This is a genomic window from Thermohalobaculum sp. (assembly GCF_058622915.1).
Genome location: NZ_JBZSYN010000062.1, coordinates 1 through 51178, shown reverse-complemented (window position 1 = coordinate 51178; position 51178 = coordinate 1). Strand labels below are relative to the sequence as shown.

At 70.5% G+C, this 51178-nt stretch carries 44 protein-coding genes and 1 tRNA gene; 20 read left to right on the top strand and 25 right to left on the bottom strand.

Annotation, left to right across the window (positions count from 1 at the left end; all coding sequences use genetic code 11):
- The coding region (locus AC32QD_RS05430) for an ATP-binding cassette domain-containing protein (protein ID WP_492009465.1) at positions 1-493 on the bottom strand (493 nt) is incomplete at its 3' end.
- Positions 494-743: 250 nt separating this feature from the next.
- On the opposite strand from AC32QD_RS05430, the gene AC32QD_RS05425 reads away from it, so the two are divergent.
- Positions 744-1535: an enoyl-CoA hydratase-related protein gene (locus AC32QD_RS05425; RefSeq protein ID WP_492009464.1), complete on the top strand. Its 792-nt coding sequence runs from the start codon at positions 744-746 to the stop codon at positions 1533-1535.
- 231 nt (positions 1536-1766) lie between these two features.
- Here the strand turns inward: AC32QD_RS05425 and AC32QD_RS05420 are convergent, their stop codons facing one another.
- Both AC32QD_RS05420 and AC32QD_RS05415 read right to left on the bottom strand, forming a co-directional pair.
- Positions 1767-2540: a class II aldolase/adducin family protein gene (locus tag AC32QD_RS05420; protein WP_492009463.1), complete on the bottom strand. Its 774-nt coding sequence runs from the start codon at positions 2538-2540 to the stop codon at positions 1767-1769.
- Positions 2497-4626: an acetate--CoA ligase family protein gene (locus AC32QD_RS05415; RefSeq protein WP_492009462.1), complete on the bottom strand. Its 2130-nt coding sequence runs from the start codon at positions 4624-4626 to the stop codon at positions 2497-2499. The genes AC32QD_RS05420 and AC32QD_RS05415 overlap by 44 nt, the downstream gene beginning before the upstream one ends.
- A 196-nt stretch (positions 4627-4822) precedes the next feature.
- Between AC32QD_RS05415 and AC32QD_RS05410 the strand changes: the two genes are divergently transcribed.
- From AC32QD_RS05410 to sauS, 6 genes are all read left to right on the top strand, one after another.
- Positions 4823-5719, top strand: a complete 897-nt coding sequence (locus tag AC32QD_RS05410; protein ID WP_492009461.1) for an alpha/beta fold hydrolase — start codon at positions 4823-4825, stop codon at positions 5717-5719.
- Positions 5716-6666 carry a D-2-hydroxyacid dehydrogenase family protein gene (locus tag AC32QD_RS05405; protein WP_492009460.1) on the top strand — a complete coding sequence of 317 codons (951 nt, stop codon included), beginning with the start codon at positions 5716-5718 and terminating at the stop codon, positions 6664-6666. Before AC32QD_RS05410 ends, AC32QD_RS05405 begins: the two co-directional genes overlap by 4 nt.
- A gap of 14 nt (positions 6667-6680) precedes the next feature.
- Positions 6681-7865 carry a CaiB/BaiF CoA transferase family protein gene (locus AC32QD_RS05400; RefSeq protein ID WP_492009459.1) on the top strand — a complete coding sequence of 395 codons (1185 nt, stop codon included), beginning with the start codon at positions 6681-6683 and terminating at the stop codon, positions 7863-7865.
- 683 nt (positions 7866-8548) lie between these two features.
- On the top strand, positions 8549-9619 hold the full coding sequence (locus AC32QD_RS05395) for a tartrate dehydrogenase (RefSeq protein WP_492009458.1): 1071 nt from the start codon (positions 8549-8551) through the stop codon (positions 9617-9619).
- Between the two features lie 9 nt (positions 9620-9628).
- On the top strand, positions 9629-10954 hold the full coding sequence (locus AC32QD_RS05390) for a malonyl-CoA decarboxylase (RefSeq protein ID WP_492009457.1): 1326 nt from the start codon (positions 9629-9631) through the stop codon (positions 10952-10954).
- Positions 10954-12354: an acylating sulfoacetaldehyde dehydrogenase gene (gene sauS, locus AC32QD_RS05385; RefSeq protein ID WP_492009456.1), complete on the top strand. Its 1401-nt coding sequence runs from the start codon at positions 10954-10956 to the stop codon at positions 12352-12354. The genes AC32QD_RS05390 and sauS overlap by 1 nt, the downstream gene beginning before the upstream one ends.
- A gap of 251 nt (positions 12355-12605) precedes the next feature.
- Here sauS and aroQ read toward each other — a convergent pair whose 3' ends face one another.
- The 6 genes from aroQ to AC32QD_RS05355 form a co-directional block, all read right to left on the bottom strand.
- Complete coding sequence (gene aroQ, locus AC32QD_RS05380) at positions 12606-13043, bottom strand: type II 3-dehydroquinate dehydratase (RefSeq protein ID WP_492009455.1); 438 nt, start codon at positions 13041-13043, stop codon at positions 12606-12608.
- Positions 13044-13080: 37 nt separating this feature from the next.
- Entirely contained in the window at positions 13081-15138 is a 2058-nt protein-coding gene (locus AC32QD_RS05375; RefSeq protein WP_492009454.1) for a dipeptide ABC transporter ATP-binding protein, read from the bottom strand.
- Positions 15139-15154: 16 nt separating this feature from the next.
- A complete protein-coding gene (locus AC32QD_RS05370; protein ID WP_492009453.1) occupies positions 15155-16357 on the bottom strand; it encodes an ABC transporter permease in 1203 nt (400 codons plus the stop codon).
- A gap of 14 nt (positions 16358-16371) precedes the next feature.
- The gene (locus AC32QD_RS05365; RefSeq protein ID WP_492009452.1) at positions 16372-17307 is read right to left on the bottom strand and encodes an ABC transporter permease; all 936 of its coding nucleotides are present in this window, start codon (positions 17305-17307) and stop codon (positions 16372-16374) included.
- Positions 17308-17417: 110 nt separating this feature from the next.
- Positions 17418-19067 carry an ABC transporter substrate-binding protein gene (locus tag AC32QD_RS05360; protein WP_492009451.1) on the bottom strand — a complete coding sequence of 550 codons (1650 nt, stop codon included), beginning with the start codon at positions 19065-19067 and terminating at the stop codon, positions 17418-17420.
- 205 nt (positions 19068-19272) lie between these two features.
- Positions 19273-19346 (bottom strand) — tRNA-Cys (locus tag AC32QD_RS05355).
- Positions 19347-19509: 163 nt separating this feature from the next.
- On the opposite strand from AC32QD_RS05355, the gene AC32QD_RS05350 reads away from it, so the two are divergent.
- The 4 genes from AC32QD_RS05350 to AC32QD_RS05335 all read left to right on the top strand — a co-directional run bounded on the left by AC32QD_RS05350 (position 19510) and on the right by AC32QD_RS05335 (position 26181).
- On the top strand, positions 19510-20163 hold the full coding sequence (locus tag AC32QD_RS05350) for a protein-L-isoaspartate O-methyltransferase family protein (RefSeq protein ID WP_492009450.1): 654 nt from the start codon (positions 19510-19512) through the stop codon (positions 20161-20163).
- A 59-nt stretch (positions 20164-20222) separates the two neighbouring features.
- Entirely contained in the window at positions 20223-21650 is a 1428-nt protein-coding gene (locus AC32QD_RS05345) for a TolC family outer membrane protein (RefSeq protein WP_492009449.1), read from the top strand.
- A 36-nt stretch (positions 21651-21686) separates the two neighbouring features.
- Positions 21687-23168: a hypothetical protein gene (locus AC32QD_RS05340; protein ID WP_492009448.1), complete on the top strand. Its 1482-nt coding sequence runs from the start codon at positions 21687-21689 to the stop codon at positions 23166-23168.
- 64 nt (positions 23169-23232) lie between these two features.
- Complete coding sequence (locus tag AC32QD_RS05335) at positions 23233-26181, top strand: valine--tRNA ligase (RefSeq protein WP_492009468.1); 2949 nt, start codon at positions 23233-23235, stop codon at positions 26179-26181.
- 189 nt (positions 26182-26370) lie between these two features.
- Here the strand turns inward: AC32QD_RS05335 and AC32QD_RS05330 are convergent, their stop codons facing one another.
- Together AC32QD_RS05330 and AC32QD_RS05325 are read right to left on the bottom strand one after the other, a co-directional pair.
- Positions 26371-27297: a CPBP family intramembrane glutamic endopeptidase gene (locus AC32QD_RS05330; RefSeq protein ID WP_492009447.1), complete on the bottom strand. Its 927-nt coding sequence runs from the start codon at positions 27295-27297 to the stop codon at positions 26371-26373.
- A 104-nt stretch (positions 27298-27401) separates the two neighbouring features.
- Positions 27402-27605: a hypothetical protein gene (locus tag AC32QD_RS05325; protein ID WP_492009446.1), complete on the bottom strand. Its 204-nt coding sequence runs from the start codon at positions 27603-27605 to the stop codon at positions 27402-27404.
- Between the two features lie 243 nt (positions 27606-27848).
- Here AC32QD_RS05325 and ilvD point away from each other — a divergent pair, with 243 nt between their 5' ends.
- Together ilvD and AC32QD_RS05315 are read left to right on the top strand one after the other, a co-directional pair.
- Positions 27849-29591, top strand: a complete 1743-nt coding sequence (gene ilvD, locus AC32QD_RS05320; RefSeq protein WP_492009445.1) for a dihydroxy-acid dehydratase — start codon at positions 27849-27851, stop codon at positions 29589-29591.
- 23 nt (positions 29592-29614) lie between these two features.
- A complete protein-coding gene (locus tag AC32QD_RS05315) occupies positions 29615-30472 on the top strand; it encodes a hypothetical protein (protein WP_492009444.1) in 858 nt (285 codons plus the stop codon).
- A gap of 194 nt (positions 30473-30666) precedes the next feature.
- Here the strand turns inward: AC32QD_RS05315 and AC32QD_RS05310 are convergent, their stop codons facing one another.
- Positions 30667-31677 carry an NAD(P)H-dependent flavin oxidoreductase gene (locus AC32QD_RS05310; protein ID WP_492009443.1) on the bottom strand — a complete coding sequence of 337 codons (1011 nt, stop codon included), beginning with the start codon at positions 31675-31677 and terminating at the stop codon, positions 30667-30669.
- A gap of 149 nt (positions 31678-31826) precedes the next feature.
- On the bottom strand, positions 31827-32408 hold the full coding sequence (locus AC32QD_RS05305; RefSeq protein WP_492009442.1) for a DUF1554 domain-containing protein: 582 nt from the start codon (positions 32406-32408) through the stop codon (positions 31827-31829).
- Between the two features lie 631 nt (positions 32409-33039).
- Here AC32QD_RS05305 and AC32QD_RS05300 point away from each other — a divergent pair.
- The 4 genes from AC32QD_RS05300 to AC32QD_RS05285 all read left to right on the top strand — a co-directional run bounded on the left by AC32QD_RS05300 (position 33040) and on the right by AC32QD_RS05285 (position 38143).
- Complete coding sequence (locus AC32QD_RS05300; protein ID WP_492009441.1) at positions 33040-34410, top strand: glutamine synthetase family protein; 1371 nt, start codon at positions 33040-33042, stop codon at positions 34408-34410.
- A 4-nt stretch (positions 34411-34414) separates the two neighbouring features.
- On the top strand, positions 34415-35812 hold the full coding sequence (locus AC32QD_RS05295; RefSeq protein WP_492009440.1) for an aldehyde dehydrogenase family protein: 1398 nt from the start codon (positions 34415-34417) through the stop codon (positions 35810-35812).
- A 2-nt stretch (positions 35813-35814) separates the two neighbouring features.
- Positions 35815-36960 (top strand): iron-containing alcohol dehydrogenase, encoded by a 1146-nt coding sequence (locus tag AC32QD_RS05290; protein ID WP_492009467.1) that lies wholly within the window; start codon positions 35815-35817, stop codon positions 36958-36960.
- A gap of 364 nt (positions 36961-37324) precedes the next feature.
- Positions 37325-38143 carry a methyltransferase domain-containing protein gene (locus AC32QD_RS05285; protein WP_492009439.1) on the top strand — a complete coding sequence of 273 codons (819 nt, stop codon included), beginning with the start codon at positions 37325-37327 and terminating at the stop codon, positions 38141-38143.
- 186 nt (positions 38144-38329) lie between these two features.
- Here the strand turns inward: AC32QD_RS05285 and AC32QD_RS05280 are convergent, their stop codons facing one another.
- The 6 genes from AC32QD_RS05280 to AC32QD_RS05255 all read right to left on the bottom strand — a co-directional run bounded on the left by AC32QD_RS05280 (position 38330) and on the right by AC32QD_RS05255 (position 43029).
- Positions 38330-38668 (bottom strand): hypothetical protein, encoded by a 339-nt coding sequence (locus tag AC32QD_RS05280; RefSeq protein ID WP_492009438.1) that lies wholly within the window; start codon positions 38666-38668, stop codon positions 38330-38332.
- Between the two features lie 297 nt (positions 38669-38965).
- Positions 38966-39214: a YMGG-like glycine zipper-containing protein gene (locus AC32QD_RS05275; protein ID WP_492009437.1), complete on the bottom strand. Its 249-nt coding sequence runs from the start codon at positions 39212-39214 to the stop codon at positions 38966-38968.
- A 180-nt stretch (positions 39215-39394) separates the two neighbouring features.
- Positions 39395-39910, bottom strand: coding sequence for a ribosome modulation factor (locus tag AC32QD_RS05270; RefSeq protein ID WP_492009436.1), 516 nt, complete (start codon positions 39908-39910; stop codon positions 39395-39397).
- 244 nt (positions 39911-40154) lie between these two features.
- Entirely contained in the window at positions 40155-41537 is a 1383-nt protein-coding gene (locus AC32QD_RS05265) for a KpsE/RkpR family capsule polysaccharide export protein (RefSeq protein ID WP_492009435.1), read from the bottom strand.
- Between the two features lie 23 nt (positions 41538-41560).
- Entirely contained in the window at positions 41561-42211 is a 651-nt protein-coding gene (locus AC32QD_RS05260; RefSeq protein WP_492009434.1) for an ABC transporter ATP-binding protein, read from the bottom strand.
- A 14-nt stretch (positions 42212-42225) separates the two neighbouring features.
- Positions 42226-43029, bottom strand: coding sequence for an ABC transporter permease (locus AC32QD_RS05255; RefSeq protein ID WP_492009433.1), 804 nt, complete (start codon positions 43027-43029; stop codon positions 42226-42228).
- Positions 43030-43134: 105 nt separating this feature from the next.
- Here AC32QD_RS05255 and AC32QD_RS05250 point away from each other — a divergent pair, with 105 nt between their 5' ends.
- A complete protein-coding gene (locus AC32QD_RS05250; RefSeq protein WP_492009432.1) occupies positions 43135-44142 on the top strand; it encodes a hypothetical protein in 1008 nt (335 codons plus the stop codon).
- Positions 44129-46816 carry a glycosyltransferase gene (locus AC32QD_RS05245; RefSeq protein ID WP_492009431.1) on the top strand — a complete coding sequence of 896 codons (2688 nt, stop codon included), beginning with the start codon at positions 44129-44131 and terminating at the stop codon, positions 46814-46816. The genes AC32QD_RS05250 and AC32QD_RS05245 overlap by 14 nt, the downstream gene beginning before the upstream one ends.
- Before the next feature lie 49 nt (positions 46817-46865).
- Here the strand turns inward: AC32QD_RS05245 and AC32QD_RS05240 are convergent, their stop codons facing one another.
- Both AC32QD_RS05240 and AC32QD_RS05235 read right to left on the bottom strand, forming a co-directional pair.
- Entirely contained in the window at positions 46866-47027 is a 162-nt protein-coding gene (locus AC32QD_RS05240; RefSeq protein ID WP_492009430.1) for a hypothetical protein, read from the bottom strand.
- Positions 47028-47202: 175 nt separating this feature from the next.
- Positions 47203-47496 (bottom strand): 4a-hydroxytetrahydrobiopterin dehydratase, encoded by a 294-nt coding sequence (locus AC32QD_RS05235; RefSeq protein WP_492009429.1) that lies wholly within the window; start codon positions 47494-47496, stop codon positions 47203-47205.
- Between the two features lie 110 nt (positions 47497-47606).
- Here AC32QD_RS05235 and AC32QD_RS05230 point away from each other — a divergent pair, with 110 nt between their 5' ends.
- Complete coding sequence (locus AC32QD_RS05230) at positions 47607-48239, top strand: HAD family hydrolase (protein ID WP_492009428.1); 633 nt, start codon at positions 47607-47609, stop codon at positions 48237-48239.
- Here AC32QD_RS05230 and AC32QD_RS05225 read toward each other — a convergent pair.
- From AC32QD_RS05225 to AC32QD_RS05210, 4 genes are all read right to left on the bottom strand, one after another.
- Positions 48220-48651 (bottom strand): GlcG/HbpS family heme-binding protein, encoded by a 432-nt coding sequence (locus tag AC32QD_RS05225; protein WP_492009427.1) that lies wholly within the window; start codon positions 48649-48651, stop codon positions 48220-48222. The genes AC32QD_RS05230 and AC32QD_RS05225 overlap by 20 nt on opposite strands.
- The gene (locus tag AC32QD_RS05220; protein WP_492009426.1) at positions 48648-50810 is read right to left on the bottom strand and encodes a malate synthase G; all 2163 of its coding nucleotides are present in this window, start codon (positions 50808-50810) and stop codon (positions 48648-48650) included. Before AC32QD_RS05220 ends, AC32QD_RS05225 begins: the two co-directional genes overlap by 4 nt.
- Positions 50807-50992, bottom strand: coding sequence for a hypothetical protein (locus AC32QD_RS05215; protein ID WP_492009425.1), 186 nt, complete (start codon positions 50990-50992; stop codon positions 50807-50809). Before AC32QD_RS05215 ends, AC32QD_RS05220 begins: the two co-directional genes overlap by 4 nt.
- 10 nt (positions 50993-51002) lie before the next feature.
- The coding region (locus AC32QD_RS05210) for a TraR/DksA family transcriptional regulator (RefSeq protein WP_492009466.1) at positions 51003-51178 on the bottom strand (176 nt) is incomplete at its 5' end.

The window sequence follows — 51178 nt, the reverse complement described above, 5'->3', positions numbered from 1 at the left end:
TGCGCGACATCCTCGACCCCCGCACTCTCCGGGAGCGGCTGTGACGGAGGCCTTGCTTGCCCTCGAAAACCTGGTCACGAGCTTCCCGGGTTCTGAGGGCCGGCGCGTGCGGGTGGTCGACCGCGTCGACCTCGCGCTGCGGCCGGGCGAGGTGCTGGCGCTCGATCGAGAGCACCGGGTTGAGCGAGGTCATCGGCTCCTGGAAGATCATGCCGATCTCGCGCCCGCGCACGGTGCGCATCTGGGCATCCGTGAGCTTCAGCAGATCCTTGCCGTCGAAGATGATCTCGCCGCCGACCACCTTGCCCGGCGGGTTCGGGATCAGCCTGAGGATCGACATGGCGCCGACCGACTTGCCGCAGCCGGACTCGCCCACGATCGCGACCGTCTCGCCCGGCGCGACGTCGTAGGTGATCCCGTCCACCGCCCGCACCACGCCGGCGGAGGTAAAGAATTGCGTCTTGAGGTTCCGGACCTCGAGGAGTTTCGCCACTTTCCTCCCTTCGCAGCACGGCGTGCTGCGCGCCCCAGTTGTGTCAGCCTCCCGTGCCCGCACCGGCCTTGACGGTGTGCTTTGTGCTATTCGCGATGCAGGCGCCCTGACCGAGAGTTGACGATAATGGGGGGCAGTGCAAGCAGATTTGCTGCGCGATAATCCGCACGGAGCGAAACGACCTTTGGCAGAGCGGCGCAGGGGCCGACCGTTTCCGCAGGGTGGAAAACGCACGGCTGGGAGGGAGCGCATGACGGAGACGAGGACGCGGGTCGAGCGCGACGGGCGCGGCGTGGTGACGGTCTGGCTGGCGCGCCCGGACAAGAACAACGCCTATGACGGGCACATGATTTCCGAGCTGATCGACGGCATCGGGGCACTGGCGGCGAACGCCACCGCGCGGGTCGTCGTGCTGCGCGGCGAGGGCCGGCATTTCCAGGCCGGCGCCGACCTGGGCTGGATCCGGTCGCTGCGCCAGGCCGGGGAGGAGGCGAACATCGCCGTCTCCGAGCGCACGACCGAGGCCGTGCACGGCCTGATGACGCTGCCCAAGCCGGTGATGGCCCTGGTCCACGGCGGCTGCTTCGGCGGCGGCACCGGCATCGCCGCCGCCTGCGACCTGGTGATCGCGGAGGAAACGGCGATCTTCTCGATCACCGAGGCGCGCTGGGGGCTGATCCCGGACCCGATCGTGCCGCCGCTGATGGCGCGCATGGGCGCGGGGCGGTTGCGCCGCTATGCGCTGACCTGCGAGCGCTTCGGCGCCCGCCGCGCCTTCGAGCTGGGCCTGGTCGACGAGGTCTGCCCCGAGGGCGGGCTCGACGCGACGGCCGCGCCCCTGATCGACGCGCTGCTGCACTGCGCGCCCGAGGCGCTGGCCCAGACCAAGCGCGGCGTGCTGCACCTCGCCGGCCTCGACTACAGCGCGGAACAGCTTGCCGCCATGGCCCGCCCGCACGCCATGAAGCGCCTGAGCGAGGAGGTCGAGGAGGGGCTGAGGAGCTTTCTCGAAAAGCGCAAGCCAAGTTGGTACCCCGACTAGTAACGACAGGCCCGGAGGCATCGACCGGGCGAACCGATGCGCCGGCGAGGCCCCGGCTCGGGGGCCGGGGCCCAAGGCCGCGATGGGTCCCGGCCCCTGAGCCGGGACCTCCCCGAAACCTCACCGCCGCAGCGGGCAGGGGCTCGACGCCGCCATGGGTCCCGGCCCTGAGCCGGAACCTCCTTGAAACGTCACCCGCCAAAGCGGGCGGCGGCGCGGCCCCCGCCGCGCTCAGTCCCGGTACGACCTATCCACCCGGTCGAGCTTGCGCAGCAACGCCGGCCACTCGTGCTTGCCGATCGGGCGGTGGCCCTCGGGGCTGTTGGCCTTGCGGTTGCGCGCGATGGTGACCTCCTGCACCTCGGCCGGGATGTCGACCGGCTCGGCGCCCGATTGCTGGATCGCCAGCTGCATGCGGCAGGCGCGCTCGGCGCGATACATCCAGACGAAGGCCTCCGCGATCGTGCGCCCGACGGTCAGCAGCCCGTGGTTTCTCAGCACCAGCACGTTCGCCTCGCCCAGGTCGCGCACCAGCCGCTCGCGCTCGCTGAGATCGGTCGCGATGCCTTCGTAGTCGTGGTAGGCGAGATGCGCGATCACCGCCAGGGCGTGCTGGGTGAGCGGCAGCAGGCCCTTGCGCTGCGTGGCGACGGAGGTGCCCGCGGGCGTGTGCGTGTGCAGCGCGCAGCCAATCTCGGGCCGGGCCATGTGGATGGCGCTGTGGATCACGAAGCCCGCCGGGTTGATGTGGTGCTCGGAGGGGCTGAGGATGTTGCCCGCCTCGTCCACCTTGACCAGCGAGGAGGCCGTGATCTCCTCGAAGAGAAGCCCGTAAGGGTTTATCAGGAAAGCATCTTCCTGCCCCGGCACGCGCGCCGAGACATGCGTGCCGAGCAGGTCGGACCAGCCGAACAGGTCCACCAGCCGGTAGCAGGCGGCGAGGTCGACCCGTGTGGTCCATTCATCGGGGGCGACCTTGTCCTTCAGGCTCGTTCGCGTGTCCATCCTCTCCTCCCGTCACGATCAGCGCGTCGACGGCCACGACGCCGTCGGCCAGCACCATAACCGGGTTGGCGTCGGCTTCCAGCACCTCGGGGCGGTCGGCCAGACGCGAGAGGGCGGCGACGGCCCGGGCCAGCGCGCCGAGGTCCCCCTTGGGCAGCCCCCGGTGCCCGCGCAGCGGTGCCAGGCCGCGCAGCTCGGCCACCATCGCGGCGGCCTCGGCCTCGTCGACCGGGGCCAGCCGCACCGCCTTGTCGTCGTAGAGCCCGACCAGCAGGCCGCCCGGCGCCAACGTCACCACCGGGCCGACCTGAGGGTCGCGGCGATAGCCGATCAGGACCTCCTGCAACCCCCGCACCACGGGCTGCACCAGAAGCCGCTCCACGGTCAGGCCCGGGCGGTGCGGCGCGACGCCCGCCGCAATCCGCCGCGCGGCGTCGGCCAGCGCGGCGGGCCCCGCGATGCCGACCACCACGGCACCGGCCTCGCTCTTGTGGGGCAGGGCGCCGCTCAGCGCCTTGGCCACCACGGGCCAGGGGAAGGGCAGGGCGGCCCGGCCCGCCTCGCTCATCGGCACCACCGCGCAAGGTGTCACCGGCACGCCCAGCCCGGCCAACACTTCCAGCGAGGCACGTTCGTCCAGCACCCGGCCTGCGCCGGCCGGCGGCGCGCTCTCGGGGCACACGCCCGTGCGCGGCGCGCGCCAGCGCACCAGCGCGCGCACCGCGTCGGCGCAGGATTCGGGCGTGCGGAAGGCCGCTATGCCGGCGCCAACCAGCATGCGCAGCGCCGACGCGGCCTCGGGCACCACGAAGGCGGCGAGCGGCTTGCCCCCGGTCTCGGCCTCGATCAGCGCGCCCATGCTGGCTTCGGTGCGCGAGCGCGCCGACGAGCCGATGACCGGAACTACCACGTCGAAGCCAGGATCTCGCGCCATCGCCTCGATCGCCGGCCGCACGAACCTCTCGCCCGCGCCGGCCAGGGTGAGGTCGGTCATCGGCCCGGGCGCGATCTCGAGCCCCGTCGCCCGGATCGCCTGAAGCGTCTCGCCCGAGGCGCCCGCGACCCGCACCCCCGCCAGCGCCAGGCCGTCGCAGACCGCCGCGCCGCCGCCGCCCGTGGTCGTCAGTACCCCCACCGCCGGGTCGGCCTTGCCGAGCGGCCGGCGCCCCTTGAACAGCGTCGCCGCCTCGACCAGTCCCTCCAGCGTCTCGACCCGGGCGATCCCGGCATCGCGCAGGAAGGCATCGGCCAGCGCATCGTCCGACAGCAGCGCCCCCGTATGCGCCACCGCGAGCTCCTGGCCCAGACGCGAGCGGCCGAGCTTGTAGGCCACCACCGCCTTGCCCGCGCCATGCGCCGCCGCCGCGAACTGTGCCAACCGGCGCGCGTCGCGGATCGTCTCGAGGAACAGCAGGAAGACGTCCGTTTGCGGGTCGTCGACGCAGGCCAACCCGATCTCGCCGATGCCCAGATCGGCCTCGTTGCCAACCGCGACGACCTTGGACAGGCCCAGCCCCAGCGCGCGTGCCCGGCTGACCAGCCCGCCGATCATCGAGCCGCTCTGCGACAGCAGCGCCGTGCGCCCGGCAGGGTGGTCGGGCTCGGCGTATATCGGGTTCACCGTGACCCAGGCGGCGCTGCGCAGATCCGCCACGCCCATCGAGTTGGGACCGAGCAGCCGCACGCCCCCCGCCCGCGCCGTTTCGACGAGCGCCTGCTGGCGGGCCGCGCCTTCGGCGCCGGCTTCCGCGAATCCCTCGGCCAGCACGGTCGCGACCTTTACCCCGGCGCGGGCGCAATCGGCGATGGCGCCGGCGACGCGCCCGGTGCCGAGCAGGATATAGGCGTGGTCGGGCACCTCGGGCAGGTCGGCGAGGCGGGCATGGGCGCGCTCGCCCTGCACCTCGGCGTGCCGGGGATTGACCACGTAGACCCGCCCGCCATAGCCGGCCCGGCGCAGGTAGCTAAGCGGCCGCCCGGCGGGCCGCGCCGGGTCGCTCGAAAGCCCGACCAGTGCCACGCTCGCGGGCCGGAACAGCGCCTCGTGCAGCGCGCGTCCCGTCAGGGGTCCGCTCTCCGTCGGCATCCTGTGCGCCTGCCTCCCGCCGTCGCTTGCGAAGCACCGTTTCGCCTTGGTAACCTGCGCCCATCTTAGAAATCCCCCGACCGGCCGGGCAAGCTCCGCCGGCGGGCAGGGAGGCTCAGGAAATGAACAGGGCACGGGCCGGCTTTCCAGCATTGCCGCGCGTCCGCGGCGGGCGGGAGCCCAGGGACCCACGCGCGTGACCGACGCCCCCGTCTCCGCCCCCGTCTCCGACCGCCGGCTTGTGCCGCCTCGCTTCGCCAAGACGGCGGACGGCACGGCCTACCGCGTCTTCGGCGCGGGCGAGCCGCTGGTGCTCATGCATGGCGGCGCCGGTTCGTGGGAGCACTGGGTGCTCAGCGTCGATGCGTTGGCCGCCGCCTTCCGTGTGGTGGCGCTGGACCTGCCCGGCTATGGCGACTCGGACCGCCCCGAATGGGACATCCCGACTGAGGACTACCTCGCCGAGGTGGCCGACGCAGTGGCCGAGATCTGCGGCGACGCCCCGCGCATCCACCTCGCCGGGTTCTCCTTCGGCGGGCTGGTCGCGGCGGCCACGGCGGTGGCGCTCGGCCCGCGGGCGGCATCGCTGTCGATGACCGGCGGCGCGGGCTATGGCCCGCCCACCGGCCGCACCTTCACGCTCGAGAGCCGGCGCAAGCTGGCCAAGCGGCTGGGCCGGGCGCCCACCGAGCAGGAGCTGCGCGACATGCACGCCGAGAACCTGGCCAAGCTGATGGTCTGGGACCGGACGAAGATCGACGACTGGGCCATCGACATGCAGTTCCGCAATGTCGAGCGCACGCGATTCGATTCCCGCCGGCTAAGCTGGTCGGCCGACACGCCCGCCCTGATCGGCGATCTCACCTGCCCGGTGGCGGTCATCTATGGCGAGCACGACGCCGCCGCGGTGCCGCCGATCGAGCACCGCTTCGCCCTGTGCCACGCGGTCCGCCACGACGTCGAGACCCATGTCATCCCGGGTTGCGGCCACTGGGCGATGTACGAGGCGCCCGAGGCGCTGAACGCGCTGCTGCTCGACTTCCACCGCCGCGCCTGTCCGCAAACCGCCCAAAAAGAGAGTGCCGCACCATGAAGATCGCCGTTCTCGACGACTACCAGCAGGTCGCCCGCCACATGGCGGACTGGAGCCGGCTGGAGGCCGAGCACGAGGTTGAATTCTTCCACCAGCCCTATGAAGGGCTGGAAGGCTTCGCCAGGCGGCTGGAGCCCTTCGAGATCGTCTGCATCATGCGCGAGCGCAGCCCCTTCGGCCGCGACCTGATCGAGCGTTTGCCGAACGCGAAGCTGTTCGTCACCGCGGGGATGCGCAACGCCGCCATCGACATGGAGGCCTGCCGCGCGCGGGGCATCCCCGTGCTGGGCACAGGGGGCTCGGTCGAATCGACGCCCGAGCTGGCCTGGGCGCTGATCTTCGCGCTGGCCCGCCATATCCACGTCGAGAACGCGCGCATGCGCGAGGGCACCTGGATCACCACGCTGGGGCGTGAGGTGGCGGGCTCGACTCTGGGCATCGTCGGGCTGGGCCGGCTGGGCGGCCGCATGGCCGAGATCGCCCGCGCCTTTCGCATGGAGGTGATCGCCTGGAGCCAGAACCTGAGCGACGACCGCGCCCAGGCCGCGGGCGTACGGCGCGTGGGCAAGGAGGAGCTGTTCCGCGCAGCCGATTTCGTCACCATCCACTACAAGATGGGCGAGCGCTCGCGCGGCATCGTCGGGCGCCACGAGCTGTCGCTGATGAAGTCCACGGCCTATCTGGTCAACACCTCGCGCGGGCCGATCGTGGACACCGATGCGCTGATCGCCGCGCTCAAGGAGGGCCGCATCGCCGGCGCCGGGATCGACGTCTACGACGAGGAGCCGCTGCCGGCCGACCACCCGCTGCGCTCCTGCCCGCGCACCCTGCTGACGCCGCATCTGGGCTATGTCACCGAGAACACCTATCGCGCCTTCTATGGCGAGATCGTCGAGGACATCGAGTCCTGGCTCAAGGGCGAGCCGCTGCGCGTGCTGGTGCCTTGACCGCAGGCACCGCGATGCGCCCGCTCGACGGCGTCCGCGTCATCGACCTTGCCACCTTCATCGCCGCGCCGCTGACGGCGGCGATCCTCGGCGAGTTCGGCGCCGAGGTGATCAAGGTCGAGCACCCCGAGGGCGGCGACCCGCTGCGCCGGTTCGGCACGGGGACCGAGGACCCGGACCGCAGCCTCGCCTGGCTGTCGGAGGCGCGCAACAAGCACTCCGCCACGCTCGACCTGCGCTCGGCCGAGGGTGCCGGCGCGCTGCGCGAGCTGGTGCGCCGCTCGGACGTGCTGTGCGAGAACTTCCGCCCCGGCACGCTGGAGAAATGGGGCCTCGGCCCTGAGGCGCTGCACGACATCAACCCGGCCCTGGTGATCCTGAGGATCAGCGGCTATGGCCAGACCGGGCCCTATCGCGACCGGCCCGGCTTCGCCCGCATCGCCCACGCGGTCGGCGGGCTGACGCATCTGGCCGGCATGCCCGACGGGCCGCCGGTGACGCCGGGCTCGACCTCGCTGGCGGATTATATCGGCGGTTTCCAGGGGGCCATCGGCGTCATGATGGCGCTGCGCGTGGCCGAGGCGACGGGCAGGGGCCAGGTGATCGACGTAGCGCTCTACGAGGCGATCTTTCGCGTCCTCGACGACATCGCCCCGGCCTATGCGCGCGAGGGCATCGTGCGCGGCCGCGAGGGGCTGATGACGCGCCAGGTCTGCCCGCACGGCCATTTCCCGTGCGCCGACGGCAAGTGGGTCGCCATCGCCTGCACCTCCGACAAGATGTGGCAGCGCATGGCCCAAAACGTCCTGAAGCGCCCCGACATGGCCGAAAGCCACCCGCACACCGCCGACCGGCTGGCCGACCGCGCCACCGTCGAGGGCGCAGTGGAAGCCTTCACCCGTCGGCACCGGGCGGCCGAAGTGGTCGAGCTGTGCACCTCTGGCCAGGTGCCCTGCGGCCCGATCAACACCATCGCCGACATCTTCGCCGACCCGCACTTCGCCGCCCGCGGAACCATCGCGCGACTCGAGGACCCCACGCTGGGCGAGATCGCCGTGCCCGCCGTGCTGCCGCGGCTCTCTCAGACCCCCGGCGCGATCGAGAGCCTTGGGCCGCCCCTGGGCGACTGGAACGCGCGCCTAGCCCGGCTCATCGCCGACAAGCGCGAGATCCGGCCCGCCGCCCGCACCGCGGGCTGACGCCGGCAACAGGTCCCGCGGGCCGGGGCACGGCCAGACTCCCCCGTACCGCGGCCTGTCGCGGATCCTCGAGCGCTGCGCTGTGGGCAAAAAATTGAAGGGAGGCATCAGGTGCTTAGACGCGGAGTCTTCGCTGCGTGCCCTCGCGGGCAACCCTGACGCCTCCCTGACCGATCCGGCCTGCGGCCTTTCCGATCATTTGACCGACCGACCCGAAGGTCTTCCGATCACCTGACCGGTCCGCCCGGCGGGCTTTCCCGGTCCAGCCATTCCACCCGAGGGCTTCCTGGCCGGCGCCGCTCAGGACCGTGAGATCCCTCGGTGCGCAAGAGAAGGATCGCCGTTAAGTCGTGCCCTTGCAACGGAAATCAGTGCAGGGACGCAACTTTTTTGTGGATAACATCCTGTGAATAATGGGGAAAATCGAAAGCTTCACTTGCCGCGCAACGGACTGTGAAAATTTGTTGACGGGGACATCGGGCCCGCCTTGCGGGGGCGATTTTCGGGCTCGCAGCGCCGCGAAGGCCCGACTCAGGTGGCAGGGCCGGGACATTTCCGGCCGGCGATTCGGCCAGCGCCGAATCATCTCCTATCAAATCCTTCGTGCGACCGTGCTCCACCCCCGTTCCCCGGCGCGTACGCATCGGCTATCGTCCGCCCGAACGTGGCGGCGGGAGAGTGGCATGGCGACATACCGCATCGCGGTGATTCCCGGCGACGGGATCGGCAACGAGGTGATGCCCGAGGGCCTGCGCGCGCTCGAGGCGGCCGGCGCGCTGACCGGCGCCCGCTTCGAGTTCAACCGCCTCGATTGGTCGTGCGAGCGCTACAAGGCGACCGGCGCCATGATGCCGCACGACGGCATCGAGCGGCTCAGGGACCACGATGCCATCTTCCTCGGTGCGGTGGGCTTTCCCGGCGTGCCCGACCACGTGTCGCTGTGGGGCCTGTTGGTCCCGATCCGGCGCGAGTTCGACCAGTACGTGAACCTTCGCCCCGTGCGGCTCCTGCCGGGAATCACCCCGCCGGTGCGCGACAAGACCCCCGGCGACATCGACTTCTGGGTGGTGCGCGAGAACACCGAGGGCGAGTACAGCCAGATCGGCGGCACCATGTTCGCCGGCACGGACCGCGAATTCACCGTGCAGGAGGCGATCTTCACCCGCAAGGGCTGCGACCGGATCATCCGCCACGCCTTCGAACTGGCGCGGGCAAAGGGCAAGACGCGCGTCGACGCGGCGACCAAGTCGAACGGCATCTTCGTCTCCATGCCGTACTGGGACCAGCGTTTCCAGGCGATCGCCGCGGAGTACCCTGACATCGACACCCAGCTGCACCATATCGACATCATGGCCGCGCGCCTCGTCATGCAGCCCGAGCGCTTCCAGGTGATCGTCGCCACCAACCTGTTCGGCGACATCCTCTCGGACCTCGGCCCCGGAGTAACGGGCACCATCGCCGTGGCGCCCGCTGCGAACATCAATCCCGAGCGCGTCCACCCTTCGATGTTCGAGCCGGTGCACGGCTCGGCGCCCGACATCGCGGGGCAGGGGATTGCCAACCCGATCGGCCAGATCTGGTCGGCATCCATGATGCTCGAGCACCTGGGCGAGCCCGACGCCGCCGCGGCGATCATTCGCGGTATCGAGACCGTGCTCAGCGACCCGGAAGCGCCGCGCACCGGCGACCTCGGCGGCAGCGCCCGCACCGAGGATGTCGGCCGCGCCGTCGCCGACGCCATCACACGCGGCTGAGGAAACGCCATGCCAGCCTTCAACGAGCTTCTCTCCTCGGTAATCGAGCGCGGCGCGCGGCTGATCGACTGGCGCGGCTCGGAGCGCGTCACGCCGCAGACCCTGGCCGACCACGCAGCGAACCTCCTGTCCTCGAAGGGCGAGGCGACCGGCGTGGCGCTGGCCGCACGCATCCTGGACGGCTACCAGCAGCTCGACGCCGAGGGCCAGCAGGCTTTCTTCGACATGCTGGCCAAGGACTACGACCTCGATCTCAAGGCGCTGGAGAAGGCGGTTGCCCGCTACGCCGCCGAGCGCACCTCCGAGGCATTGATGGCGCTGACCCGGACCGCCGAGCCACCCCGGCAGGAGCTGTTCCGCCGCCTCAACATCGCGCCCGAGGGCACGCGGCGGCTGGTGAACATGCGCGCCGACCTGCTCAAGCTGATGGACCACGACCCCGGCCTGGCCCGCGTCGACACGGACCTGCGCCACCTGCTCTCGTCGTGGTTCAACCGCGGCTTCCTCTATCTCAGGCCGATCGACTGGCGCACGCCGGCGGCGATCCTGGAGAAGATCATCGCCTACGAGGCGGTGCACCAGATCGATTCCTGGGAGGAGCTGCGCCGCCGGGTCGAGCCCGCCGACCGGCGCTGCTTCGCCTTCTTCCACCCCTCCATGCCGGACGAGCCGCTGGTCTTCGTCGAGGTGGCGCTGACCCGCGAGGTGCCCGGCTCGATCGCCGATCTGCTGGCGCCCGAGCGCGCGCGCGTGCGGCCCAATGATGCGACCACGGCCGTGTTCTACTCGATCTCGAACTGCCAGACCGGGTTGCGCGGCGTCTCGTTCGGCGCCTTCCTGATCAAGCAGGTGGCCTCCGACCTCGCCCACGATCTGCCCAGGCTCGAGACCTTCGTCACGCTCTCGCCGGCGCCCGGCTTCGCGCGCTGGCTGGGCGAGGAGGCCAGGCGCGACCCGGACCTGCCGGCGGCGCGGGCGATGGCGATTGCCGAGGCCAGCGACTGGCGGGAAGACCCCAAGCGCGAGGCCGAGCTCAAGGCGCTGCTGGTGCCACTGGCCGCCGAGTACTTCGTGCTCGCCAAGCGCAAGGACGGCCAGCCGGTAGACGCCGTGGCGCGCTTCCATCTGGGCAACGGCGCCAGCCTGCTCGACATCCACTGGATGGGCGACGGCTCGGAGAAGGGGCTGGCCCAGGGGCTCGGCATCATGGTCAACTACCTCTACGACCTCGAGCGGATCGAAGAGCACCACGAAGCCTATGTCGCCGAAGGCCGGGTCGCCGCCTCGCGCCGCGTCCGCGGCCTGGCCGGCACGGCCCGCAAGGGAGCCGCCTGATGGATGCCGAAAGCCGCGACCCCATCTCCGCGCAGGTGGCGCGGGCGCGCGCCGCGATGGCGACGCTCAAGGGGGCGAGCCAGGCGCGCATCGACGAGGCCGTGACCGCCGTCGCCTGGGCGATCTACAAGCCCGCCCACGCGCGCGAGCTGGCCGAGCTGGCGGTCGCGGACACCGGGCTCGGCAACGTCGCCGACAAGATGGTGAAGAACCAGCGCAAGACCTTCGGCACCCTGCGCGACCTGATGCGGGCGAAGACCGTCGGGGTAATCGAGGAGGACCCCGCCCGGGGCCTGGTGAAATGGGCCAAGCCGGTGGGCGTGGTGGCCGCCGTCTGCCCCTCGACTAACCCTGCGGCCACTCCGGCCAACAAGGCGATGATGGCGATCAAGGGCGGCAACGCGGTGATCATCGCGCCCTCGCCTGCGGGCCATGCCACGGGCGCGCGCTTCGTCGAGCTGGCGCGCGCCGAACTCGAGCGCGCCGGGTTCGACCCCGACCTGGTGCAGATCCTGGACGCGTCGGTGGACAAGGCGGCGACCCAGGCTCTCATGCGCGAGGCCGATCTTGTGGTGGTGACCGGCTCGCAGAACAACGTGCGCCGCGCCTATTCCTCGGGCACGCCGGCGATCGGCGTGGGCGCGGGTAATGTGCCGGTGATCGTGGACGAGACGGCGGACCTCGACGATGCCGCGGCCAAGATCGCGGCCTCGAAGACCTTCGACAACGCCACCTCGTGCTCGTCTGAGAACGCGGTGATCCTGCTTGACGCGGTCTATGACAACGCCATCGCGGCGCTCGGGCGGGCCGGGGGGGTGCTCGCCCCGCGCGCGGCACGCGCGCACATCGTCGGCACGTTGTGGCAGGGGGGCAAGCTGAACCGGCGGCTGATCGCCAAGGACATGCCGGTGCTCGCGGATGCATTCGGCCTCGGCCCCGAGGCCGCGGCGGCACGCTTCGTCATGGTCGAGGAGGAGGGCGTCGGCGACGACTATCCGCTCTCGGGCGAGAAGCTCTCGCTGGTGCTGACCGTCTATCGCGCCCGCGACTTCGCCCATGCGAGGCAACTGGTCCACGACATTCTGGCGCACGAGGGCATGGGCCATTCCTGCGGCATCCACACCGCGCGGCCCGAGCGCGCTCGCGAGCTGGCCGAGACGCTCGACGTGGTGCGCGTGCTGGTCAATCAGGCACATACCTTCGGCAATGGCGGCAGCTTCGACAACGCGCTCCCCTTCACGCTGTCGATGGGCTGCGGCACCTGGGCGGGGAACTCGATCTCCGAGAACCTCAACTGGCGGCACTTCATCAACATCACCCACCTCGTGACAACGATTCCCGAGGACAAGCCGAGCGAGCAGGCGCTGTTCGCAGCCTACTGGGAGAAGTACGGGAAATAGCCGACTCCCGGACCTCGTGCCCCCAGACTTCGTGCCCCCGGATCCCATGCCCCGGGGCACGTCCCCTGGCTCGATGGCTCTCGGATCGCGTCCGGGTCGGGGGACACTCGTTCACCCCTTGCTAACCATAAAACCGGTTCGCTAGACGAGTTAATTGATATCAAGCACTTAGGGCCGTGTGCAATGTGCACACCCGCTCACGGACATGGTTTCACCCGGTCGGGGTAGGGGGAGATGCGGGTCCGGACCGCTCAGCCGATCATGCCGGCCGCCGCGTCCACCGCCAGCTCGTAGCCCGCCGGGCCCAGCCCCGCGATCACCGCCGTCGCGCCCAGCGCCACGTAGGAGCGGTGCCGAAACCCCTCGCGGCGCGCCGGGTTCGACAGGTGCAACTCGATCACCGGAATCTCCAGCGTCTTCAGCGCGTCGAGGATGGCGACCGAGGTGTGGGTGTAGGCCCCCGCGTTCAGGATCAGCGCCGCTGCCTCGGTCCGCGCTTCCTGAATCCAGCCGACCAGCTCCCCCTCGTGGTTGGACTGGCGGAACACCAGCGCCAGCCCGTGCGCCTCGGCGCGCTTGCCGGCCCGCGCCTCGAGATCGGACAGCGTCTCGCGGCCGTAGATCTCGGGCTCGCGGGTCCCGAGCAGGTTGAGGTTCGGGCCGTTCAGCAGGAAGACCGACTTGGCCATGCGCCGCGCCTTGGCTTGAGGGGACCGACGGGCCCTTCTACTCGGCGGCGGAGCTGGGCTCAACCTCGATCACCGGCTTCATCGCCCGCAGCCGGTCCTCGGGCAGGTGGCAGGCGATGATATGCCCGCCGCCCATGTCCTTTTGCGGCAACGGCTGCTCGCAGGTCCCCTGCATGTAGTACGAGCAGCGGGTCTGGAACGGGCAGCCCCTTGGCCGCTTGAGCGGCGAGGGAATCTCGCCCTCCAGCACCACATGGCGCTTCTTGACATGGGTATCGGCGATCGGCACCGCCGAGAGCAGCGCCTCGGTATAGGGGTGGTAGGGCGGCGAGAAGATCTGCTCGGTCGGCCCCTGCTCCATGATCTCGCCCAGGTACATCACCACGATCCGGTCGGCGAGATAGCGCACCACGCTGAGGTCGTGGCTGATGTAGAGCATCGTGGTGCGGCTCTCGCGCTGGATGTCGGTCAGGAGCTTGGTGACCGCCGCCTGCACCGAGACGTCGAGCGCCGAGGTCGGCTCGTCGGCCACCACCACCTTCGGGTGCCCGGCGAAGGCGCGGGCCACGCCGATGCGCTGCTTCTGCCCGCCCGAAAGCTGGCGCGGCATGCGGTCGGCGAACTCGCGCGGCAACTTCACCAGGTCCAGAAGTTCGAGCATGCGCGCGCGCCGCTCGGCGGTGTTCTTGCCGATGTCGAAGATATCGAGGACGCGGATGATCTGGTCGCCGATCGTCATCGACGGGTTCAGCGTGTCGAACGGATTCTGGAACACCATCTGAACCTGGCTGACGATGCGCGGGCCGCGCCTGTCCACCGGCAGATGGCCGATGTCGAGGTTGCCGAGCGAGATGCCACCCTCGGTCGCTGTTTCGAGCCCCATCAGCACCTTGGCGAAGGTCGACTTGCCGCAGCCGGACTCGCCAACGATGGCCACCGTCTCGGCCTCGCGGGCGTCAAAGGTCAGCTCCTCGTTGGCCTTGACGAGGCGCTTGTCGCCGCCGCCGAACATGCCGCCGGAGACGGCGTAGTATTTCTTCAGATGATCGACGGTGAGCACGACGTCGCCGGACTCGATCGGCTCCTCGGCCTCGATGCCCTCGACGTCCGCGCCCCAGTCGATCTCGCTGATGCGGCAGCAGCGGCTGCGGTGGCGCTGGCCCAGATCGAACATCCGGATCGCTCCCGCATCGCACTTGTCGCGGAAATGCGGGCAGCGGGGGCCGAAGTTGCAGCCCACCGGGCGCTCGTGCGGCAGCGGCAACTGGCCCGGGATCGCCACCAGCGGGCGCGCGTACTTGTTGGCGCCCGGGATCGGGATCGAGCGCAGCAGGCCCTGCGTATAGGGGTGGCGCATGCGGTTGAACACGGTGTCGATGTCGCCTTCCTCAACCGCCTCGCCCGAATACATCACGGTGATCCGGTCGCAGGTCTCGAGGATCAGCCCCAGGTTGTGGCTGACAAACAGCATCGAGGTGCCGAACTCCTTGGCCAGCTCCTTGATGAGATCGACGATGCCGGCCTCGACGGTGACGTCGAGCGCCGTGGTCGGCTCGTCGAGCAGCAGCAGCTGCGGCTTGGACAGGAGCGCCATGGCGATCACGATGCGCTGCTGCTGGCCGCCCGAGAGCTGGTGCGGGTAGGCGCCGAGGATGCGGTCGGGGTCGGGCAGGCGCACGGCCGAGACCATCTCGGCGGCGCGCTTCATGGCCTCGCTCTCGGCGATGCCCTCGTGGATGGTCAGCACCTCGGTGAGCTGCTTGCCCACCTTCATCGCCGGATTCAGCGAGGCCATCGGCTCCTGGTAGACCATGGAGATCTTCGAGCCGCGCAGGCCGCGCAGCTCCTCCTCGGACATAGTGGCCATGTCGCGGCCAAGGAACTTGATCGCGCCCGACTTGATGCGCCCGTTTTGACCGAGATAGCGCATGATGGCCAGCGATACGGTGGACTTGCCGCAGCCGGATTCGCCGACGAGGCCCATGGTCTCGCCGGGCAGCACGGTCATCGAGAAGTCCATCACCGCCGGGATCTCGCCCTTGCGCGTGTAGAACGAGACGTTGAGGTCCTCGATGTCCAGGATCGGTTCGGTCATCTCGTCCTCCCAGCGCTCAGTCCTTCAGGGATTCCTCACGGAGCCCGTCGGCGAGCAGGTTCAGCCCAAGCACAAGGCTCATCAGCGCCAGGGCCGGGATCAGCGCGATATGCGCGGTGTCGAACAGGCGCACGAAGGGGCGCCCGTGGTTGATCATCGAGCCCCAGTCGGGGCTTTCGGGCGCAAGCCCGAGGCCGAAGAATCCCAGCGTCCCGAGCAGGATCGTGGTGTAGCCGACACGCAGGCAGAAATCGACGATCAGCGGCCCGCGCGCGTTCGGCAGGATTTCCCACAGCATGATGTACCACGGCCGCTCGCCCCGCGTCTGGGCGGCGGCCACGTAGTCGCGCGTCTTGATGTCCATGGTCAGGCCCCGCACGATGCGGAACACGCCGGGGCTGGAGGCGAAGACCACTGCGGCGAAGATGTTCAGCTGGTTCGAGTCGAGCGACAGCACGCCGAAGGGGTCGCTATTGAAAACCAGCCCCGTATAGGCCCAGGCGCCGATCAAGAGGGTCACCAGCAGGTAGATGGCCGTCTTGATACGGTTGCTTTCGTATTTCGTGAAGAAGGCCGTGCAGAGGAAGATGATAGGGAAAATGAAGAAGACTCCCGCCATGAAGATCGGGATCGACCACGGAATGGTGACGATCCCGAGGTCGAGCGGCCGCGGATTGCGCACCTCGGGCGTGACCAGCAGATAGAACAGCAGGATCACCGGGAAGGCTAGGATCATGTTGGCCAGGAACGAGGTGATCGTGTCCGTCCAGCCGCGATAGTAGCCGGCGGGCAGCCCCAGCGTGCAGCCGACCATGTAGGCGATCAGCGTGGCCGCCGGGGCGATCACCAGCACGATTCGGCTGCCGTAGACGATGCGGCTGAATATGTCGCGCGCCAGGTTGTCGCCTCCCCACAGGAAGACGATGCCCGCCTTGGCGTCGACGACGCCCGGCAGCCCGCGCTTGATCCCGGGAGCAAAGGACTGGTCCAGCGGGCCGATCACCGCGATCTCGCGCGCGAAGATGGCCGTGAAGATCCAGAACAGCACGATGATCAGCCCGGCCATGCCGATGCGCGAGTCGTAGAGCCGGCCGAAGGTGCCCAGCCGCTCGCGCATGAACCAGCCCCCGGTGAGTGTCACGGCGATGGCCAGCCAGGTGGGCCAGAAGCGTATGATCGTGTCGAGAATGATCTGGCCGGGGCCGATATAATGAGGCATGTCGTCCCCCTGCCTTAACGCACCCGGATGCGTGGGTTCAGATAGGCATAACCGATGTCCGAGATGAGCTGGGTTGCCAGCACCACGACCACCGCGACCCACGAGATGGCGAGCAGTAGGTCGATGTCGTTGTTGCCCGCCGCCGAGATCAGGGCGAAGCCGAAGCCCTTGTAGTTGAACATCGCCTCCACGATCACCACGCCGGTCAGCAGCCACGGGAACTGCAGCATGATCACCGTGAAGGGCGTGATCAGCGCGTTCCTGAGCGCGTGCTTTATGACCACGGTGCGGAACTTGAGCCCCTTGAGCCGGGCGGTCCGGATATATTGCGAGGTCATCACCTCGACCATCGAGGCCCGGGTCAGCCGCGCGATATAGCCCATGCCGTAGAGCGCCATGGTGATGACGGGCAGGGTGAAGTTATGAAACGTCACATCTCCGGCGCGCGCGATGCCGCTGAACCATTTGAGCCAACTGGCGAAGATGACAGTGAACAGGATGCCGGTGACGTACTCGGGGGCGGAGGTCGAGGTGATCGCCGCCACCGAGAGTGTTCGGTCCAGCTTTGAGCCCTCGCGCATGCCCGCAAGTATGCCCAGAATGAGCGCCGAGGGCACCATCACCAGCATCACCCAGAACATCAGGATGCCGGTATAGCCCAGCCGCTCGCCGATCACCTGGCTGACCGGCTTGCGGAAGACGCGCGAGTAGCCCATGTCGCCCTGGACCGTGCCGGCGATCCATTCGCCGTAGCGCAGGAAGAACGGGCGATCGAAGCCGTGGTTATGCAGCCACCCGGCGACCTCGGCGTCGGTCATCCGCATGTTGCCCTCGGTTTTCGCAAGCTTCTCGAGGTTGCCCGGCAGATTGACGAGGTAGAAGACCAGCAGCGTCAGCGCCACCATGGTCAAGAGCATCGTCCCAACCCGGCGCAGAATGAACATCAACATGTGATTCCCCCTGTGATGCCCGCGCCGGCGATGCTCTTTTCAAGTCTTGCGCGGACTACGCCGCGGCCGGTCGGGGGCCGGGCGGACCTTGCTCCGCCCGGCCTCGCAGGTCAGCTTTTCGTCAGCCAGACCAGATCGAGATGCTGCTCGAACGCCTGGTGTGCCTCGTAGCCGTGCACGCCTTTGCGATACGAGCGATAGATATTGCGCCAGTAGGGCTGGATGATGATGCCGGACTCGCGGAGAATTTTCTCCAGGTTGGCCATGATCTTGCGCCGGTTGTCGGGGTTCGGCGTCGCCAGGGCCTTCTGCATCCCCTTGTCGAAGTCCGCGTTCGACCATGCCGTCTCGTTCCAGGCCGCCCCGGTCATGTAGGCGAGCGCATAGACCTGCACGCCCAGCGGCCGGGCATTCCAGTTGGTGGAGGAGAACGGGTACTTGGTCCAGTCGTTCCAGAAGGTCGAGCCCGGAATCACGGTACGCTTCACCTTCATGCCGGCGTCGCGCATCTGCGCGGCCACGGCATCCGTGGTGTTGCGCCGCCAGTCGTCGTCGATCGAGATGATGTCGTACACGTGGTTGGTCTGGCCCGCGTCCTTCAACAGCGCCATGGCCTTTTTCACGTCGCGCACGGCCGGCCCGATATCGGCATATTCGGGATGCATCGGGCCGACATGGTGGTCGGCCGCGACTGCCCCGTTGCCGTCGTAGCCGAGTTGCAGGATGACGTTGTTGTCCACGGCGAGCTGCGCCGCCCGACGGACCCGCTGGTCGTCATAGGGCTTGTTCTTGACGTTGAAGCGGATGACGATGGTCGACGCGGTGGCGATCTTCGAGTTGATCATGCCGATCGATTCCATCTGCGGCAGGGAGTCGGCCGTGGTCTGGTAGTCGCCGTCGACCTCCCCGGCCTCGAATGCCGAGATCATCGGGACCGGATCGGTTCCCTGGTCGATCCATTGGACGCTGTCGAGCCAGAATTCGCCGCCCCACCAGGGCGTCTTCTTGCGCCGCACCTCGGCGCCATCGCCGACATTCCAGCGCACCAGCTCGCAAGGGCCCGTGGTGATGGCCAAGGCCTTCATCGGGTCGTTGCTGCCGTCATAGCTGCGATGCATGATCAGCGCCGGATAGTCGGACACGCCCGCGATCAGGGTGATGTCGGGTTCGACGAGATGCAGCCGGACCGTGTGGTCGTCGACCTTCTCCACGCCACCCTTGCGCAGCTTCTTGGTCTTCTTGTCGACCAAACTGCCCATACGGGCCGCAACCGAGTTGCCCTCGACGGTGGCATCGCACCAGCGGGTGATGTTGAAGATCACGTCGTCGGCGTTGAACGCGTCGCCATTGGACCACTTCACGCCCTTGCGGATTTTCAGCGTGTAGGTCTTGGCGTCGTCGCTCAGCTCCCAGCCGTCCAGCAGCCGGCCCTCGAAGCTGAAGTCGCGCTTCCAGCGCACCAGGTACTCGTTGCACTGCCGCGCGACGTTGGCCATCTCGGACCAGTCGAAAGTGCGCGGATCCTTGAACGGCTTGACGTTCATGGAAATGCGCATCTTGCCGCCCTTCTTCGGCTGCTCGGCAGCGACCGCCGGCGTCGGCGCGATGCCACCGAGCAAATAGGCGCCGGCCGTGGTCACGCCGAGCGCGGCCATCGTGGCCATGTATTCGCGGCGGCTGATCCTTCCTGCCTTGAAGCTCTCGGCGGCCGGCTCGGCCATCGGGTGCAGCGGCCGGTCCGTCATCATCATTTTGGTCATGAGGTCCTCCCAACCCGGTTCTTTTCGTTGTCCGCGCTCAACTAAACACGGTGCGGCGGCGCGGCCAAGGGTGAAAAGCTGCGCTAGGGGGAGTATCAAGGGGAATTGATTGGCGCGTCAGGACATCTACGCGACATTTTGTGTCGCTTGCCCGACATTCCGGCCGGATTTGTCGGCGATTTGGCGCGAGAAGGGCCCGGCCGGGTGGAGGCGACGGCCGGAATCGAACCGGCGTACACGGATTTGCAGTCCGCTGCGTAACCACTCCGCCACGTCGCCATGCCCCGGGCCGGCAAACGCCGAGAGCCATAGATCGGCCCCCGGCGGAAAGCAAGGGCGGCATCCGCTGCCGATACCCACCGCGCTGCTTTCTTGCGCGGCTGCGAGCGATGTGGCAATCAACCCGGGCAATCGCAAGCACAAGCACAAGCGGAGCACGCGCATGACAGACTTCGCCGCCGCGCGCCGGACGATGGTCGACAACCAGGTGCGGCCCGCCGACGTGACCAGCTACGCGCTCATCGACGCCATGCTCTGGGCCCCGCGCGAGCGGTTCGTCCCGCGGGCGCGCCGCGACATCGCCTATGCCGAGACCGATATCGCGCTCGCGCCCGGGCGCGTCATGCTGCTGCCGCGGACCTTGGCCAAGATGCTGGAGGCCGCGGCGATCGAACCGCAAGACCTGGTGCTCGACCTGGCGCCGGGGACCGGCTACTCGGCGGCGGTGATCGCGCGGATGGCGGAAGCCGTGGTGGCGGTCGAGCCCGACGGCGAGCTGGCCAAGCAGGCCCAGGGCCTGCTGGTGGAGCTCGAGGTCGACAACGCGGTGGTGACGCAGGGCGACCCGGCGGCAGGCGACCCCGATCACGGCCCCTACGACGTGATCTTCGTCAACGGGGCGGTGGAGACGCTGCCCGACGCGCTGGTCGGCCAGCTCAAGCAGGGCGGGCGCCTGGTGGCCCTGTTTCGCGAGGGCGGGCTGGGGAAGTGCTGCGTGCTGACGCGCGCCGGAAACGGTGTCTCGCGGCGTTTCGTGTTCGAGGCCGATGCGCCGGTGCTCAAGGGTTTCGAGAAACCGGCGGAGTTCGCATTCTAGGGCAATTTGCGTTAGGCTCGATCCGGAAGGATCGCCTTCCCGAGGAGGGGAACCGGGGCATGAAGCTGCTTGTGGACCTTGGCCGTGGCGCGCGCGCGGCCGCGCTGGTGGTGGGTGTTGTTTGCGTGGCCGGCGGGGTCCGGGCCGAGTCGCTGTCCGATACGCTGGTGACCGCCTACAAGAACAGCCCCGACCTCGCGGCAGCGCGGGCGAACGTGAAGATCCAGGCCGAGCGCGCGGTGCAGGCGCGGGCCCAGGGGCGGCTGCAGCTCAGCGGCGACGCCTCCATCACCGCGCGCTACCAGGAGCTCAGTCGCCAGCAGGAGCTGGTGCAAGGTGTCGGTCGCTATGACCTCATCTTCCCCAACAGCGTGTCTCTGACCGCGATCCAGCCGCTCTACACGGGCGGGCAGGTGGAAAACTCGGTCAAGGCCGCCGAGACGCGGATCTCGGAGCAGGATGCGGTCGTGACCTCGACCGAGCAGAAGGTCCTGCTAGACGCCGTGACCGCCTACATGAACGTGCGCCGCGACGAGCAGCTGGTCTCGGTCTCGGAAAACAACGTGCGGGTGCTCAACGAGCAGCTGCGCGCGGCGCAGGAGCGCTTCCAGGTGGGTGAGGTGACGCGCACCGATGTCGAGCAGGCCCGCGCGCGACTGTCTGCGGCGCGCAGCGGCCTGGCGGCGGCGCGCGGCTCGCTCGATGCCTCGCGTGAGCAATACCGCCAGGTGGTCGGCACAGCGCCCGGCAACCTGGCGCCACCACCGCCGCTGCCCGACCTGCCCGCCAAGCAGAGCGACGCCGTCGCCATAGCCTTGCAGGAGAACCCCGACATCGCCGCGGCGCAGCTCGAGCGCAAGGCCACGGGCAGCGACGTGCGTGCGGCCATGGGCGCGCTCCTGCCGCAGCTGTCGCTGCAGGGCACGGTCCAGTCCGCCAACGCCGATATGAGCAGCGGCGCGCGGCAGCTCCAGGACGCGGCGGTCGGGATTTTCCTGACTGTCCCGATCTGGTCCGGCGGGGGCAACTATTCGCGGGTGCGCGAGGCGCAGGCCTCGGCCGAGCAGGCCTCCTCGCAGATCACCTCGCAGATGCGCGCGGCGGTGCAGCGCGTGGGCGTCGCCTGGGCCGACCTGCAGGTGGCGCGTGCCTCGATCAAGGCCGGGATCCTCGAGGTGAAGGCGGCCCAGCTGGCCTTTCAGGGCGTGACCGAGGAAGCGAAGGTGGGGGCGCGCACGACCATCGACGTGCTGAACGCCGAGCAGGACGTGCTCAACGCCAAGGCGAGCCTGATCCAGGCGCAGCGCAACGAATACGTCGCCTCCTACACGCTGCTGGCGGCGATCGGCAAGCTCACGGTCAAGCATCTGGGCCTCGACGTGGGCCAAACCGCATCGGCCGCCGGCTATTACAAGTCGGTGCGTAATCGCAATTTCGGTTACGACAAGACCGACGACACGGTCTGGAAGTTCACGCTGCACCCGTGAGGGCTGACGGGTGATCACGACAGGAGATGTGCCAGCATGACAGGCAGGGCCGATTCCGGCGGGGGCGGAGTGGTTTCCGCAATCGCCCGGTTGTTCGGGCGCTGGAGCCATGGCGAGGAAGCCGCGGAGGCACCGGCTGAGCAGGCGGCGCAACGGCAGGTCGAAACCGGGGCTGCCATCGGCGAGGAACCGGCGGACCCGACTGCCGCGCCCGACCTGGAGACGAGCGAGGACAGCGAGGACGAGCTGGTGCTGGGCCCCGCCATGGAGGCGGTTGCGGCCCAACCAGGTGCCCGCGCCGATGACGAAGAGGACGAGTTGACGCTGACCGCTCCCACGGGCCCCGGCGAGGAGGCCGCGGCCGGCTCCGAGACCGATCCGGAAGAAGAGGCGATCCTGGCGAGGCTGCGTGGCGTGCGCGACAACCTCGGCGACGACGAGCCTGGGGACCGGCTGACCACCTCGGAGGATGCGTGGACCGCGAGCTTCGGCGCCGCACCGGCCGCCGAAGGCGAGGAAACCGAATCGGATTTCCCCTGGCGCACCAGTGAGCTGTGGCGCACGGCCGGGCCGCGTGAGGCAGAGGACGCGGAGGCGCTTGCACCCGAAGGGCAGGACCTGACCGGGGGCGAGGACATGGCCACCGAGGCCGGTCCGGACGCGCAGGATGCGGCGGCGGCCGAGGGCAGCACAGCGGACGAAGAGGCGGCGCCCAGCGCCGTGCCCCTGTTCCCGCGGCCCGGCGACTACCCCGATCCGGCGCCCGCCGAAGGTGGCGACGACGACGAGGAAGCCGAAGGCCAGGGCGAGGCCGTCGACGAGGCCATCGACGAGGGCGCGGCCCTAGTCGCGGCGCTGCGCGGGCGGCTGGAGGAGCCGGGCGACGCTGACGACGCTGGGGACACCGAACCGGCGGGAGAGGCGGAAACAGTGGAGGAGGCTGCCGAGGACCGAGACGCGCCGGTCCCGGTCTCCGACGACGCGTCCGACGAGGTTGAACCGCAACAGGCTGAAGCGGCGGAGGCAGACCCCAAGGAAGCCGAGGCCGGGGAGGCTGAGCCCGAGGAGGCACCTGCAGCAGCGGAACCCGGAACCAGCGAGATGGAAGTTGAGGAGCTTGCCGTGGCCGCGCCCGAAGAGGACCGGCCCGCTGCGGAGGCGCCACCCGCCCACGAGACCGCGGCGGCCGGGCCCGATGCGGCCGAGGCCGAGGATGCGAAAGCGCACAAGCCGGACACCGTGGAGCCTGCCGAAGAGGCGGCGCCTGCCGCGACTGACGACGGCCCGGACGGCGCCACCGACGAGGCCGAATCGCCGGTCGACACCGGCGAGGAGCCGGCGGCCGGTGCGGCCCCCGAGGACGCGCCGGGCGCGGGGCTGGGGGAGGGGGAGGTGCGGGAGATCGTGCGCCAGATGATCCGCGACGAGTTGTCGGGCGATCTGGGCGAGCGGCTGTCGGCCAATATCCGCCGGATGATCCGCGAGGAAGTGACGCACGCCATGCTGCGCCGGCACTGAGCCGCGTGCCCCTTTTCCTCGTGCGCGCCGCGGGGTATGAGACCGCCCGCAGCGACGAGCGAGCCTGAGCATGGACAAGACCTTCGACGCGGCCTCGGCCGAGGGGGAAATCTACGCCCGCTGGGAGGAGGAGGGCTGCTTTGGCGCCGGCGCCAATGCGCGGCCGGGCGCCGAGCCCTTCGCCATCGTGATCCCGCCGCCCAACGTCACCGGCTCGCTGCACATGGGCCACGCGCTCAACAACACGCTGCAGGACATCCTGGTGCGCTGGAAGCGGATGCAGGGCGCCGACGTGCTGTGGCAGCCCGGCACCGACCATGCCGGCATCGCCACGCAGATGGTGGTCGAGCGCCAGCTCGCCGAGGCGGGCAATGCCAGCCGGCGCGAGATGGGGCGCGCCGCCTTCGTCGACAAGGTGTGGGCGTGGAAGCACGACTCGGGCGGGAAGATCCTCAACCAGCTCAAGCGGTTGGGGGCGTCGTGCGACTGGTCGCGCGACCGCTTCACCATGGACGAGGGGCTGAGCCGGGCGGTGCTCAAGGTGTTCGTGCGGCTCTACGAGGAGGGGCTGATCTACCGCGACAAGCGGCTGGTGAACTGGGACCCGCATTTCGAGACCGCGATCTCGGACCTCGAGGTCGAGCAGGTCGAGGAGAAGGGCAAGCTGTGGCGCTTTCGCTACAAGCTGGCCGACGGCGTGAGCTATCGCCACCCGGTGGCGCATGACGAGGAGGGCAAGGCGGTCGAGTGGGAGGAGCGCGACTACCTGGTGGTCGCCACCACGCGGCCCGAGACCTATCTGGGCGACACCGCGGTGGCGGTGCACCCCGAGGATGCGCGCTATGCCGGGCTGGTGGGTCGTGACGTGATCCTGCCCATGGTCGGGCGGCGCCTGGCAATCGTCGCCGACGAGCACGCCGACCCGGCCAAGGGCACCGGCGCGGTCAAGATCACGCCGGCGCACGACTTCAACGACTTCCAGGTCGGCAAGCGGCATGATCTGCGTCAGATCAACGTGATGGATGCGAAAGCTCACATGCTGCTGGAAGGGAACGCCGACTTCCTCGACGGCTGCGAGCCGTCGCCGGAGGCGATGATCCTGCACGGCAAGGACCGCTACGAGGCGCGCCGGCGGATCGTGAAGCTGGCCGAGGAGCAGGGCTGGCTCGACGGCATCGACGAGGAAATGCACGTGGTGCCGCACGGCGACCGCTCGAAGGTGGCGATCGAGCCCTGGCTGACCGACCAGTGGTTCGTCGACGCGGCGACGCTGGCGGGGCCCGCCATCGAGGCGGTGCGCGCGGGCCGCACGCGCTTCGTGCCGAAGACCTGGGAGAACACCTATTTCCACTGGATGGAGAACATCGAGCCCTGGTGCATCTCGCGCCAGCTGTGGTGGGGGCACCAGATCCCGGTGTGGTATGGGCCAAAGTTCGATGCTGGAATGCAGCCCTGGGGCGCAGTCCAGTCTTTTTGCGCTGAGACAAAAGATGAAGTTATTGAAATCGCGAGAAAGTATTATAGAGAAAAATTTGATGGAGATGTGGAAGTTACCATTCGCGATCAGCGCTTAGTTGCGCCGATCCCAAGAGAGTATCGCCAAATAGATGAATTCGTCGACCCTCGGTTTGAGGTTCAAGTCTATCAGGTAGTTGATGGGCGAAAGTTTGCGAGGATTCAGCTTACCCGCGACCCCGACGTGCTCGACACCTGGTTCTCCTCGGCGCTGTGGCCGTTCTCGACGCTGGGCTGGCCGGACGAGACGCCCGAGCTCGCGCGCTATTACCCGACCTCGGTGCTGGTCACCGGCTTCGACATCATCTTCTTCTGGGTCGCCCGCATGATGATGTTCGGGCTGCATTTCATGGCCGACGCCAAGGGCCGCCCGCAGATCCCGTTCCACGATGTCTATGTGCATGCGCTGGTGCGCGACGCGCATGGCAAGAAGATGTCGAAGTCTCTCGGCAATGTCATCGACCCGCTTGAGATCATTGACGAATACGGCGCGGACGCGCTGCGGTTCACGCTCGCCTCGATGGCCGCGATGGGCCGCGACATCAAGCTGTCGGTGAACCGGGTCGAGGGCTATCGCAACTTCTCCACCAAGCTGTGGAACGCGGCGCGGTTCGCCGAGCTGAACGAGTGCAAGCCGGTCGAGGGCTTTGACCCCGCCGGCGTCAGCCAGACGCTCAACCGCTGGATCGTCGGCGAGACCGCGCGAGTGGCGGCGCAGACCCATGCGGCGCTGCAGGGATACCGCTTCAACGACGCGGCCAACGGGCTGTATGCCCATGTCTGGGGCGTGTTCTGCGACTGGTATGTGGAGTTCTCGAAGCCCCTGCTCATGGGCGAGGACGCGGCGGCGCGCGAGGAGACGCGCGCGACCGCGGCCTGGGCGCTGGATATGTGCCTCAAGCTCATGCACCCGTTCATGCCGTTCGTCACCGAGGCGCTGTGGGGCCAGATCGCCGAGCGCGACACCATGCTGGTGCACGCCGACTGGCCGGAGCTGCCCGCGGAGCTGGCCGACCAGGAGGCCGACGCCGAAATTGGCTGGATCATCAGGGTGATCGCCAGCATCCGCTCGGTGCGCGCCGAGATGAACGTGCCGGGCGGGGCCGAGATCGGATTGGTGGTCAGCGGCGCCGGCGAGGCGGTGCGCGGCCGGCTGATGCGCCACGAGGCGCTGATCGTGCGGCTGGCGCGGCTGTCGGGCATCGAGGTGGCCGACGAGGCGCCCAAGGGCGTGGTCACGGTGGCGCTGGAGGACTGCGCGCTGAACCTGGCGCTGGCCGGGGTGATCGACGTGGCGGCCGAGCAGGCGCGGCTCGACCGGGCGCTGGCCAAGCTGGAGAAGGAGATCGGCAGCCTGAGCGCCAAGCTGGGCAACGAGAAGTTCCTGGCGAACGCGCCTGAGGCGGTGGTCGAGGAGCAGCGCGAGCGCCTTGCCGGGGCCGAGGCCGAGCGCGAGAAGCTGGCGGCGGCACGCGCGCGGTTGGCCGAACTGGCCTGAAACGGGGCGACAAAAAGTCGGCAAATGCCCCGCGGCGCCGGGCCGACATTGCGCTTCATTCCGCCGGATTTGAAATCCGTTAATCCGACGAAAGTCGCGCGCGACGCGCTTTGCGCCCCGAACGTGGTTTCCGGCGCGTTAACTCCTCCACTCCGCCTGGAGGAGTTAACGCGGCCCGCCGCCGGGGTCTCAGCCCGGCTCGCCGAGCGGCGCCGGGCGCGGGCCGAACGGGCACAGCGGCGAGAGCACCAAGAGCAGGATCAGCGCCGTGGTGACGCCGTCGGCGGTGAACAGGATGCCGGCCTGCGAGGGGTCGTAGAGATAGAGCTGGGCGCCCTGCAGCACGCCCTTCACGCCGATGCCGGAGATGGCGATCAGGTTCATGCCGGTGTGCAGGCCCATCGAGGCGGCGAGGCTGCCGGTGCGCCACACCAGCGCCGCCGAGGCCAGCCCGAACAGCGCCGTCACCGCCACGTAGTGCCAGCTTATGTGCATCGCCACGCCGCCCGAGTAGTGCGCGAAGCCGAACAGCAGCGCCGGCACCACGGCCCACATCAGCGGCGAGCGGAAGCGCACCCCGAACTGCTGCAACAGGTAGCCGCGGAAGATCATCTCCTCACCCGAGGCCTGCAGGAACACCAGCACGGCGAGCGGCACGAAGGTCGCGACCCAGGCGCCGGGCGTGAGGTCGGTGCGCTCGGGCAGGCCGACGACGGTGAGCGCGAACACCAGCGAGGCAAACGAGAACACCGCCGCGAGCAGGATGCCGCCGAAGAAGTCGCGCCAGCGGATGCGCGACTCGGGCGAGAACAGGGTGCGGAAGGGCTGGGCGTGCAAGAGGCGCACCGCCAGCCAGGCGCCCGGCCAGATGCCGACGAAGGTGGCGAGCTGGAACAGCACCGAGTCCGCCCCGCCATTGTGCACCAGCCTGCCCAGCGTCTGCATGGCCGCGCGCAGCGGCTCGCCCGTGAGCATCAGGTAGCCGGCGTAGCCGAACATCACGGCCACGGTCCACACAAACCAGATGGCGAGGATCAGCAGCAGGCCGAGAACCGGCCGCCAGAAGCCGCGGCGCGCCCCCGCCGGGGCGACATAGGACTCGAGGGGCGTGGACACGGGGGGCGCGACCTCCACAACGCACGCTGGGTTGAACCCCGCCCCGGCCGGGACGGGCATGAAGGTCACATTACGTCAGAGTTGCTCATCGCCGCAAGCCTTTGTCATTCAGCCCCTTGCCGGTCTATGCTCAAGAACTTTCTCAGCCGCGTGAGCAGCGACTTGTCCTCGTCGCTATGCGCGCTGCGGGTCATGGACTTGACCTTTGGGTCGGACATCGGCTCTGCCTGCTCGCGCTCGACGCGGGCGTATTCCCTGGCTGCCTTCGAGTCGCCGTTGCGGTCGTGGTCGATCGGGTGCTTTCCCATGGCCGGCCTCCTTGGCGTGGCTGCCCGCGCCGCCGCGTGGCCCTGGCTGTGTCCTTTGGGCGTGGGCGACGGCTGCGGTGTTCCCCCAACAGTGTAGTGCCGCGGCGCGGGAATTTCTTCCCCTTTCGAAATTTCCCTGCCGGGCGGGAGCAATGCGCGCCGATGAGCGCTGGAATACCACGCGCCCCATCGTTAGGGTTCTGGCCCGACTCACAGGACTGTCCGCGGGAGGCGCAGAGGGACATGGACGCCAAGACCTCCAAGACACCGAGCTTCGACAAGTCGAAACTGCCCAGCCGGCACGTGACCGAGGGGCCGCAGCGCGCCCCGCACCGGTCCTACTTCTATGCCATGGGGCTGAGCGACGAGGAGATCCACCGCCCCTTCGTGGGGGTGGCGACCTGCTGGAACGAGGCCGCGCCGTGCAACATCGCGCTGAGCCGGCAGGCACAGGCGGCCAAGCTGGGGGTCAAGGAGGCCGCCGGCACGCCGCGCGAGTTCACCACCATCACCGTGACCGACGGCATCGCCATGGGCCACGAGGGCATGCGCTCGTCGCTGGTCAGCCGCGAGGCGATCGCCGACACGGTGGAGCTGACCATGCGCGGGCACGCCTATGACGCGCTGGTCGGGCTGGCGGGCTGCGACAAGAGCCTGCCGGGCATGATGATGGCGATGGTGCGGCTCAACGTGCCCTCGGTCTTTCTCTATGGCGGCTCGATCCTGCCCGGGCGCTACGAGGGGCGCGACGTGACCGTTCAGGACGTGTTCGAGGCGGTCGGCCAGCACCAGGCGGGGACGCTGTCGGACTGCGCGCTGAAGAAGCTCGAGACGGTGGCCTGCCCCTCGGCGGGGGCCTGCGGCGGCCAGTTCACCGCCAACACCATGGCCTGCGTGTCCGAAGCGATCGGGCTGGCGCTGCCGAGCTCCTCGGGCGCGCCCGCTCCTTACGAGAGCCGCGACCAGTATGCCGAGGCCAGCGGGCGGGCGGTGATGAACCTGCTCGCGCGCGGCATCCGCCCACGCGACATCGTCACCCGCGAGGCGCTGGAGAACGCGGCGCGCGTGGTGGCCTGCACCGGCGGCTCGACCAATGGCGGGCTGCACCTGCCGGCCATCGCGCACGAGGCGGGGATCAAGTTCGACCTGATCGACGTGTGCGAGATCTTCCGCACCACGCCCTATTTCGTCGACCTCAAGCCGGGCGGCAAATACGTCGCCAAGGACCTCTACGAGGCCGGCGGCGTGCCGGCGGTGATGAAGGAGCTGATGCGCGCGGGGCTGTTGCACGGCGACTGCATCACCGCGACCGGCAAGACCGTGGCCGAGAACCTCGAGGAGATCGAGCGCGGCGCCGACGGCCGCGTGATCCACCCGGTCGACAAGCCGCTGTCGAGCTGGGGCGGGGTGGTCGGGCTCAAGGGCAACCTGGCGCCCGAGGGCGCGATCGTGAAGGTCGCCGGCATGAAGAAGCTGAAGTTCGAGGGCCCCGCGCGGGTGTTCGAATCCGAGGAGGACGCCTTCGAGGCGGTCCGCAAGCGCGCCTACCAGGCGGGCGAGGTGATCGTGATCCGCAACGAGGGGCCGCGCGGCGGGCCGGGCATGCGCGAGATGCTGGCGACCACCGCCGCGATCTCGGGCCAGGGCATGGGCGGCAAGGTGGCGCTGATCACCGACGGGCGCTTCTCGGGCGCGACGCGGGGCTTCTGCGTCGGCCATGTCGGCCCCGAGGCCGCGGTCGGGGGCCCGATCGCGCTGCTGCGCGACGGCGACATCATCCAGATGGACGCGAAGAAGGGCGCGCTGAAGGTCAAGCTGACGGCCAAGGAGCTGCGCGAGCGGCGCCGCGCCTGGGCCGGCCCGCGCGAGACCATGTACGGCTCGGGCGCACTGTGGAAATACGCCCAGCTGGTGGGCTCGACCAAGGACGGGGCGGTCACCCACCCGGGCAAGGACGGGGAGCGGCACGTCTACGCCGACATCTGACGCGGGCGCGGGAGGGACAGGTGGTGCGCCGGCGTTCGATCGCATTGTGGGCGGCCCTGGCGGCTGTGCTGGCGCTCGCCGGCTGCGACAGCCCCGGCTTCAGCAACAAGAACGCCGAGCTGGCGCGGCGCCACGGCGAGGTGGGCTTCGCCGTGCTGGAGAAGGGCGACCATCGCGCCGTGTTCGCAGTGAACGGGCGCAAGGTCGCGGTGGTGCCGCCCAAGGGCTATTGCCTCGACCAGGACTCGCTGTCGGTGACCAAGCGCTCGGCCTTCGCGCTGGTGGCCGACTGCCTGCGCACCGAGGTCAAGGCGCTGGCCGAGGACCCCGGCGGCGATGCCACCGCAAACGCCTTCCCGGCGATCCTGACCATCACGGTCTCGGGCGAGACCGCCTTCGGGGGCAAGCCGGGGGCGATGTCCGCGTTCGAGTCTCTCCTGGGCACCCCGGCGGGCGGGCGGCTGCTGGGCCGGGGCGAGCAGGGCGGCACGGGCCGGGTGGTCGCGGCCAAGCGGGTCGACGGGGCGCTCTATGTGCTGGTCGAGGAGACGCGGGCCCAGGGCTCGGCCTCGATCTTCGCGCCGCGCTTCTGGCGCGCCTTCACCGAGATCAACAACCGGCTGGTGCTGGTCACGGTGAGCTGCTTCAACGCCAAGCCGCTGGGCGACGACCGGATGCTGGGCTTCCTGGCCTCGCAGATCGCGGCCCTGCGCGCGGCAAACGACATGAGCCCCGGCGCCGACGGGCCCGAGATCGCAAGCCAGGTTCTGGCCGGGCTGAACATCGCACCCGAGCCGGCGGCGGCCGGCAAGGGGACCCGCACCGCGCGCAGCCGCCAGGCGCCGGCGGCCGCGCCGGTGGCGCCGCGCCGGCCGGGGTAGGGGGCGCGGTCGCGCGCCGTGCGGGCCAGGGCAGCCGAGTTGAGAAGCGCCAGTGGCGCAGCAGCGCCTCGGAGCCGTCGCGCCGGCATGCCGCACCGGTCGGCCGACCGGTGCGCGGCGCGCAGGCTGGCGGTCTGCCATATGTCCGCTTCGGGCCTTGAGCCGGCCTGTGACCCGGGGTCGTCCCCGGTCCTTCAGGCGGCTGGTGGCGCCGGGCTGTCGGACCACCGCGACAGCAGGCGTTCGGCCTCGCCGACGATCCGGTCCATGAAGCCCCCGGCGGTCTCGATCTCGGCGACGAACTTCGCCGCCTCGCCGAAGATGTGGCCGTAGTCGGGCGAGGCGGGATCGTCCCAGACGTGCCTGTACTCGTCCGGCGTCTCCGCAATGCGTCCGGCGAGGTCCTGCTCGCGGCCCGTCCAGCGCTCAACGGTCGGGTTCTTCTGGACGCGAAGGGCGATGCCTTCGGGCCATGTGCCGCCCCCCAGCGCCTGGCGGCCTATGATGTCGTAGACCGAGGTGCGCACCGTGTCCCGCCCGTCGCTGCGAAGGATCGCGGTGCGCTCCTCCGGCGATGTCTCCATGCACTCGCGCACCGCGCGGAAGGCAGTGCCGATCCAGGCACCCTCGGCACCCGCGGCGAGAACCGCGGCGAGCGTGCGGCCGTCGCCGATGCCGCCGGCAGCAACGATCGGGGTTTGCGGGAACGCGTCGGCCGCCTCGGCGAGGAAGGGCAGCAGGCTCAACTCGCCGCAATGGCCACCCGACTGTTCGCCCTGCACCGCCAGCACGTCGGCGCCCTCGCCAACGGCCATCCGCGCCTGCTCCACGGTCTGCACCTGGCACAGGGCGGTGCGCCCCGCGGCCTTGATCAGCCGCAGCCAGGGGCGGGGATCGCCGAACGAGAGCAGGACGACGGGCACGTCCTGGTCGAGCACGAAGTCGAAATTCGCCCGGTTCTCGTCCAGGAAGGGCGTGAGGAACCCCACGCCGAACGGCCGGTCGGTCGCGTCGCGAACCTTCGCGAGGTTGTCGGCGACATAGCTGACCGTGAGCGCGCCCAGCGGCGATACGGCGCCGAAGGTGCCGAGCCCTCCCGCATTCGAGACCGCGGCGGCGAGATCGCCCCCGCTCTGCCCCGCCATGGGCGCCGAAATGATCGGGCGGCTCAGTCCCAGACGTTCCGTCAAGCGCGTCTCAAGCATCGTGTCGTCCCTCCATTGTGCCACGGTGACCCGACGTTGCCGGTCGGGTGTCCGGCATGCTCCGATCATCGGGCGCTGTTGCCGCGACGGGCCGGTTCGGATTGCTGCGCGCCGTCCCGACCCGCGCGCAGGTCGCAGTCCCCGGCTCGCTATTGCTGGAAGCACCAGAAGCGGTGCTGGCGTCCGCAGCTGACGCGCGCGATGCGGCTGGACCACAGACTGTCGGTGCGCTCGGTGCGTCCGCCCGTGCCGTGGAAATCCCCCAGCGGCTCGGCCTTCCAGCCATTGCAGGTCAGCCAGTCACCGACCGAGGTGCCGTCCGCCCTGGTTCCGGTCCAGGTATACTGGGTTCCCACCGAGGTCCCGGTTGCCTCCATGTCGATCTGGTGCATCAGCGAGCCGTCCGTGAGGTCCGCGTAGTCTTTGGCGATCACCGTTCCATCGGGCAGCACATAGGGAACGCTCGCCTTGGCGAAACGCGTATCGGGGCTGACCTTGCCATCGGAAAGCCAGGCCAGATAGGTGCCGTGCGGGACCTTGGGCGCCGCAGCGTCGGCTTCCGCCTGGCAGATCCTGTCCGCCGCGGCAATGCCGCCGAAGTTGCCGGAATACTTGGCATGCGTGACGAAAACCGTCCTCGTCTGGTCGCCGGCCAGCGCAGGTGCGGCGGCCAGGCCAAAAAACAGGAGCCCGTACAAAAGCCCGTGAATGACTGAACGATGACCGAACATCCGAGCCTCCATCGGAAGCCGTGACCGTCACCGAAGCGCTCTTGCGAGAATGGCGGGCGCCACGAGCCTGGGGCGCTCGGCGGGATGACAATACCGTTCGGCTTCCAAATGCCGCGGGCCTCACAGGATACCCTCTCTCTCCCGGGCCCGGCGTATCAGTGTACCTCTGTCTGCGGCATCGGGAAAGCGGGAAGGCGGCAGCGGCCGGGCAACGGCTTGCGGCGCCGGCCACGGCCGTCTTCCGCAAACGCTGCGCACGGTGCTAGATAGGGGTGGCCGCACGGATCGGTGCCGGTCAGATGATAGACGGTCGAGGACAAGGCCGACGCGTTTCGGGAGAACACCGCCAAGACCAGCGACCGCGCCCGCGCGGGCGGGCGGGATCTTTCGCCAGCACGATGCGGCCATGTGCAGGGGGGCACGCCTGGCCGTATCGGCGAGGCGAAACGCGGTCCGCGCCGGCAGGGGAGCCGGCGGGGGCGCGGGGGAAACGACGAGGACTGCGCGCCGGGCCGGCTCGGCCGGCTTGACGCGCGGGCGAGACGGGGCGACGCAAGACGGGACGACGCAGGACGGGACGACGCAGGACGAGACGACGCAAGACGGGGCAACCACTTAGGGGGGTGCTGGCATGACCGGCATGATGACGCTGAAGGAGCTGGGCGCGGCGGTCGACGCGGGCGAGATCGACACGGTGCTGGTGGGCTTTCCCGACATGTTCGGGCGGCTGGTCGGCAAGCGCTTCCACGCCCGGTTCTTCGTCGAGGGCGGCCACGAGGAGACGCATGCCTGCGACTACCTCTTGGCCAACGACATCGACATGGAGCCGGTGCCGGGCTATCGCGTGGCCAACTGGGCGAAGGGCTATGGCGACTTCGTGCTGAGGCCGGACCTCGCCACGCTGCGCCGGGTGCCCTGGCTGCCCGGCACCGCGCTGGTGCTCTCGGACCTGGTGGACCACCACCACCACGCGCCGATCGCGCACAGCCCGCGCGCCATCCTGCGCCGGCAGGTCGAGCGCATGGCCGAGGCGGGCATGATGGCCTATTGCGCCTCGGAGCTGGAGTTCTTCCTGTTCGACGAGGACTATCGCGCCATCGAGGACAAGCACTATAGGGGGCTCAGGACCGCCGGCAGCTATATCGAGGACTACCACATCTTCCAGACCTCGAAGGAGGAGGAGGTCATGCGCGCCATGCGCAACGGCCTGGAAGGCGCGGGCATCCCGGTGGAAAACTCGAAGGGCGAGTGGGGGCCGGGGCAGGAGGAGCTCAACGTCCGCTATGCGGACGCGCTGAGCATGGCGGATCGCCACGTCATCATGAAAAATGGCATGAAGGAAATCGCCCATGCCTATGGAAAGGCGATCACTTTCATGGCCAAGTGGAACTATGAGCTGGCCGGCAACTCGTGCCACATACACATGTCGCTGTGGGACAAGGCGGGCCGGAAGCCGCTGTTCTTCGACAAGGGCGCGGAATACGGCATGTCCACCACCATGCGCCGCTTCATGGCGGGGCAGCTGAAATACGCCCCCGACATCACCTATTTCCTGGCGCCCTACATCAATTCCTACAAGCGCTTCCAGGTGGGCACCTTCGCGCCGACCAAGCTGGTGTGGAGCCGCGACAACCGTACCGCGGGCTTCAGGCTGTGCGGCGAGGCGACCAAGGCGATCCGCTCGGAGTGCCGGGTGGGGGGCGCCGACCTCAACCCCTATCTGGCCTTCGCGGCGCTGATCGCGGCGGGGCTGAGCGGCATCGAGGAGGGGCTTGAGCTGGCCGGGCCGTTCTCGGGCGACGCCTATCACGGGGCGCGGCTCAAGGACATTCCCAAGACCCTGCGCGATGCCGCCCAGACGCTGAAGCGCTCGAAGATGCTGCGCGAGGCGTTCGGCGCCGACGTGGTCGAGCACTACCTTCATACCGCGGAATGGGAGCAGTTCGAGTACGACCGCCGCATCACCGACTGGGAGCTGATGCGCGGCTTCGAGAGGAGCTGATGCCATGAGCCCAACCCGGAGCCGGAGCCTAACCCTAGTCTCGCCGGTCGACGGCAAGGTCTATGCCGAGCGCCCGGTGGCCAGCCATGCCGAGGTGGAAGCCGCGCTCACTGCTGCACGCAAGGCGCGGGGCGCCTGGGCGGCGCGGCCGATCGGCGAGCGCGCCCGGCTGGTGCGCGAGGCGGTGGCGCGGCTGCGCGCCATGAACGACGAGGTGGTGCCGGAGCTGGCCTGGATGATGGGCCGGCCGGTGCGCTATGGCGGCGAGATCGGCGGCGTCGAGGAGCGCGCCCACTACATGGCCGACATCGCCGAGGAGGCGCTCGCGCCCATGGTGATCGAGGACAGCGCCCGCTTTCGCCGCCTCATCAAGCGCGAGCCGCTGGGCGTGGTCCTTGTGATCGCGCCGTGGAACTATCCCTACCTGACGGCGATCAACGCCATCGCGCCGGGGCTGATCGCGGGCAATGCCGTGATCCTCAAGCACGCCACGCAGACGCTCTTGGCCGGCGAGCGGCTGCAGCGCGCCTTCGACGAGGCGGGACTGCCCGAGGGGCTGTTTTGCAACCTCGCGCTCGACCACGAGATCACCGAGGCGCTGTTGGAGAGCCGGGCGGTGGACTTCGTCAACTTCACCGGCTCGGTGCGCGGCGGCCACGAGATCGAGCGCGCCGCCGCCGGCAGCTTCATCGGCGTGGGGCTGGAGCTGGGCGGCAAGGACCCGGGCTATGTGCGCGCCGATGCCGACGCCGCGACGGCGGCCGAGCAGCTGATGGACGGGGCGCTGTTCAACTCGGGCCAGTGCTGCTGCGGCATCGAGCGCATCTACGTCGCCGCGCCGCGCTACGACGCCTTCGTCGAGAAGGCGGTCGAGATCGCCCGCGGCCACGTGCTGGGCAACCCGCTGGAGGCGGCCACGACGCTGGGGCCGATGGCGCAGCCGCGCTTCGCGCGCCTGGTGCGCGAGCAGGTGGCCGAGGCGGTGGCCAAGGGCGCGCGGGCGCTGGTCGATACCTCCGGCTTCGCCGCCGACGACGGCGAGGGCGCCTATCTGGCGCCGCAGGTGCTGGTCGACGTCGACCACTCCATGCGGCTGATGCGCGAGGAGAACTTCGGCCCCGTGGTCGGCATCATGAAGGTCGCGGGCGACGACGAGGCGGTCGGGCTGATGAACGACAGCGACTATGGCCTGACCGCGGCGATCTGCACGAACGACGCCGAGGCGGCCGAGGCCATCGGCGCGCGCATCGAGACCGGCACCGTGTTCATGAACCGCTGCGACTACCTGGACCCGGCGCTGTGCTGGACCGGGTGCAAGAACACCGGCCGGGGCGCCGCGCTGTCGGTGCTGGGCTACCACAGCCTGACCCGGGCCAAGTCCTATCACCTGAGAAAGGGGTGACGATGTCCCTGACCGCCAACTGGAGCTATCCCACCGCGATCCGCTTCGGCGCCGGGCGCATCCGCGAGCTGCCCGAGGCCGTGAAGGCCGCCGGCATGCGCCGGCCGCTCATGGTCACCGACCGGGCGCTGGCGGCGCTGCCGATCACGCAGGGCGCGCTCGAGCTGCTCGAGGCCGCGGGGCTGAAGGCGGGCCTGTTCGACGAGGTGCAGTCGAACCCGACGGATTCCAATCTCGAGGCCGGGGTGGCCGCCTTCCGCGCCGGCGGGCACGACGGGGTGGTGGCCTTCGGCGGCGGCTCGGGGCTGGACCTGGGCAAGTGCGTCGCCTTCATGCAGGGCCAGACCCGCCCGGTGTGGGACTTCGAGGACATCGGCGACTGGTGGACCCGGGCCAATGCCGGCGCGATCGCGCCCATCGTCGCGGTGCCCACCACGGCGGGCACCGGCTCGGAGGTCGGGCGCGCCGGCGTGCTGACCAACACCGCCGACCACGTCAAGAAGGTGATCTTCCACCCCAAGATGCTGCCCGCGGTGGTGATCTGCGACCCCGAGCTGACCGTGGGCATGCCCAAGGCCATCACCGCGGGCACCGGCATGGACGCCTTCGCGCACTGCCTCGAGGCCTATTGCGCGCCGAGCTATCACCCGATGTCGGAGGGCATCGCGGTCGAGGGCATGCGGCTGGTCAAGGACTACCTGCCGCGCGCCTATAGCGCGCCCGACGACATCGAGGCGCGCGCGCACATGATGAGCGCAGCGGCGATGGGGGCGGTGGCGTTCCAGAAGGGGCTGGGCGCGATCCACGCGCTGTCGCACCCGATCGGGGCGCTGCACGACACGCATCACGGCATGACCAACGCGGTGGTGATCCCGGCGGTGCTGCGCGCCAATCGCCCGGCGATCGAAGCCAAGATCGGGCGGCTGGCGGCCTTCCTCGGCCTTGCGGGCGGCTTCGACGGCTTCATGGCCGCGGTGCTGGAGCTGCGCCGCACGCTGGGCGTGCCCGAGGGGCTGGCGGCCTTCGGCGTGCCGGACTCGAGCTTTGAGCGGATCGCCGAGATGGCCCCCGACGACCCCACTGCGGGGGGCAACCCGGTGACGCTGACCCGCGAGTTGGCGCGCGAGATGCTGGAGGCGGCCCGCTAGGGGAGGTCCACCAGGCGCGGCCCAACAGGCGCGGCCCAACAGGCGCGGCCCAACAGGCGCGGCCCAATAGGCGCGGCCCAACAGGCGCGGCCCAACAGGCGCGGCCCATCCGGTCCCCGGCTCCCGGCGCGTCTGGTCCGGGAGCGGGGAGGGCGCTGCCTTTGGCTGCCGGTCGCCCCGCCGGGGGAGTCCACGACCGGCCACCGGCCGGTCCGGAAGCTTCGGCGCTGGAAAAGGTGCAGTGGAGGGGATGCTCTACCGCAATGGCCGGGGCTCCGATGAGGGCTGCCGGGCCGTCATCGATGACTTCGCCCGGAAACGGGCGTAGGCTGCGCGCGTCTGTTCCGCAGGCAGGAGCCTGTGCATGGGCGATCGCGAGACAGGGCTCGACACCTATGTCCTGGCGCACGGAGCGTCCGGGCGCGAGCGGCTGCGTATCCTGGCCGGGGTGATGCAGGACGGGACGACGCGCCTGCTGCAAGGGGTCGGCATTGCGCCGGGCGCGCGCTGCCTCGATGTCGGCTGCGGCGGCGGCGATGTCGCGGTGATCCTGGCGCGCCTGGCCGGGCCGGAGGGTCATGTGACGGGCGTCGACTTCGACCCGGTCAAGGTGGAGATGGCGACAGGCGAGGCCGCCGCGGCCGGGATCGCCAACCTGTCGTACCTGACGGGCAGCGTCTACGACCTGGCTCCGGTCGGAGACTTCGACGTCGTCACCGCGCGCCTCGTGCTGAGCCACCTGGCCGACCCGGCGGCTGCGCTGGAGCGGATGCTGGGCGCACTGCGGCCGGGCGGAGTGGTGGTGCTCGAGGATGTCGAGTTCTCCGCCCACATCTGCTGGCCGCACCTGCCCGCCATGGACGCGTTCATCCGGCTTTACACCGCAATGGCGACATCGACGGGGGGCGATCCGGAGATCGGGCCGAAGCTGGCCGGGATGTTGCGGCAGGCGGGGCTGGCCGACGTCGGCATGCAGGTGAGCCAGCCGGCCGGGGTGACGGGCGACGCCAAGGTCATGACGCCACTGACCATGCAGAGCATCGGCGCCCGGGTGATCGAGTCGGGGCTCGCCGGCCCGGAGGAGGTCACGCAGCTCGTGGCCGAGCTGACGAGGGCCGCCGCGGACCCCGGCGTGACGATGAGCCTTCCCCGGATATTCCAGTGCTGGGGCTGGAAGCGCTAGGGACGCGAACGCCGTCCGCTCCGGTCAGGGGCAGGCGTCGGCGCCAGCCTTTCGCATTGCCGGCTTCGGGTCAGAACCGGTTATCCGACCCGTTTGCTCGGACGACCGCTTCGTTCCGCGAAGCGGTCGGACGCAGACTATCGGCGCGCGCCGCGCACCACGGCTCGAAGCGTCTGAGTCATGCCACTAGTGCGGCGCCTTGTCCGCGACCGGGGCGGCAACCGGGGCCGCCGGCGGCTCGAGCGCGGTCACATGGCGGCCGAGATGCATGACCAGCTTGGCGCCGGCCAGGGCCGCGGCGAGCGCCGCGAGCGACTCGGCCAGGTGAACCAGGCTGGGGCCTCTCAGCAGCTCGACCAGGATCATCAGGAAACCGGCGCAGAACACGGCGACGAAAGTGATGGCGAAGAAATCGCTGATCAGCGACTCGGGCCGCGCGCTGCCCGCGCGCAGCACCGCGATCCGCCCCAAATGCAGAAGGACAACCGCCGCGACGATCAGCGCGGCACCCAGGATGATGATCATCGACGACGCTCCGCGACCCGTTGCACCGACGACCGGTCAGCCGCGGCGTATGGGACGTTCGAGCCGGCCCGGGCCCTCACCGGATGCGTGTCTCGAAGGCCGTCTTGGCGTCTGTCGGCTTGGCGCGGCGGGTCGAGTGCCGCGCGCGCGGCAGTTTATTCCCCGGCGCACCGGCCGGCAAGGGCCTGCTGAAGGCGGCGCGGCAGGGGGGATGCCGCGCCGCCGCCGGCAGGCCCTGGGGCGCGCGACCGGCAGGGCTCAGCGCCACCAAGAGGGCTCAAGTGCCGTTCAGGGGGTTCAGTGCCGCCAGATGGGCTGGCCGAGATAGACGTTGTTGGGGTTGGTCAGCGCGCCTGCCGCGGCGCCCACGGCACCGCCCAGAACCGCGCCGGCGGCGGCGTCGCCGCCCAACAGCGCAGCGCCGGCCGCGCCGGTGGCGGCACCGATGCCGCCGCCCGAGAGCGCCCGGTCGGTGGTGGTGGTGCCACAGGAGGCGAGCAGGCCGAGCACGAGGCCCAGCGCCGTAAGCGTGCGGATCGTCTTCATGGTCCCGCTCCTCATCCGGTCATGGTCGAGCCTTAAACGCGGCGGCGCGGCAGAACCGGCGCCGAGCCGGGCACGATTTCGTGATCAGGCGGCGGCCGCGGGGCGCAGCGCGCCAGCGCGGTCGGCTGCGTCGGGGCGCGGGGTGCGTGCCGGGATGGAGCGGCGGGGTCGCGCCGTTCGCTAGCGCGTGTCCTCGTCGAGCGCCTCGTACCAGCCGTTCTCCCAGGCCAGGTGGTCGATGCTGTCGGCGGGGTGGGGATTGTCCGACACCAGCGCGCCGGCCCGGTAGGCGGCGTGGCCCTCGTCGAAGGCCGGGCTGCGCGGATCCATGATGGCGCGCGCCCGCGCGCGGGCGAGGCCGCGGATGAAGCCGGCGAACTCGGGATAGGCCATGAGATCGGCGAGGTCGAATCCCTGGGGGTGCTCGGCCAGCGCCTCGCGGCCGCGCGCGGTGATGGCGAGCCGGCCGTCGGGGCCGGCCGTCACCAGCCGCGCCGCGGCGAGGTAGCGGCACAGGAGCTCGAGCCGGGCGCGGATCTCGTCGGACCCAAAGGGCGGATGCTCGTCGGCCAGCGCCAGCAGCCGGTCGAGCCGCGCGAGGCAGGCGGCGAGCGTGGTCTCGCCCCCGCCTGCCTCGCGCAGGATCAGGTGCATGAGATGGGGCGTGTTGAGCAGGGGGAATTCGCGAAAATGCATGAGGCTCCCGCAAGGCGCAGCGACAGGTCGGACCAGCGCGCCCTTCTACCCGTGCCGCGCGCGGGGGGAAAGGGTGCGGCGGTACGCGCAGCCGGGGTGGGGCAGCAGGCAGGGCGGGCGGCCGGGTGCGACGCCGGGTGGGACGCTGGGTCAGGCAGCCGGCCAGACGGCCGGCCAGACGGGCGGCCGGGCGGGTGGGCGGCCGGGCGGGCGGCCGGGTGGGCGGCCCCTCGGCCCCGGGGGCTCAGCCGCGGTCGCGCAGCCCGTAGCCGCCCAGCACCAGGACGCTCCAGCCGACCAGCGTGAGCAGGAACACCGCGAGGATCAGGAGCGGGCGGTCGGGGTACTGGGCCTCCTGGGACAGGGTCGGCGCGATATGCGCGGCGAGATAGCGATGGCGGCGCCGGGCCTCGGCCTCGGCCTGCTGGTAGGTGGCCAGCGCCATGGTGTAGGCGCGCTCGGCGAACTCGCGGTCGACCACCAGTTCCTCGTAGTCGCCGACCACCGCGCTGAGCGGGCGCCGGTCGCCGCGCGGGCCGGCGGTGCCGGTGCCCAGGCGCTTGCGCTCGGCGGCGATGCGGGCCTTGAGCGAGTCGATCTTGCGCTTCAGGAGCCCGATCCTGGGCGCCGATTCGTCGAGCGCGCTGCGCAGGATGGTCAGCTGCACCCGGGCCTGCGACAGCTCGCCCTCGAGCTGGGCCACCAGGTCGACCGCCAGCTTGGCGTTGGCCGAGGGGTCGATCTCCTGCTCGGCATTGCGGAACTTGCGCAGCTTGGCGCGGATTGTGCGCAGCCGGGTCTCGGCGTCGGTCAGCTCGCGCTTGGCGTCGTGCACCGCATCCTCGCGCGCGATGTCGGCGAGGCGGTTGACCAGCGCCGAGCTGGCCTGGAGGATCGCCGCGGCGATCGCCTGCGCGTCGCGGGCGCGGAAGGCGCGCACATCGACGGTGACGATGCCGGTGCCCGAATCGAGCGAGACGTCGACCATGCGGTTCCAGTAGTCGACCAGGTTCTCGATCGGCTGGTTGCGGCCGAGCGAGAACAGCCAGTCCCGGGGCGCGCGGTTCCACATGGCGCGCAGCGGCAGGCGCCTGGCCACCGTCTCGACGATCTGCTGGCTCTGGATGAAATCGTAGAGCACCTGGCCGTCGGTGCGCATCGAGCCGCCGCCGATCTGGGTGACGGCGCCCAGGATCTCGAGCGGCGCCGAGCTCTCGCTCGAACGGATCGAGAAGGCGACGCGCGAGCCGTAGCGGTCGGCCGCGAAGGCGAACAGATAGACCGCGGAGGCCAGCGTCGGCAGCACGACGAGCGCGACGAACGAGGCGGCGAGCAGCCAGTGCCGGCGCCGCGGCCGCGAGGGCGGGGCGCCCAGAAGCAGCGACGCATCCGCGCCCGGTCCGCTCGCGCCCGGTCCGCTCTCGCCCGGGCCGCTCTCGCCCGGGCCGCGACCCGGGGGGGCGGCATGGCGGGCCTGCGGCGGGTGAGTGTTCCGCGCCTGGGGCGGGTGGGCGGTCCGCGCCTCCGGCGCCTGACGCGGCCGCCCCGGGGATGCCGGCCCGGGCGCCGGCCTGGGCGCGAGGGGGCTTGCGGGCGGCGCGTCGTCGCGGGGCTGGCCGTCGGGCATGGTGCGGCTCCTTTGCGGGCGGGTCAGGCGGTGGCGGGGAGGGCGAGGTTGCGCTCGTGCGCCGCGATCGCCGCGTCGAGATCCTCGTGGAAGGCGAGCCGGCCCGATTCGATCACCAGGCCGCAGTCGCAGAACTCCCTCAGCGTACCGGGGTTGTGCGAGATCATCAGCACGCGGGAGCGGCCCATGCGGGCGCGGAACGCCTCGACGCACTTGCGCCGGAAGGCGGTGTCGCCGACCCCGATCACCTCGTCGACCAGGTAGAGGTCGAAGTTCACGCCCATGGAGAGCGCGAAGGCGAGCCGCGCCTTCATGCCCGAGGAATAGGTGCGCACCGGCAGGCGGTAGTAGGGACCCAGCTCGGCGAAGTCCTGCACGTAGTCCTCGAGCGCGCGGCTGTCGCGGCCGTAGACGCGGGCGACGAAGCGGGTGTTCTGGGCGCCGGTCAGGGCGGGGTGGAACGAGCCGGCAAAGCCCATCGGCCAGGAGACGTCGCAGTGGCGCGTGATGCGCCCGGCATCGGGGCGCAGCGTGCCGCCGATCAGGCGCAAGAGCGTGGATTTGCCAGCACCGTTGCGCCCGATCAGCGCGACGTCGCGCCCCGGCGGCAAGAGGAAGCTGACCTCGTGCAGGACATGCCGCGTCATGCCGTGCACCCGGAAGCTCTTGCTCACGCGCTCGAGCCGGATCACTGGCGCACCACGCTGCCGGCCATCAGCGTCATCAGCACCAGCCCCAGCGCGATCAGCCCCAGCGCCACCGAGAAGACGTAGAGCTCGGACACATAGGCGGCCCGGTAGACCGGGTAGAACCCCGCCCGCATCAGCCCGACCAGGTGCACCAGCGGGTTCCACCACAACACCGCCTGCACCCCCCGGGGCAGCGAGTCGAAGGTATAGAAGACGCAGGAGACGAACATGACCGGCCGCGAGATCACGCCATAGGCGACCTGCCAGCCCCGCGACAGCGCGAACAGCGTGGTGTTGACCAGCCCGACGCCGAGGCCGAGCAGCGCGCCGAGCCCGAACGCCGCCATCAGCGGCACCGGCTCGATCCGCACCGGGTCGCCGAACACCGCGAAGATGCCGGCGAAGACCAGCGCCGCCACGGCCAGCCCGGTCAGCGCCTGCAGGATCAGCCGCGCCAGCACGGTATCGAGCGGGGTGACCGCCGGATAGTTCAGCAGCGGCTGGTTGACATGCACCGAGCGCCCGGTGAGCGAGGCGATGTCGTTGTAGTAGCTGAAGGCGATGAACCCGGTGGCATAGAACAGCGGAAAGCTGTGGCCCACCGGGGGCCGGTGCGCCAGCTCCGAGAACGCAAGCGAGAGCAGCGCGATGAAGGCCACCGGCTCGATCAGCGCCCACAGATAGCCCATCGCCGAGCCGCCGAACCGGGTCGCCATCTCGCGCATGATGAGCGCGAACAGCACGCGGGCCGGCGTCAGCGCGCCGCTTGCCCTGCCATGGGATGCCTCCGGGTCGCGGTACATGCCGCGATGGTTAAGCCGGGATAATTAACCCGCCCTTAAAACGCGCCGTGCAGGGTCGTGGCTGCATTGGGGCCGCGGCGGCGCCCGGGCCGAGGGAGGCGGATCTTGCGCAGAACGCTGGCAGGGTTTCTCGCGGCCCCCGATTCGCCCACGGCCGATCTCTACTTCATGAACGCCTGCGGCGATTTCCTGTCCTCGGGCCTGCGCCGGCTCGGCCCCACGGTGTTCGCCTCGCCGCGCGCCTGCCTGGTGATGCGCCACGACTTGCGCGCCGAGGGGCTGGCCGCGGCGATGCGCGGGCGCCGGCTGGTCTATTTCGTCGACGACGCGGTCGAGGAGGGCACGGGCGACGCCGCCCTGCCGTTCCTCTATCGCCAGAAGCTCAGGCTGGTCGAGCGCGCCGCCCAGCGCCGCATCGCGCCCAGGCAGGCGGCCGTGGTGGTCAGCTCGCCCGCGCTGGCGCGCCGCCATGGCGGGCTGGCCGAGACGCACCTGGTCGATCCCTACTGGTCCGAGCCCATGGCCGGGACCGGGCACTTCGCGCCCATGGCCGAGGGCGCGGGCTGGATCGAGATCGCCTGTCTGGGCAGCTCGGTGCACCGGCGCGACCTGGCGTTCCTGTGGCCGGTGATCGGCAACGTGCTGGCGGCGCATCCGCGCGCGCGCCTGCACCTGTCCGAGCGGCACCGGCTGCCGGCCTGGCTGCGCGGGCACCCGCGCATACGGCCCATCGCGGCGCGCGGCTGGTCGGTCTATCGCGCCGCGCTCAGGGGGCGGCGCTTCCACCTGGCGCTCTATCCGCTGCTGGACACCCCGTTCAACCGGGCGCGCTCGATCAACAAGCTGATCGAGCACGGGGTGGTGGGGGCGGCGCCGCTCTACTCGCGCTGCTGGCCCGAGGCGGGGCGGGCCGTCGCGGCCGGCGCCGGCCTGGCGCTGGCGCCCGACCCCGATGCCTGGCGCATCGCGATCGAGCAGCTGATCACCCGGCCCGCCCGCATGCGCGCGCTAGCCGAAGGCGCCATCCGCCTGGCCGGGCAGCTGAACCGGCCCGGGCCGCAGCGCCGCCTGTGGGCAGAGCTGATGGAGGTGGGGCTCGATGCGGCGGCGTGAGGGGTGCGCGGCGGCGCGGCTTGGCCAGCGGGCGCGGGTGCGCGGCGGCATGGCGCTGCGCGGGCTCGCCTGGCGGATCGGCCATGTGCGGCGCCGGGCGCGCGAGCGCGGCGCGCGGGCGCTGTTGCGGCTGATCGCGCGGGTGCCGCGGCTGCGCCGGCTGCCGCGCCCGCTGATCGCGGCGGTGGAGCGGTGCCTGCTGGCGGCCGCCGACGACCCGTGCTTCGACCGCACGCACTATCTCGCCTGCAATCCCGACGTGCAGGAGGCCGGGCTCGACCCGCTGGCGCATTACCTCGCCAATGGCTGGGTCGAGGGGCGCAACCCCAACCCGCGCTTCGACGACGCGGCCTATCGTCGGCAGGCGCGGCTGGGCCCGCGCGACCGGGTCAGCGCCCTGGCGCACTGGCTGGCGCTGGGCCGCGCCCGCGGGCTGGGGCCACGCCAAGGCACGCGCCAATGGACGCGCCAAGGGACACGAGGGGGGGCGCGGGGCGGCGGGGCCCGTCAAGCGGGCGCGGTGGTCGAGCCAGCCGACGACGCGGCCGCCGCGGCCGAGGCGCTGGCCCGGCTCCACGCCCAGGCGCCGCGCGCGAGCGGGCCGGCCGAGGTCGACGTCATCGTGCCGGTCTATCGTGGCCGGGCCGAGACGCTGCGCTGCCTCGCCAGCGTGCTGGAGGCGGAAGGCCGCACCCGCTTCGCGCTGGTGGTGATCGACGACTGCGGGCCGGACGCCCGGCTCAGGGCCGATCTCGCCGGCCTGGCGCGGCGCGGCCTGATCGAGCTGACGGTGCAGCCCCGAAACCGCGGCTTCGTCGCCGCGATCAACCGCGGCATGGCGCTGCATCCCGCGCGCGACGTGGTCTGGCTCAATGCCGACACCGAGGTCTATGGCGACTGGATCGACCGCCTGCGCCGCGCCGCCACCGCCGGCGACGACGTGGCCACGGTCACCCCGCTGACCAGCAACGGCACCATCTGCAGCTATCCGCATTTCGACGTCGACAACGTCGCGCCGCTCGAGGTCGGCTGGGACGAGATCGACCGCATCGCCGCGCGGGTCAATGCCGGGCGGGCGGTGGAAACCCCGACCTGCGTCGGCTTCGCCACTTACGTGCGGCGCGCGGCCATCGCCCGGATCGGGCCGCTCGACGAGGCGGCCTTCGGGCGCGGCTATGGCGAGGAGAACGACTTCTCGCAGCGCGCCATCCGGGCGGGCCTGCGCAACCTGATCGCCGGCGACGTGTTCGTGCGACACCTGGGCCAGACCTCGTTCGGTGATGCGCGGCGCGACAAGGTGGATGCGGCGCTCAAGGTGGTCGAGCGGCGGCATCCCGGCTATCTGCGCACGGTCCAGCGCTACCTCGCCGCGGACCCGGTGGCGCCCCTGCGCCGCGCCATCGACCTCGGCCGGCTGGCCCGCGCCGCGGCGCCGGGGCGGGCGGTGGCGCTGGTCAGCCATTCGCGCGGCGGCGGCACCGGCCAGCACGTGGCCGAGGAGGCGGACCGGCTGGCGCGCGCGGGCAGGGGGGTGGTGCTGGTGAGCGGCGGCACGGGCGGGCCCGACACCGTGCGGCTCGGCCATCCTCAGCTCGCCGAGCTGCCCGCGCTGGCGGCACTGCCGCTCGAGGGGCCCGAGCTCGTGGCAGCGCTGGAGGCGCTCGGCGTGGTCGAGGCGCAGCTGCATCATCTGGCCGATTTCGGCGCCCGCGGCGCCGTCCGGCTCGCCCGCCTGATGGACTGCCTCGGCCTGCCCTTCGACTTCGTGGCGCATGACTACCTGGCAGTCTGCCCGCGCATCAACATGGCCGACACCAGCGGCTTCTACTGCGGCGAGCCGGGCGAGCGCGGCTGCCGGCGCTGCCTGGCGCGCCGCCGCTCGGACTTCGGCGCGCCCGATATCCGGCGCTGGCGCAGGGACCATGGCCGTCTGCTCGCTCGCGCGCGCGAGGTGCGGGTGCCCGACGGCGACGTGGCGGCGCGACTGAGGCGCTATTTCCCGCATCTGGCGAACATCGCCGTGCGCCCGCACGAGCCGCCGCCGGCGCCCGGCCCGAGACCGGCTCCGCGCCGGCCCGGCCCGGTCCGGATCGCGACGATCGGGGCGATCGGGCCGATCAAGGGCTTCGACGTGCTGCTGGCGCTGGCCACCGAGATCCGCGCGCGCGGGCTCGAGGCCGACCTGGCCGTGATCGGCTACACCCGCAACGACGCGGCGGCGCGGGCCGCGGGCATCCGCGTCACCGGGCCCTATCGCAACGAGGAGGCGGCGACGCAGATCGCGCGCGCCGATCCGGACCTGGTGCTGATCCCCTCGACCTGGCCCGAGACCTATTGCTACACGCTCAGCCACGCGCTCGCGAGCGGGCGGCCGGTGGCCGCCTTCGACATCGGCGCGCTCGGCACGCGCCTGGACGCGGCGCAGGCGCGCGGCGCCGCCGCCACGCTGCTGCCGCTGGCGCTGGCGCGCGACCCGGGCGGGCTGCTCGACGCGCTCATCGACGCGCTGCCCGCAGAGCTGCGCGAGGCGCCGGCGGCCCGGGAGCAGGCGCCGCAAGGGACGACGCCAGGGGCGACGCAAGGGCCGCAGCGAGGGGCCCCTTCCCGGGCTGCCGGCGGGCCGACCGGGGCAGAGCGGGACGAGGGGTGCCTCGCGCCGCTCGCGGGGCAGTGACGGCGCCCGGCGCTCCGCCGGCCAGCCGGCAAGGCGGCGCCGGCGGGGCTCAGCCGCCGCGGCCCTCGGGGCCGGCATAGGCGCGCTCGACCCGGGCGATGCGCAGCGCGTAGTGTGCGTACCAGCGCTCGCGCCCCAGCCGCTGGGCCACCAAGTGCTCGGCGTCCTCGCGCCAGCCGACCAGGCTGGCCTCGTCGCGCCAGTAGGACACGGTGATGCCGAAGCCCTCGGCGTCGCGCGTGCTCTCGACCCGAGGCAGCCGGTGCGGGCCAGCGCCAGCTCCTCCATGCGCGCGGACATCGCCGCATAGCCGTGGTCGCCCGCGGTCCGCTGCGCCGAGAAGATCACGGCGTAGTAGGGCGGCTCGGGCATGGCGGCGAAGCGGCTCACTTCACCAGCGCCCGGTGCGAAATCTTCTCCATGCGCCGGGCGAGCTCGAGGTCCTTCTCGGTCAGCCCGCCGGCATCGTGGGTGGTCAGGCGCACGTCGACCTTGTTGTAGACGTTGGACCATTCGGGATGATGGTTCATGTGCTCGGCCTCGAAGGCGGCGCGGGCCATCCAGGCCATGGAGTCGCGGAAGCCGCGGAAGCGGAAGGTCCTGGCGATCGCCCGGCCGTCGCCGGAGGGCTCCCAGCCGGCATCGATCAGGTCCTGGGGTAGCTCGGGAAACTCGGTCATGGTTGCCTCCTTGATTCCGCGCCGATCAGGGCGAAAGCTAGCCTGCGCCGCAGCGTTGTGCACCCCGCAAACCCGCGCCGCGGGCGCAATGCGGCAGCCGGGAGAGGCCGATGACCACGACGGCGGTGATCTTCGACATAGGCGGGGTCCTGATCGATTGGGACATGCGGCGCGTGTTCCGCCGCGTGCTGCCCGACGAGGCTTCCATCGACGCCTTCCTCGCCGAGACCGGCTGGCACGCCTGGAACCGCGAGCTCGACCGGGGCCTGCGCTGGGGCGGGGACTGGGATGCCGCGGTGGCCGCGCTCTCGGCCCGGTTCCCGCACTGGCGGGCGCCGATCGAGGCCTCGCATGAGCGCTGGCACGAGGCCGTGCCGTGCGCGATCGGGGGCTCGGTCGAGATCCTCGAGGCGCTGCACCGGGCCGGCACGCCGCTCTATGCCATCACCAACTTCTCACGCCAGAAATGGCGGCAAACCCGGGCCCGGTTCCCCTTCCTGCGCGCGTGTTTCCGCGATGTCGTGGTCTCGGCCGAGGAAGGCCTGCTGAAGCCCGAAGCGGCGATCTACCGTCGCTGCCTGACGCGCAACGCCCTCTCGGCGCAGGCGTGCCTGTTCATCGACGACACGCCGGAGAACGTCGCGGCCGCAAGCGCGCTGGGCATGCAGGCGATCCGGTTCGAGGGCCCCGCGCAGCTGCGCCGCGCGCTGGCCGCGCGCGGCCTCAGCCCGGGTCGGCCGTGAAGCCGGCGGCCTCGATGCCCGCCACGGCGGCCAGCTCGTCGTTGTCCGAGATGTCGCCGCTGACGCCCACCGCGCCGATCAGCGCGCCGCGGCGGTCGCGCACCAGCACGCCGCCGGGCACGGGCACCAGCCCGCCCGGGAACACGGTGCCCACCGCAAGCGGGAAATAGGCCTGGCTCTCGGCCCGGTCGCGCAGCGCACGCGAGCCCAGGCCCAGCGCCAGCGCCCCGTTCGCCTTGCCGAAGGCCACCTGGAAGCGCATGTTCGAGGCGCCGTCCTCGCGCTCGAAGGCCTTGAGATGCCCGCCGGCGTCGAGCACGCAGACCGCCAGCGGCTTCATCTCGGTCTCGCGGCCCTTGGCCAGCGCCTGGCGCACGATGGTGCGCGCCTTGCGCAGCGTGATCTCGGTCATGTCGTGGCTCCCTTCTTCTCGCGGCGCCGGGCGAACAGCGCCGGCTCGGTATAGCCGTTGGGCCAGTCCGCGCCCTCGAAGACCAGGTCGCAGGCGGCCTTGAAGGCGGGGCCGTCGCAGGCCGGCGCCATCGGCGCATAGGCCGGGTCGCCGACGTTCTGCCGGTCGACCACCTCGGCCATGCGCCTGAGCGTGGCCATCACCTGGTCCTCGCCGACGATGCCGTGCGCCAGCCAGTTGGCGATGTGCTGCGACGAGATGCGCAGCGTGGCGCGGTCCTCCATCAGCCCGACGTCGTCGATGTCGGGCACCTTGGAGCAGCCGATGCCCTGGTCGATCCAGCGCACCACATAGCCCAGGATCCCCTGGCAGTTGTTCTCGAGCTCGGCCTCGATATCGGCGGCCGGCCAGTTGGTTTCGCGCGCCAGGGGGATGGTCAGGATGGCGTCCGTCGAGGCAGGGGCGCGGCCCATCAGCTCGGCCTGCCGCGCGGCCACGTCGACCCGGTGATAGTGGATGGCGTGCAGCGTGGCGGCGGTGGGCGAGGGCACCCAGGCGGTGTTGGCGCCGGCCATCGGGTGCTCGATCTTCTCGGCGAGCATGTCGGCCATCATGTCGGGCTTGGGCCACATGCCCTTGCCGATCTGGGCCACGCCCTTCAGCCCGCAGGCCAGCCCGACATCGACGTTGTTGTCCTCATAGGCCTGGAACCAGGGCTGCGCCTTCATCTCGGCCTTGCGCACCATTGGCCCGGCCTTCATCGAGGTGTGGATCTCGTCGCCGGTGCGGTCGAGGAAGCCCGTGTTGATGAAGCACAGGCGCGAGCGCGCGGCGCGGATGCACTCCTTGAGCGTCAGCGAGGTGCGCCGCTCCTCGTCCATGATGCCGATCTTGACCGTGTTGGGGGCGAGGCCGAGCATCTCCTCCACCGCGCCCATGAGCTCGCTGGCGAGGGCGACCTCCTCGGGCCCGTGCATCTTCGGCTTGACGACATAGACCGAGCCGGTGCGCGAGTTGCGCGGACCGGCGGTCCGCTTCAGGTCGTGCAGTGCGATCATCGCGGTGCAGGCCGCGTCCATGATCTCCTCGGGGATCTCGGCGCCGTCGGCCAGCAGCATCGCGTCCGAGGTCACCAGCCCGGCCGAGGTCCTGACCAGCATCAGCGAGCGGCCGGGCAGGGTGAAGGCGCGGCCGTCGGGGGCACGGTAGTCGCGGTCGGGATCGAGGCGCCGGGTGAAGTGGTGGCCGCCCTTGGCCACCTCCTCGGTCAGGTCGCCCTTCATCAGGCCGAGCCAGTTGCGGTAGGCCAGCACCTTGTCGGCGGCATCGACGGTGGCGACCGAGTCCTCGAGGTCGATGATCGTGGTCACCGCCGCCTCCAGCACCATGTCGGCGATGCCGGCGGGGTCGCTCTTGCCGATGGCATTGTGGGGGTCGATCAACAGGTCGATATGCAGGTTGTTGTTGCGCAGCAGCACCGAGCGGGGGTCCATCGCCTCGCCCGCATAGCCGGCGAACCGGTCCGGATGGCGCAGCTCGGTCTCGCGCCCGTCGGCGAGCGTGGCGACCAGCTGGCCGTGGGCCACGACATAGCGCGTGACATCCGCGTGCGAGCCGGCCTCGAGCGGGGCCGCCTCGTCGAGGAAGTCCTTGGCCCAGCCGACCACCTCGGCACCGCGCTCGGGGTCGTAGCCGCCGGCTTCGGGCAGCGAGCCCATGGCGTCGGTGCCGTAGAGCGCGTCATAGAGCGAGCCCCAGCGCGCGTTGGCCGCGTTCAGCGCGTAGCGGGCGTTGGTGACCGGCACCACGAGCTGCGGCCCGGCGATGGTCGAGAACTCGGGATCGACCGCGGCCGTGTCGACGGCGAAGTCCGGGCCCTCGGGCACCAGATAGCCGATCTCCTCGAGGAAGGCGCGGTAGGCGGCGGGGTCGTGCGGCCGGCCGGCGCGCCCCGCGTGCCAGGCGTCGATCTTTTGCTGCAGCGCGTCGCGCCGGGCGATCAGGGCACGGTTCCTCGGCGTGAGCTCGGTGGCGATCCGCCCCAGCCCCTGCCAGAACGCCGCGGCCTCGATGCCGGTGCCCGGCAGGGCCTCGCGCGTGATGAAGTCGTGAAGCCCGCGATCGACCTCAAGGCCGCCCGCCGTCACCCGTTCCGTCATTGCCGCTCCTCCAAATCTGCGCCGCCGATGCGATAGGTCGGGGAGCGGCCGGCGGCAAGCGCCGGCACGCGGCAATTTTGCACCGTGGAAAGATTGTTGCGCAAGAAAACGTCGCAAGGCCCGCGATTGCCGCCGGCGACGCCGCCCCGCGCGGGTGCGTGCGCCGGACCGTCGAGCGCCACCGCCCGCGCCTCAGCTGTCGCGGTGCACCTTCTCGCGCCGCTCGTGCCGCTCCTGCGCGGCGAGCGACATGGTGGCGATGGGCCGTGCGATCAGGCGCTTGAGCGAGATCGGCTCGCCGGTCTCCTCGCAATAGCCGTAGCTGCCGCTCTCGATGCGCTCGAGCGCCGAGTCGATCTTGGCGATCA

What these genes read in the sequence shown, in the direction of transcription:
- AC32QD_RS05340 (WP_492009448.1), top strand. Translation starts at nt 21,687, where the DNA reads ATGACAGGCAGGGCCGATTCCGGCGGGGGCGGAGTGGTTTCCGCAATC.
- AC32QD_RS05285 (WP_492009439.1), top strand. Translation starts at nt 37,325, where the DNA reads ATGGGCGATCGCGAGACAGGGCTCGACACCTATGTCCTGGCGCACGGA.
- AC32QD_RS05310 (WP_492009443.1), bottom strand. Translation starts at nt 31,677, where the DNA reads ATGCTTGAGACGCGCTTGACGGAACGTCTGGGACTGAGCCGCCCGATC.
- AC32QD_RS05295 (WP_492009440.1), top strand. Translation starts at nt 34,415, where the DNA reads ATGAGCCCAACCCGGAGCCGGAGCCTAACCCTAGTCTCGCCGGTCGAC.
- AC32QD_RS05420 (WP_492009463.1), bottom strand. Translation starts at nt 2,540, where the DNA reads ATGGACACGCGAACGAGCCTGAAGGACAAGGTCGCCCCCGATGAATGG.
- AC32QD_RS05400 (WP_492009459.1), top strand. Translation starts at nt 6,681, where the DNA reads ATGCGCCCGCTCGACGGCGTCCGCGTCATCGACCTTGCCACCTTCATC.
- AC32QD_RS05365 (WP_492009452.1), bottom strand. Translation starts at nt 17,307, where the DNA reads ATGTTGATGTTCATTCTGCGCCGGGTTGGGACGATGCTCTTGACCATG.
- AC32QD_RS05390 (WP_492009457.1), top strand. Translation starts at nt 9,629, where the DNA reads ATGCCAGCCTTCAACGAGCTTCTCTCCTCGGTAATCGAGCGCGGCGCG.
- AC32QD_RS05245 (WP_492009431.1), top strand. Translation starts at nt 44,129, where the DNA reads ATGCGGCGGCGTGAGGGGTGCGCGGCGGCGCGGCTTGGCCAGCGGGCG.
- AC32QD_RS05395 (WP_492009458.1), top strand. Translation starts at nt 8,549, where the DNA reads ATGGCGACATACCGCATCGCGGTGATTCCCGGCGACGGGATCGGCAAC.
- AC32QD_RS05345 (WP_492009449.1), top strand. Translation starts at nt 20,223, where the DNA reads ATGAAGCTGCTTGTGGACCTTGGCCGTGGCGCGCGCGCGGCCGCGCTG.
- ilvD (WP_492009445.1), top strand. Translation starts at nt 27,849, where the DNA reads ATGGACGCCAAGACCTCCAAGACACCGAGCTTCGACAAGTCGAAACTG.
- AC32QD_RS05300 (WP_492009441.1), top strand. Translation starts at nt 33,040, where the DNA reads ATGACCGGCATGATGACGCTGAAGGAGCTGGGCGCGGCGGTCGACGCG.
- AC32QD_RS05350 (WP_492009450.1), top strand. Translation starts at nt 19,510, where the DNA reads ATGACAGACTTCGCCGCCGCGCGCCGGACGATGGTCGACAACCAGGTG.
- AC32QD_RS05425 (WP_492009464.1), top strand. Translation starts at nt 744, where the DNA reads ATGACGGAGACGAGGACGCGGGTCGAGCGCGACGGGCGCGGCGTGGTG.
- AC32QD_RS05405 (WP_492009460.1), top strand. Translation starts at nt 5,716, where the DNA reads ATGAAGATCGCCGTTCTCGACGACTACCAGCAGGTCGCCCGCCACATG.
- AC32QD_RS05275 (WP_492009437.1), bottom strand. Translation starts at nt 39,214, where the DNA reads ATGAAGACGATCCGCACGCTTACGGCGCTGGGCCTCGTGCTCGGCCTG.
- AC32QD_RS05305 (WP_492009442.1), bottom strand. Translation starts at nt 32,408, where the DNA reads ATGTTCGGTCATCGTTCAGTCATTCACGGGCTTTTGTACGGGCTCCTG.
- aroQ (WP_492009455.1), bottom strand. Translation starts at nt 13,043, where the DNA reads ATGGCCAAGTCGGTCTTCCTGCTGAACGGCCCGAACCTCAACCTGCTC.
- AC32QD_RS05255 (WP_492009433.1), bottom strand. Translation starts at nt 43,029, where the DNA reads ATGTACCGCGACCCGGAGGCATCCCATGGCAGGGCAAGCGGCGCGCTG.
- AC32QD_RS05225 (WP_492009427.1), bottom strand. Translation starts at nt 48,651, where the DNA reads ATGACCGAGATCACGCTGCGCAAGGCGCGCACCATCGTGCGCCAGGCG.
- sauS (WP_492009456.1), top strand. Translation starts at nt 10,954, where the DNA reads ATGGATGCCGAAAGCCGCGACCCCATCTCCGCGCAGGTGGCGCGGGCG.
- AC32QD_RS05415 (WP_492009462.1), bottom strand. Translation starts at nt 4,626, where the DNA reads ATGCCGACGGAGAGCGGACCCCTGACGGGACGCGCGCTGCACGAGGCG.
- AC32QD_RS05370 (WP_492009453.1), bottom strand. Translation starts at nt 16,357, where the DNA reads ATGCCTCATTATATCGGCCCCGGCCAGATCATTCTCGACACGATCATA.
- AC32QD_RS05375 (WP_492009454.1), bottom strand. Translation starts at nt 15,138, where the DNA reads ATGACCGAACCGATCCTGGACATCGAGGACCTCAACGTCTCGTTCTAC.
- AC32QD_RS05220 (WP_492009426.1), bottom strand. Translation starts at nt 50,810, where the DNA reads ATGACGGAACGGGTGACGGCGGGCGGCCTTGAGGTCGATCGCGGGCTT.
- AC32QD_RS05280 (WP_492009438.1), bottom strand. Translation starts at nt 38,668, where the DNA reads ATGATCATCATCCTGGGTGCCGCGCTGATCGTCGCGGCGGTTGTCCTT.
- AC32QD_RS05235 (WP_492009429.1), bottom strand. Translation starts at nt 47,496, where the DNA reads ATGACCGAGTTTCCCGAGCTACCCCAGGACCTGATCGATGCCGGCTGG.
- AC32QD_RS05265 (WP_492009435.1), bottom strand. Translation starts at nt 41,537, where the DNA reads ATGCCCGACGGCCAGCCCCGCGACGACGCGCCGCCCGCAAGCCCCCTC.
- AC32QD_RS05270 (WP_492009436.1), bottom strand. Translation starts at nt 39,910, where the DNA reads ATGCATTTTCGCGAATTCCCCCTGCTCAACACGCCCCATCTCATGCAC.
- AC32QD_RS05325 (WP_492009446.1), bottom strand. Translation starts at nt 27,605, where the DNA reads ATGGGAAAGCACCCGATCGACCACGACCGCAACGGCGACTCGAAGGCA.
- AC32QD_RS05360 (WP_492009451.1), bottom strand. Translation starts at nt 19,067, where the DNA reads ATGACCAAAATGATGATGACGGACCGGCCGCTGCACCCGATGGCCGAG.
- AC32QD_RS05290 (WP_492009467.1), top strand. Translation starts at nt 35,815, where the DNA reads ATGTCCCTGACCGCCAACTGGAGCTATCCCACCGCGATCCGCTTCGGC.
- AC32QD_RS05230 (WP_492009428.1), top strand. Translation starts at nt 47,607, where the DNA reads ATGACCACGACGGCGGTGATCTTCGACATAGGCGGGGTCCTGATCGAT.